Annotated in this window: 56 protein-coding genes and 1 riboswitch (1 of these 57 running past the window's edge); of the genes, 39 read left to right on the top strand and 17 right to left on the bottom strand. The window is 69.8% G+C overall.

Annotation, left to right across the window (positions count from 1 at the left end):
* The 5 genes from selA to ACGFIW_RS33265 all read left to right on the top strand — a co-directional run.
* Positions 1–542 carry the final stretch of an L-seryl-tRNA(Sec) selenium transferase gene (gene selA, locus ACGFIW_RS33285; protein WP_393324367.1) on the top strand. It extends 763 nt beyond the left edge of the window, so 542 of the gene's 1,305 nt are visible here — the last part of the coding sequence; the start codon falls outside the window, past its left edge; its stop codon occupies positions 540–542.
* Positions 543–544: 2 nt separating this feature from the next.
* On the top strand, positions 545–2,302 hold the full coding sequence (selB, locus tag ACGFIW_RS33280; RefSeq protein ID WP_393324364.1) for a selenocysteine-specific translation elongation factor: 1,758 nt from the start codon (positions 545–547) through the stop codon (positions 2,300–2,302).
* 187 nt (positions 2,303–2,489) lie between these two features.
* A complete protein-coding gene (locus ACGFIW_RS33275) occupies positions 2,490–2,687 on the top strand; it encodes a hypothetical protein (RefSeq protein WP_184187418.1) in 198 nt (65 codons plus the stop codon).
* Between the two features lie 80 nt (positions 2,688–2,767).
* Positions 2,768–4,045: a hemolysin family protein gene (locus ACGFIW_RS33270; RefSeq protein WP_393324361.1), complete on the top strand. Its 1,278-nt coding sequence runs from the start codon at positions 2,768–2,770 to the stop codon at positions 4,043–4,045.
* Positions 4,046–4,118: 73 nt separating this feature from the next.
* Entirely contained in the window at positions 4,119–4,304 is a 186-nt protein-coding gene (locus tag ACGFIW_RS33265) for a hypothetical protein (RefSeq protein WP_036410487.1), read from the top strand.
* Between the two features lie 6 nt (positions 4,305–4,310).
* Here ACGFIW_RS33265 and ACGFIW_RS33260 read toward each other — a convergent pair whose 3' ends face one another.
* Positions 4,311–4,961, bottom strand: coding sequence for a hypothetical protein (locus ACGFIW_RS33260; protein ID WP_393324358.1), 651 nt, complete (start codon positions 4,959–4,961; stop codon positions 4,311–4,313).
* A gap of 122 nt (positions 4,962–5,083) precedes the next feature.
* Between ACGFIW_RS33260 and ACGFIW_RS33255 the strand changes: the two genes are divergently transcribed.
* Entirely contained in the window at positions 5,084–5,287 is a 204-nt protein-coding gene (locus ACGFIW_RS33255; protein WP_393249029.1) for a hypothetical protein, read from the top strand.
* Here ACGFIW_RS33255 and ACGFIW_RS33250 read toward each other — a convergent pair whose 3' ends face one another.
* Both ACGFIW_RS33250 and ACGFIW_RS33245 read right to left on the bottom strand, forming a co-directional pair.
* Entirely contained in the window at positions 5,288–5,764 is a 477-nt protein-coding gene (locus ACGFIW_RS33250; protein WP_393324356.1) for a hypothetical protein, read from the bottom strand. It lies immediately after the preceding gene.
* Positions 5,761–5,973, bottom strand: coding sequence for a phosphatidylethanolamine-binding protein (locus ACGFIW_RS33245; protein ID WP_088989541.1), 213 nt, complete (start codon positions 5,971–5,973; stop codon positions 5,761–5,763). Before ACGFIW_RS33245 ends, ACGFIW_RS33250 begins: the two co-directional genes overlap by 4 nt.
* Before the next feature lie 166 nt (positions 5,974–6,139).
* On the opposite strand from ACGFIW_RS33245, the gene ACGFIW_RS33240 reads away from it, so the two are divergent.
* Positions 6,140–6,517, top strand: coding sequence for a VOC family protein (locus ACGFIW_RS33240; RefSeq protein WP_393324353.1), 378 nt, complete (start codon positions 6,140–6,142; stop codon positions 6,515–6,517).
* Between the two features lie 50 nt (positions 6,518–6,567).
* Here the strand turns inward: ACGFIW_RS33240 and ACGFIW_RS33235 are convergent, their stop codons facing one another.
* On the bottom strand, positions 6,568–7,449 hold the full coding sequence (locus tag ACGFIW_RS33235; protein WP_393324350.1) for a universal stress protein: 882 nt from the start codon (positions 7,447–7,449) through the stop codon (positions 6,568–6,570).
* Positions 7,450–7,567: 118 nt separating this feature from the next.
* On the opposite strand from ACGFIW_RS33235, the gene ACGFIW_RS33230 reads away from it, so the two are divergent.
* The 15 genes from ACGFIW_RS33230 to ACGFIW_RS33160 all read left to right on the top strand — a co-directional run bounded on the left by ACGFIW_RS33230 (position 7,568) and on the right by ACGFIW_RS33160 (position 19,171).
* The gene (locus ACGFIW_RS33230) at positions 7,568–8,314 is read left to right on the top strand and encodes an SAM-dependent methyltransferase (protein ID WP_393324347.1); all 747 of its coding nucleotides are present in this window, start codon (positions 7,568–7,570) and stop codon (positions 8,312–8,314) included.
* A 71-nt stretch (positions 8,315–8,385) separates the two neighbouring features.
* Positions 8,386–9,564: a PP2C family protein-serine/threonine phosphatase gene (locus tag ACGFIW_RS33225; protein WP_393324344.1), complete on the top strand. Its 1,179-nt coding sequence runs from the start codon at positions 8,386–8,388 to the stop codon at positions 9,562–9,564.
* 56 nt (positions 9,565–9,620) lie between these two features.
* The gene (locus ACGFIW_RS33220; RefSeq protein WP_393324341.1) at positions 9,621–10,085 is read left to right on the top strand and encodes a MarR family winged helix-turn-helix transcriptional regulator; all 465 of its coding nucleotides are present in this window, start codon (positions 9,621–9,623) and stop codon (positions 10,083–10,085) included.
* A gap of 284 nt (positions 10,086–10,369) precedes the next feature.
* Positions 10,370–10,999, top strand: coding sequence for a CDP-alcohol phosphatidyltransferase family protein (locus tag ACGFIW_RS33215; protein ID WP_393324338.1), 630 nt, complete (start codon positions 10,370–10,372; stop codon positions 10,997–10,999).
* Entirely contained in the window at positions 10,996–11,940 is a 945-nt protein-coding gene (locus ACGFIW_RS33210) for a DUF881 domain-containing protein (protein ID WP_393324336.1), read from the top strand. The genes ACGFIW_RS33215 and ACGFIW_RS33210 overlap by 4 nt, the downstream gene beginning before the upstream one ends.
* Positions 11,937–12,269, top strand: coding sequence for a small basic family protein (locus ACGFIW_RS33205; RefSeq protein WP_030327710.1), 333 nt, complete (start codon positions 11,937–11,939; stop codon positions 12,267–12,269). The genes ACGFIW_RS33210 and ACGFIW_RS33205 overlap by 4 nt, the downstream gene beginning before the upstream one ends.
* An 11-nt stretch (positions 12,270–12,280) precedes the next feature.
* On the top strand, positions 12,281–13,282 hold the full coding sequence (locus ACGFIW_RS33200) for a DUF881 domain-containing protein (protein ID WP_393324333.1): 1,002 nt from the start codon (positions 12,281–12,283) through the stop codon (positions 13,280–13,282).
* A gap of 60 nt (positions 13,283–13,342) precedes the next feature.
* The gene (gene gcvH / locus ACGFIW_RS33195; protein ID WP_393324330.1) at positions 13,343–13,723 is read left to right on the top strand and encodes a glycine cleavage system protein GcvH; all 381 of its coding nucleotides are present in this window, start codon (positions 13,343–13,345) and stop codon (positions 13,721–13,723) included.
* Positions 13,724–13,938: 215 nt separating this feature from the next.
* Positions 13,939–14,391, top strand: a complete 453-nt coding sequence (locus tag ACGFIW_RS33190; protein WP_007071101.1) for an FHA domain-containing protein — start codon at positions 13,939–13,941, stop codon at positions 14,389–14,391.
* Between the two features lie 50 nt (positions 14,392–14,441).
* Positions 14,442–15,143 carry a MerR family transcriptional regulator gene (locus ACGFIW_RS33185; RefSeq protein ID WP_393324327.1) on the top strand — a complete coding sequence of 234 codons (702 nt, stop codon included), beginning with the start codon at positions 14,442–14,444 and terminating at the stop codon, positions 15,141–15,143.
* A 183-nt stretch (positions 15,144–15,326) separates the two neighbouring features.
* The gene (locus ACGFIW_RS33180; protein ID WP_030327706.1) at positions 15,327–15,791 is read left to right on the top strand and encodes a bifunctional nuclease family protein; all 465 of its coding nucleotides are present in this window, start codon (positions 15,327–15,329) and stop codon (positions 15,789–15,791) included.
* Positions 15,792–15,988: 197 nt separating this feature from the next.
* Positions 15,989–16,585, top strand: a complete 597-nt coding sequence (locus ACGFIW_RS33175) for a MerR family transcriptional regulator (RefSeq protein WP_393324324.1) — start codon at positions 15,989–15,991, stop codon at positions 16,583–16,585.
* A gap of 258 nt (positions 16,586–16,843) precedes the next feature.
* The gene (locus tag ACGFIW_RS33170; RefSeq protein ID WP_393324322.1) at positions 16,844–17,242 is read left to right on the top strand and encodes a group 1 truncated hemoglobin; all 399 of its coding nucleotides are present in this window, start codon (positions 16,844–16,846) and stop codon (positions 17,240–17,242) included.
* A gap of 2 nt (positions 17,243–17,244) precedes the next feature.
* Positions 17,245–18,426, top strand: coding sequence for a globin domain-containing protein (locus ACGFIW_RS33165; RefSeq protein WP_393324319.1), 1,182 nt, complete (start codon positions 17,245–17,247; stop codon positions 18,424–18,426).
* A 49-nt stretch (positions 18,427–18,475) separates the two neighbouring features.
* A complete protein-coding gene (locus tag ACGFIW_RS33160; protein WP_393324316.1) occupies positions 18,476–19,171 on the top strand; it encodes a DivIVA domain-containing protein in 696 nt (231 codons plus the stop codon).
* A gap of 77 nt (positions 19,172–19,248) precedes the next feature.
* On the opposite strand, the gene ACGFIW_RS33155 is transcribed toward ACGFIW_RS33160, so the two are convergent.
* Together ACGFIW_RS33155 and ACGFIW_RS33150 are read right to left on the bottom strand one after the other, a co-directional pair.
* Positions 19,249–19,905: an NAD(P)H-binding protein gene (locus ACGFIW_RS33155; RefSeq protein WP_393324314.1), complete on the bottom strand. Its 657-nt coding sequence runs from the start codon at positions 19,903–19,905 to the stop codon at positions 19,249–19,251.
* 9 nt (positions 19,906–19,914) lie between these two features.
* Positions 19,915–20,844 (bottom strand): sigma-70 family RNA polymerase sigma factor, encoded by a 930-nt coding sequence (locus ACGFIW_RS33150; protein ID WP_393324311.1) that lies wholly within the window; start codon positions 20,842–20,844, stop codon positions 19,915–19,917.
* A 141-nt stretch (positions 20,845–20,985) separates the two neighbouring features.
* On the opposite strand from ACGFIW_RS33150, the gene ACGFIW_RS33145 reads away from it, so the two are divergent.
* The 4 genes from ACGFIW_RS33145 (at position 20,986) to gcvP (ending at position 26,527) form a co-directional block, all read left to right on the top strand.
* Complete coding sequence (locus tag ACGFIW_RS33145; RefSeq protein ID WP_393324308.1) at positions 20,986–21,342, top strand: DoxX family protein; 357 nt, start codon at positions 20,986–20,988, stop codon at positions 21,340–21,342.
* 150 nt (positions 21,343–21,492) lie between these two features.
* Positions 21,493–22,560 carry a MerR family transcriptional regulator gene (locus ACGFIW_RS33140; RefSeq protein ID WP_393324305.1) on the top strand — a complete coding sequence of 356 codons (1,068 nt, stop codon included), beginning with the start codon at positions 21,493–21,495 and terminating at the stop codon, positions 22,558–22,560.
* A 59-nt stretch (positions 22,561–22,619) separates the two neighbouring features.
* Positions 22,620–23,465 (top strand): NAD-dependent protein deacetylase, encoded by an 846-nt coding sequence (locus ACGFIW_RS33135; protein ID WP_393324302.1) that lies wholly within the window; start codon positions 22,620–22,622, stop codon positions 23,463–23,465.
* Between the two features lie 64 nt (positions 23,466–23,529).
* Positions 23,530–23,628: riboswitch (glycine riboswitch) on the top strand.
* Between the two features lie 76 nt (positions 23,629–23,704).
* The gene (gene gcvP / locus ACGFIW_RS33130) at positions 23,705–26,527 is read left to right on the top strand and encodes an aminomethyl-transferring glycine dehydrogenase (protein ID WP_393324299.1); all 2,823 of its coding nucleotides are present in this window, start codon (positions 23,705–23,707) and stop codon (positions 26,525–26,527) included.
* A gap of 177 nt (positions 26,528–26,704) precedes the next feature.
* Here the strand turns inward: gcvP and ACGFIW_RS33125 are convergent, their stop codons facing one another.
* Positions 26,705–26,905 (bottom strand): DUF5999 family protein, encoded by a 201-nt coding sequence (locus ACGFIW_RS33125; RefSeq protein ID WP_007460326.1) that lies wholly within the window; start codon positions 26,903–26,905, stop codon positions 26,705–26,707.
* A gap of 96 nt (positions 26,906–27,001) precedes the next feature.
* Between ACGFIW_RS33125 and ACGFIW_RS33120 the strand changes: the two genes are divergently transcribed.
* Together ACGFIW_RS33120 and def are read left to right on the top strand one after the other, a co-directional pair.
* Complete coding sequence (locus ACGFIW_RS33120; protein WP_393324376.1) at positions 27,002–28,288, top strand: chorismate-binding protein; 1,287 nt, start codon at positions 27,002–27,004, stop codon at positions 28,286–28,288.
* A 10-nt stretch (positions 28,289–28,298) separates the two neighbouring features.
* Positions 28,299–28,808: a peptide deformylase gene (gene def, locus ACGFIW_RS33115; RefSeq protein ID WP_393324296.1), complete on the top strand. Its 510-nt coding sequence runs from the start codon at positions 28,299–28,301 to the stop codon at positions 28,806–28,808.
* On the opposite strand, the gene ACGFIW_RS33110 is transcribed toward def, so the two are convergent.
* Together ACGFIW_RS33110 and ACGFIW_RS33105 are read right to left on the bottom strand one after the other, a co-directional pair.
* Positions 28,788–29,573 carry a GNAT family N-acetyltransferase gene (locus ACGFIW_RS33110; protein ID WP_393324293.1) on the bottom strand — a complete coding sequence of 262 codons (786 nt, stop codon included), beginning with the start codon at positions 29,571–29,573 and terminating at the stop codon, positions 28,788–28,790. The two genes, def and ACGFIW_RS33110, sit on opposite strands and share 21 nt — an antisense overlap.
* Positions 29,573–30,346: a sulfite exporter TauE/SafE family protein gene (locus ACGFIW_RS33105; RefSeq protein ID WP_393324290.1), complete on the bottom strand. Its 774-nt coding sequence runs from the start codon at positions 30,344–30,346 to the stop codon at positions 29,573–29,575. Before ACGFIW_RS33105 ends, ACGFIW_RS33110 begins: the two co-directional genes overlap by 1 nt.
* Positions 30,347–30,530: 184 nt before the next feature.
* Between ACGFIW_RS33105 and ACGFIW_RS33100 the strand changes: the two genes are divergently transcribed.
* Positions 30,531–31,310, top strand: coding sequence for an endonuclease/exonuclease/phosphatase family protein (locus ACGFIW_RS33100; RefSeq protein WP_393324288.1), 780 nt, complete (start codon positions 30,531–30,533; stop codon positions 31,308–31,310).
* A gap of 62 nt (positions 31,311–31,372) precedes the next feature.
* The gene (locus ACGFIW_RS33095; protein WP_393324284.1) at positions 31,373–32,173 is read left to right on the top strand and encodes an alpha/beta hydrolase; all 801 of its coding nucleotides are present in this window, start codon (positions 31,373–31,375) and stop codon (positions 32,171–32,173) included.
* A gap of 63 nt (positions 32,174–32,236) precedes the next feature.
* Here ACGFIW_RS33095 and ACGFIW_RS33090 read toward each other — a convergent pair whose 3' ends face one another.
* On the bottom strand, positions 32,237–32,935 hold the full coding sequence (locus ACGFIW_RS33090) for a TetR/AcrR family transcriptional regulator (protein WP_393324281.1): 699 nt from the start codon (positions 32,933–32,935) through the stop codon (positions 32,237–32,239).
* Positions 32,936–32,988: 53 nt separating this feature from the next.
* Between ACGFIW_RS33090 and ACGFIW_RS33085 the strand changes: the two genes are divergently transcribed.
* Complete coding sequence (locus tag ACGFIW_RS33085) at positions 32,989–34,107, top strand: FAD-dependent oxidoreductase (protein WP_393324278.1); 1,119 nt, start codon at positions 32,989–32,991, stop codon at positions 34,105–34,107.
* Positions 34,108–34,124: 17 nt separating this feature from the next.
* Here ACGFIW_RS33085 and ACGFIW_RS33080 read toward each other — a convergent pair whose 3' ends face one another.
* A complete protein-coding gene (locus tag ACGFIW_RS33080) occupies positions 34,125–35,126 on the bottom strand; it encodes a tyrosine-type recombinase/integrase (protein WP_393324275.1) in 1,002 nt (333 codons plus the stop codon).
* A gap of 852 nt (positions 35,127–35,978) precedes the next feature.
* Here ACGFIW_RS33080 and ACGFIW_RS33075 point away from each other — a divergent pair.
* Together ACGFIW_RS33075 and ACGFIW_RS33070 are read left to right on the top strand one after the other, a co-directional pair.
* A complete protein-coding gene (locus ACGFIW_RS33075) occupies positions 35,979–39,578 on the top strand; it encodes an NACHT domain-containing protein (RefSeq protein ID WP_393324272.1) in 3,600 nt (1,199 codons plus the stop codon).
* Positions 39,579–39,832: 254 nt separating this feature from the next.
* Positions 39,833–40,078 carry a hypothetical protein gene (locus ACGFIW_RS33070; RefSeq protein ID WP_363888256.1) on the top strand — a complete coding sequence of 82 codons (246 nt, stop codon included), beginning with the start codon at positions 39,833–39,835 and terminating at the stop codon, positions 40,076–40,078.
* Between the two features lie 585 nt (positions 40,079–40,663).
* Here the strand turns inward: ACGFIW_RS33070 and ACGFIW_RS33065 are convergent.
* Positions 40,664–41,692, bottom strand: coding sequence for a site-specific integrase (locus ACGFIW_RS33065; protein ID WP_393324269.1), 1,029 nt, complete (start codon positions 41,690–41,692; stop codon positions 40,664–40,666).
* A gap of 122 nt (positions 41,693–41,814) precedes the next feature.
* On the opposite strand from ACGFIW_RS33065, the gene ACGFIW_RS33060 reads away from it, so the two are divergent.
* The 4 genes from ACGFIW_RS33060 to ACGFIW_RS33045 all read left to right on the top strand — a co-directional run bounded on the left by ACGFIW_RS33060 (position 41,815) and on the right by ACGFIW_RS33045 (position 44,757).
* The gene (locus ACGFIW_RS33060; protein WP_393324267.1) at positions 41,815–41,937 is read left to right on the top strand and encodes a hypothetical protein; all 123 of its coding nucleotides are present in this window, start codon (positions 41,815–41,817) and stop codon (positions 41,935–41,937) included.
* A gap of 57 nt (positions 41,938–41,994) precedes the next feature.
* A complete protein-coding gene (locus ACGFIW_RS33055) occupies positions 41,995–42,348 on the top strand; it encodes a nucleoside 2-deoxyribosyltransferase (protein ID WP_393324264.1) in 354 nt (117 codons plus the stop codon).
* A 122-nt stretch (positions 42,349–42,470) separates the two neighbouring features.
* The gene (locus ACGFIW_RS33050) at positions 42,471–43,022 is read left to right on the top strand and encodes a hypothetical protein (protein WP_393324261.1); all 552 of its coding nucleotides are present in this window, start codon (positions 42,471–42,473) and stop codon (positions 43,020–43,022) included.
* 616 nt (positions 43,023–43,638) lie between these two features.
* Positions 43,639–44,757, top strand: coding sequence for an IS630 family transposase (locus tag ACGFIW_RS33045; protein WP_393324257.1), 1,119 nt, complete (start codon positions 43,639–43,641; stop codon positions 44,755–44,757).
* A gap of 20 nt (positions 44,758–44,777) precedes the next feature.
* Here ACGFIW_RS33045 and ACGFIW_RS33040 read toward each other — a convergent pair whose 3' ends face one another.
* On the bottom strand, positions 44,778–45,086 hold the full coding sequence (locus tag ACGFIW_RS33040) for an immunity 53 family protein (RefSeq protein WP_393324254.1): 309 nt from the start codon (positions 45,084–45,086) through the stop codon (positions 44,778–44,780).
* A 91-nt stretch (positions 45,087–45,177) separates the two neighbouring features.
* Here ACGFIW_RS33040 and ACGFIW_RS33035 point away from each other — a divergent pair, with 91 nt between their 5' ends.
* Positions 45,178–48,156 carry a zinc-ribbon domain-containing protein gene (locus ACGFIW_RS33035; RefSeq protein ID WP_393324251.1) on the top strand — a complete coding sequence of 993 codons (2,979 nt, stop codon included), beginning with the start codon at positions 45,178–45,180 and terminating at the stop codon, positions 48,154–48,156.
* A gap of 464 nt (positions 48,157–48,620) precedes the next feature.
* Here the strand turns inward: ACGFIW_RS33035 and ACGFIW_RS33030 are convergent, their stop codons facing one another.
* Complete coding sequence (locus ACGFIW_RS33030) at positions 48,621–50,051, bottom strand: hypothetical protein (protein WP_393324248.1); 1,431 nt, start codon at positions 50,049–50,051, stop codon at positions 48,621–48,623.
* 43 nt (positions 50,052–50,094) lie between these two features.
* Positions 50,095–52,341 carry a hypothetical protein gene (locus ACGFIW_RS33025; protein WP_393324246.1) on the bottom strand — a complete coding sequence of 749 codons (2,247 nt, stop codon included), beginning with the start codon at positions 52,339–52,341 and terminating at the stop codon, positions 50,095–50,097.
* 1,332 nt (positions 52,342–53,673) lie between these two features.
* Between ACGFIW_RS33025 and lexA the strand changes: the two genes are divergently transcribed.
* Positions 53,674–54,324 carry a transcriptional repressor LexA gene (lexA, locus tag ACGFIW_RS33020; protein WP_393324373.1) on the top strand — a complete coding sequence of 217 codons (651 nt, stop codon included), beginning with the start codon at positions 53,674–53,676 and terminating at the stop codon, positions 54,322–54,324.
* A gap of 377 nt (positions 54,325–54,701) precedes the next feature.
* Here the strand turns inward: lexA and ACGFIW_RS33015 are convergent, their stop codons facing one another.
* Positions 54,702–55,205, bottom strand: coding sequence for a hypothetical protein (locus tag ACGFIW_RS33015; RefSeq protein ID WP_393324243.1), 504 nt, complete (start codon positions 55,203–55,205; stop codon positions 54,702–54,704).
* A complete protein-coding gene (locus tag ACGFIW_RS33010) occupies positions 55,202–55,978 on the bottom strand; it encodes a hypothetical protein (protein WP_393324241.1) in 777 nt (258 codons plus the stop codon). Before ACGFIW_RS33010 ends, ACGFIW_RS33015 begins: the two co-directional genes overlap by 4 nt.
* Between the last annotated feature and the right edge of the window lie 367 nt (positions 55,979–56,345).

Raw genomic sequence — 56,345 nt, 5'->3', positions numbered from 1 at the left:
TGTTGCCCGACGAGCCGGACGCGACGAGCACGCTGCGCGCGGGTGCCGCGCTGGTCACCGCCAGTGGCGACAAGCTGCTCGGCGGCCCGCAGGCGGGGCTGCTGCTCGGTGACGTCGCGCTGATCGACCGGCTGCGCCGCCACCCGTTGGCCCGGGCGTTGCGGGTGGACAAGCTCACCCTGGCCGCCCTGGCGGCCACCCTGCACCAACCGGCCACCCCCACCCGGGCGGCCCTGCACGCTGACCCGGGTGCGCTGCGCCGACGGGTGGAGCGGCTGCGTGACCGGCTCGGCGCGGACGGCCGCAAGGCGGAGGTGGTGCCGGCCGTCGCGGTGGTCGGCGGGGGCGGCGCCCCCGGTGTCGAGTTGGACTCGTGGGCACTGAGCCTGCCCGAGCGGTACGCGGCGCCGCTGCGCACCGGAGACCAGCCGGTCCTCGGCCGGGTGGTGCGCGGCCGGCTCCTGCTCGACCTGCGCTGTGTGCCGGCCGACGCCGACGAGGCGGTCCGGGCGGCTGTGCTGCGCGTACCCGGGGACGACTGAGCGTGTTCGTCGTCGCCACCGCCGGGCACGTCGACCACGGCAAGTCGACACTGGTCCGGGCGTTGACCGGGATGGAACCCGACAGGTGGGCCGAGGAACGCCGCCGGGGCATGACCATCGACCTGGGCTTCGCCTGGACGACGCTGCCGTCCGGCGGCACCGTCGCCTTCGTCGACGTACCCGGGCACGAACGGTTCGTGCCGAACATGCTCGCCGGGGTCGGCCCGGTGCCGGCGGCGCTGATCGTGGTGGCCGCCGACGAGGGGTGGATGCCGCAGTCGGCCGAGCACCTGGCCGCGCTCGACGCGCTCGGTGTCGCGTACGGCCTGCTGGCGGTGACCCGCGCGGACCTGGCCGATCCGGGGCCGGCGACGGCCCGCGCCCGCGCCGAGATCGGCGCGACACATCTCGGCGCGGTGGAGGCGGTCGCGGTCAGCGGTCGGACCGGCGCGGGTCTGCCGGAGCTGCGGGCCGCCCTGGACCGGCTCGCCGCCCGCCTGCCGTCGCCCCGGTTGGACGACCCGGTCCGGCTCTGGGTCGACCGCAGCTTCACCGTGCGGGGCAGCGGCACCGTCGTCACCGGCACCCTCGGCGCCGGTCGGCTGCGGGTGGGCGACACGCTGGAGGTGGCCGGTGCCGACGAACCGGTCCGGGTCCGTGGCCTGCACTCGCTCGGCGAGGCCCGCCCGGAGGCCGCCGCGGTGGCCCGGGTGGCGGTCAACCTGCGCGGTACGCCCCGCGACCAGCTCGGCCGAGGTGACGCGCTGCTCACCCCGGGCCGGTTCCAGCACACCGACCTCGTCGACGTCCGCCTCACCGGCGACCCGGCCGCCGACCTGCCGGCCACCCTCACCCTGCACGTCGGGTCGGCGGCGGTGCCGGTGCGGGTCCGACCGCTCGGTGCGGACACCGTACGGCTGCGCCTGTCCCGCCCGCTGCCGCTGCTGGTGGGCGACCGGGCGCTGCTGCGGGACCCGGGCCGGCACCACGTGGCCGGCGGGGTGCGGGTGCTGGACGTGGCGCCGCCGCCGCTGGCCCGTCGAGGGGCCGCGGTGGCCCGCGCGCAGGTCCTCGCCGAGGTGGACGGTCGACCCGACCTGGTCGGTGAGCTGCGCCGCCGCCGCCTGGTCCGGGCCGGCGCGCTGCTGCGGATGGGCGTGCCGGTGCACGTCGCGCCGGTGGCCGGTGACTGGCTGGCCGACCCCGAGCACTGGCGGCGACTCGGCGACCAGGTCACCGAGGAGGTCACCCGCTACGTGCGGGAGCACCCGTTGGAGCCGGGGATGCCGGTGGACGCGTTGCGCCAGCGCCTCGCCCTGCCCGACCGGGTGCTGGTCGAGGCGCTGATCCGGCCGCCGCTGCGCGTGCACGCCGGTCGGGTCGGGGCGGCCGGCGCCGCCGACGGGTTGCCCGAGCCGGTGGCGCGGGCCGTGCGGCGGGTCCGCGAAGAGTACGGTGACCGCCCGTTCCGGGCTCCGGAGGCGGACCGTCTCGTCGACCTGGGTCTGGGCCCCCGGGAGATCGGCGCCGCGGTGCGGGCCGGTGCCCTGCTGCGGTTGGCCGACAACGTGGTGCTGCTGCCCGACGCGCTCGACGACGCGGTCCGGGTGCTGGCCGGCCTGCCGCAGCCGTTCACCCTCTCCGCGGCCCGGCAGGCGTTGGACACCACCCGGCGGGTCGCGGTGCCGCTGCTGGAGTTGCTGGACCGGCGCGGCGCGACCCGCCGACTGCCCGACGACGCCCGGATCGTCGTCACCTGAGTGCTCGCCCTGCGGGGCTGACAGGGGCGCGCCCGGATGCGATGGTGGGCTGATGGTCGAGCTGTCCCCGCTCCGGTCGCGACCCGCCGGTGGCAGGTGGCGTGTCGTCGTCCCGGGGGCGCTGCGGTGGGGGCTGGTGCCAGGCTAACCGGCCCCCGGGGCGGTGGTGGTCACCTACGGTGACGCCATGGACCCTTCGGCGGTCTGGCGGGACCGGCAGCACCGGTGGCGGATCGAGGCGTACCGTGCGCCGGACCTGCGGTTCGCCATCTACGCCACCAACGGCCCCACCGAATCCGTGCCGCTCTGGCTGTTCGGTATGTCGGCGCTGGCCCGCTGGTTGATGTCGCACGCCATCTCGCTGGACGACCTGGAGGTCGACTGAGCGGTGGCGCGGGCGTAAACCGGACCCGGAGCCGGCCCCGCTGCGGTTGAGTGACCTGAGGTGGCGGACGGGGGTACGCGATGGGCGGTCAGCTCGTGCAGTTGGCGCTGGTGGCGGTGCTGGTGCTTGTCAACGCCGCGCTCTCCGGCAGCGAGATGGCGTTGGTGACGTTGCGCGAGGGGCAGTTGCGGCGGCTGGGTCGGCGTGGTGGTGCCGGTGACCGGTTGGTGCGGCTGTCCCGCGATCCCAACCGCTACCTGGCGACCATTCAGCTCGGCATCACCCTGGCCGGTTTCCTCGCCTCGGCGGCGGCCGCGGTGTCGCTGGCCGGGCCGTTGGTCGGGCCGTTGGGCTTCCTCGGCGGCGCGGCCCGTCCCGCCGCGGTACTGCTGGTGACCGTGCTGCTGACGTTCGTCACGCTGGTGCTCGGCGAGTTGGCCCCGAAACGACTGGCGATGCAGCGGGCGGAGCGCTGGGCGCTGCTCGTCGCCGGACCGCTGGACCTGCTCGCCCGGGTGTCCCGGCCGGCGGTGTGGCTGCTCAGCCGGGCCACCGACGCGGTGGTACGGCTGGCCGGCGGCGACCCGGGGGCCAACCGCGCGGAGATGACGGAGGACGAGCTGCGGGAGATGCTGGCCAGCCAGCGTGGCCTGTCGGCGCAGCAGCGGGAGATCCTGACCGGCGCGTTCGACATCGCCGGCCGGACGTTGCGGGAGATCCTGGTGGCCCGCCGGGCGGTGACGACGCTGCCGGCCACCCTGACCGCCGACGAGGGGGTGCGCCGCCTCGCCGCCGCCGGGCGGTCCCGCGCCCCGGTCACCGGTCCCGGTGGCCTGGACGAGGTGCTCGGGGTGGTGCACATCCGCGACCTGGTGCGGGCCGGCACGGCGTCGGTGGGGGAGCGGGTGCGCTCGCCGGTGCTGCTGCCGGTGACCCTGCCGGTCGCCGACGCGATGCGGCAGCTCCGTCAGGAGCATCAGCAACTGGCCCTGGTGGTCGACGAGCACGGGGGGATCGACGGCCTGGTCACCATGGAGGATCTGCTGGCCGAGGTGGTCGGCGAGTTGTACGACGAGACCGACCGGGACGTGCGCGGGGTGCTCTGGGAGGAGGACGGGTCCCTGCTGGTGCCCGGTGACTTCCCGCTGCACGACCTGCCCGACCTGGGGGTGCGGTTGAGCTTCCCGTTGTCCCGGGAATACACCACGGTGGCCGGGTTGGTGCTGGCCCGGCTGCGGCACCTGCCCGGCAGGCCGGGGGAGACGGTCCGACTACCCGGGCTGACCCTGGAGGTGGTGGAGGTCGCCGACCGGGCGGTGCGGCGTGTGCGGCTGCGCGGGTTCACCCCCGAGCGTTGACCGGGTCGCCCGGACGGGGGACACCGGCGCCGAACACCCCCGCGGCGGATGCGGCCCGCCTACGGTGCGATTCGTGAAGGACCGAGGTTTACGGACGTTCGTCACGGTGCTGGCCGGCCTCGCGGTGATCTACTTCGGCAGCGCCGGGCGCAGCCCCGAGGAGGGGCGTGGGATCTCCGGCGGGGTGGTGGTCCTGGCGTTGCTCGCCGCGTTGCTGGTGTGGCACCTGACCCGGCCGGGGGACAAGACGGTGAAGTGAGCCACCTCAGCGGGCGGCGACCCGGCTGACCTCGCCGGCGGACTCCTCGCCGAGCGCCACCCGCACCAGCGCCGAGGCGAGCCGGCCGAAGTCCGGTTCGTCGACCAGGCCGGCCAACCCGTCCGGGGAGCCCGGCAGACCCAGCCGCTTCGCCCCGGCGAGGGCCCGACGGTCGGCGTACGGGCGCACGTCCGACCAGACCGCCTGGGCTTCGCGCAGGTAGATGTCGGCGCCGGTGGGGCCGATTCCGGGAAACTCGGTGAGGCGGCGACGCAGCCCGGCGGGGTCGCCCTGCGCCTCCCGGTGCAGTCGGCGCAGGTCACCGTGCCAACGGTCCAGGCACAGTCGGGCACCGGTGCCGAGCATGGTGGCCGTCCGCTCGTCGTAGCGGCGGTAGTGGCCCCGGCCCAGCGCGTCGACGCGGTCCTGCCAACTGGCCGCCTCCATCGCCTGCGGCGTGCGGTAGCCCGCGGCGAACAGCTCCCGCGCGGCGTCCACCGCCAGGCACGCCCGGATCCGGGTGCTCAGCAGGGTGGCCAGCACCAGTAGCTGGTAGAGCGGGCGGGGGCGGTCGGCGAGCTGGATGCCGGCCTCCTCGGCGTACGTGCGGCCACGCCGGTCCAGCAGGACCCGCGCCACGGTTCGATCGTCGCCCACACCGCGGGGGTACCCACTGCGTGGCGGCCTAGCCGTCGCACCGTCGGAATGCCGCCGGGGCGGGCGGGTATGCCGGCGGTGGAGGCGGTCGATGCCGCCTGCGTACCGGAGGGAGACACACCGTGGTCAACCCGCAGCAGGAGGAGTTCCGGCGTAACGCCAAGGGAGCCACCAGCCAGGACAGCAAGGGGCCCACGCCGACCGGGCATCCACTCAACCGCGGTTCGTCACGCGGCGACGAGGGTCGGCCGGTGCCCAAGGGGCAGGTGTCGCCGTACGGCCCGGCCGGTGAGCCGGTGGCCGACGACGACAGCGATACCCGCTAGCTAACGAGTGCGCCCGGACGGCCGCCGCAACCTGTTCCAGGTGGCGGCGGCCGTCAGCCCGTACGCGAGGTGCGGAATGATGTCCGAGATCCAGTCGGAGCGCCGCCACGTGCGGGGGTCGCTGATCCCGAGCGCGGTGATCGACCCGTCGGTCATGGTCATCACACCGGCGCCGAGCAGGCCGGTGGCCAGTGGCAGTGGCTGGCGACGCCCACCGGCGTAGAGCGCGAACGCGACGCCCGCGGCGATGCCCAGCCCGTAGCCGACAAGCGGCCCGAGGCCCGAGCGGCGGTTCGCCGCCCGGCCGTCGGACCCCAGGCTGACGTGCGCGATCCCGGCGAGCCGGTCGACGGTCTCCTGGGGGACGTCGCTCTCCGGCCGCCCCCGTAGGGCCATGTCGAGGTAGCTGACCACGTTCAGCGCGGTGCTGCCGACGGCGCCCGCGATGGCGCCGTCGGCAAGGTCGACCCTGCTCACTTCGGGTCGCCCGGTTCGCGCTCGCTCTTGGGGCCGTACGTGCGGTCACCGCGCACCACGCCCCGCTGGCCGCGATCCTCCTGGAGGATCCGGTTGGCGACCTGGTTGGCCTTACCGTCGGGCACCCGGCGTCCGGAGTCGTCGATCGCGTTGCGCAACCGCGCCCGCTGCTTGTCGTAGGCGTTACTGCCCGGCCGTGGTCCTGGCATCTGGTGCCTCCTTCGTCGGGTCTGGGCTCCTGTGCCGCCTTCGGCGGTCGGGACAACCGTCGCCGTCGGCGTACCGCGGCCGTCTACCCGTCTGGTGGCCGGCCAACCTCGGGGCCCGGTACTCCATCCGCAGATCGTGATCAGGTGTCGTGAGACGCTGCCCTTCATGATCGCCAAGCTGCAGTGCGTGGTGTTGGACTGTGCCGATGTCGTTGGGCTGTCCCGGTTCTACCAGTCGCTTCTCGGCGGCGTGGTGAACCAGCCGGATCCGCGGTGGTCGCTGGGGGAGAGTTGGGCGACACTCCACACCGATGGTGGGTTCGTGCTGGCCTTCCAGCGCGTGGACAACTATCAGCCGCCGCGGTGGCCGGACTCGGCTCACCCTCAGCAGTTCCACCTCGACTTGGAGGTCAAGGACCTGGAACAAGCTCAGGACGACGTCCTCACGCGGGGCGCCACGCTGCTCGACGCGGGTGATGGCCAGCGGAGTTGGCGCATCTTCGCGGACCCGGCAGGACACCCGTTCTGTCTCGTCCGGCACTGACAGGGGGCCGTAGGGGTGCGACCACGGGCCACAGCACAGATCCTGGAGTACTAGCCGGGAGCGTGGACCACGGCGACCGGGCAGCGCGCGTGGTGCAGCATCGACTGGCTCACCGACCCCAGCAGCAACCCGGTCACCTCGCCGCGCCCCTGCCCGCCCACCACCGCCAGTTGCGCGGAGTCGGACGCCTCGGCCAGCACGTTGCCGGGCCGGCCGTGGACCGCACGACAGGTCAACCGCAGCTCCTGGTGCCGCTCGGTCAGCCCGGTCAACCACTCGGCGAGCATGCGCTCCTGCTCGCCGTGCAGCGTCGCCTCGTCGTACACCAGGGGTTGCATGTCGCCGGGGCCGCTGCTGCCCGGATGCCGGTAGGCGTGCACGGCCACCAGCGGCACGCCGCGCGCCACGGCCGTCTCGGCCGCGAAGTCGGCCGCCAGCCGGGAGGCCGGCGAGCCGTCCACCGCGACCAACACCGGCTCGTCGGGCCGTTGCGCGCCGCGGGCCACCAGCACCGGGCAGTCGGCGTACGCGGCGACCTGCACCGCGACCGAGCCGACCACAAGCGCCGAGAAGCCACCCAGCCCTCGGTCGCCGAGCACGATGAGCGCGGCGGTCGGTGACTCGCCCACCAGCACCGCGGCGGCCTCACCGTCGATGATCTCACCGGAGATCGACAATCCCGGTACGGTCGCCTCGGCCTCGGCCACCGCGGCCTGGACGAGTGCCTCGGCCCGGTGGCGCAGCCCACCGCCGGGCGGCGCGTCCGGGGCGGGGGAGTCCGGTACGTGCAGCAGCGGCCAGATGAACCCGTGTACGACCCGCAGTGGCCGATGCCGGCGTGCCGCCTCCGTGGCGGCGAGGCGCACGGCGCGCAGCGCCGGCTCGGAGCCGTCCACGCCGACCACCACCGCCGCGCTGTTCGCCGAGTTCACCGCCCACCTCCCGCCCAGGGGCCAGTATCGCGGGCGGCGGCGTGTTCGCGTCGCGATACCGCTGAGCGCGTCGGGATCGGTACGCTGGCGACCACCGGTCCGCAAGGGAGGGCTGTCGATGGGTGAACCGGACCAACCGAGCACCGGCCGCATGATCGACTTCTGGCTCGGTGGGGAGCACCACTTCCCGGTCGACGTGGCCGCCGCGAGCGCGTTCGAGCAGGCATACGGGCCGTGCGCGCCGGTGTTCCGGGAGCTGCGGGCGTTCCTGGGGCGGGCGGTGCGGGTCATGGTCGCCCACGGCGTGGACGGTTTCCTGGTGTTCGGCGCCGGGGTGCCCACGATGGGCAACGTGCACGAGGTCGCCACCGACGCGACGGTGCTCTACACCGACGTCGACCCGGTGACCATCCGGCTGGGGCAGAGCATCCTCGCCGGCAGCGACCGGGCCGGCTACGGCTTCGGTGACGCGACCGACATCGGCACGATCGACCCGGCGCAGCTACACCGTTTCGTGCCAGGCTGGGGCCGTCGGCCGGTCGGGGTGGTCTTCCTCGGGCTGGCCGCGTTCCTCGACGACGCGACGCTGACGCACACCCTCGACGAGCTGTACGCCGGCGCGGCGCCGGGCAGCCTGCTCGTCGTGGACTTCGACACCGAGGAGCTGGCGGGTCACCCGCAGGCGCTGGCGATGATGGGGCCACAGTTTCGGATGCGCCCGCCGTCGGCGTTCGCGCCGCTGCTGGGCCGCTGGGCGCCGACGGCGGACGGGATCGTGCCGGTCGCCCGGTGGCGGCCGACGGGCCCGCCGGCGCAGGTGCCCGACGCGTTCCACGGTGTGCTCGCGACCCGTAACGCCGACTGACCGCGGGGATTCGCCGCCTCGGGGTGTCCGTATGATGCTTGCCCTACAGCAAGCTTCTGGAGAGGACGACCATGGTGGACCCGCCGGAGGTGGTGTCACGCGCGCTGCGCGAGGCCCCGCCCGACCAGTTGGCCGAGGCGGCGGACCAAGCCATCCGGTCGACGCTGGGCGCGCTGCGCACCGACGTGTTCGTGGCCGACTATCGGATCAGCGGCCTGTGGCCGCTGCTGGATCCGGATCTGCCGGCGGCCGGGTTCCTGGCCTGCCACACCGTGGCGCAGCGGTGCTTCAGCAGCCAGCAACCGGTCCGCGACGCCGCCGGCGAGGGCCCCTGCCGGCTCTACCTGCCGTTGACGGTGTGGGGGGAGCGGTTGGGCGTGCTGTTGGTCGAGCTTCCCGCCGTACCGAATCCGACGATCACCGGGCAGGCGACCGACATCGCCGCCGCGCTCGCGGTCGCGATGCGTGCCGCGGACCGGGGGACCGACCGGTACCGGCGGGCCCGCCGACGGGAGCGACTGACGATGGCCGCCGAGATGCAGTGGGATCTGCTGCCCGGCCGCAGTGTCGCCAACCAGGCGTTCCAGCTGGCCGGCCAGTTGGAACCGGCGTACACCGTGGGTGGGGACCACTTCGACTGGTCGCTCGACGGCGACCGTCTCACCGTGACGGCGCTCAACGGCGAGGGCAGTGGTCTGGCCGCGTCGATGCTGACCGCCGTGGCGGTCAACGCGATGCGCAACGCGCGTCGCTCCGGTGGTGGCCTGGTGGAGCAGGCCGAGCTGGCCTCGGACACGGTCTTCTACCAGCACCGGGGCCGCCGGTACGTGGCCACCCTGCTGCTTGAGGTGGACACGCGCACCGGCCGGGTGCGGGCGGTCGACGCGGGCTCCCCGCACCTGCTGCGGATGCGCGGGGCCACGGTGGAGTCGATCAAGCTGGACCAGCAGTTGCCGCTGGGGATGTTCGCCGAGACCCGGTACGAGGTGCAGGAGTTGCAACTCGTGCCGGGTGACCGCCTCGTCGTGGTCAGCGACGGGGTGTGGGCCGCCGAACCGCCGGGCCAGGAGCCGTACGGGGAACGGATGATGGCCCGTTCCCTGCGTGCCACACGGTTGCAGCCGGCGGCCGAGGCGGTTGGTACGGTGATGCGCGAGCTGCACGCCTACCACGCGGACTCCGACCTGCGCGACGACGCCGTCGTGGTGTGTCTGGACTGGCACGGTCCGCGTGGGCGGGGCACCGGGTGAGGGTCCCTGTCAACCCGTCTGGCGGGCACCAGCGCGACAACGGCAGGGGACATCACGTGGAGCGACCTGCGGATCTCGCCTCAGCTATCGACGCGGCTGCCGGCACGCTGATCGCCGTGCTCGACTCGGCCGCGGCGCGGCACCAGGTGCCGCCCACCCAGTTGCGGGTGCTGACGCTGCTCAGCAGCCGACCGGAGACCAACGTCAACGCGTTGGCGGAGCTGCTGGACGTGGTGCCGTCGTCGGCGAGTCGCCTCTGCGACCGGCTGGAGGCGACCGGGCTGCTGCGTCGGATGGCCGATCCCCGCGACCGGCGCGAGGTGCGGTTGGTGCCGACCCCCGCGGCGCTGACGCTGCTGCGGGAGCTGGCCGAGCGCCGGCAGCGGGCGGTGCAGGCGGTGCTGGATCGGATGCCGGCGAGGGCGCAGCACGATCTTTTGCTGTCGTTGGTCGCGTTCGGCCGCGCGGCGACGCAGTCGGTGCCCGAGCAGCCGACCGACTCGGCGGTGCAGACGGCCTGAGCGCCACCTCGCGCCAGGCCGCACGGGCGCTTCCACTATTATCCTAGGACGCTCTACGCGTGGTGATCCACCCCACAGTGCGACAACGGCCGCACCCAGCGCGGGCGGCGGCGCCGGGAAAGCCGAAACGAGCCCGATATAGTGACAACGCACCTACCCGGCCCGTGATCTCCGAGATCGCGGGCCGGATCAGGGAAGAGACCCCACCCGGGGCGGAGCCGGCGCAGGCCGGCCCGACAACGCGTACGACGTCGGCCGGGGGCCCGTGCCGTGGAGGAGGATCGGTGTCGCGTCCGGCTCGGGCAGAGCAACCGCGGGACACCGGTGACGAGGCTCCCGGCAATCAGGTGCTGACCCTGCCCAACCTGATCAGCTTCGTGCGGCTGCTGGGCGTCCCCCTGTTCCTCTATCTGTTCCTGGTCGAGCGGGCCGACGTGGCGGCGATCGTCGTCCTGGCCATCGGCGGCACCACGGACTGGGTCGACGGCTGGATCGCGCGTCGTCTGCACCAGGTCAGTCGACTCGGGGAGTTGCTCGACCCGTTCGCCGACCGGCTCTACATCCTCGCCACCCTTGTCGCGTTCACCGCCCGGGAGGTGGTGCCGTGGCAGTTCACCGCGGCCCTGCTGGCCCGCGAGCTGCTGCTGCTCGGCTCGCTGGCGGTGCTGCGCCGCTACGGGTACGGGCCGCCGCCGGTGCACTACGTGGGTAAGACCGCCACGTTCCTGCTGCTGGCGGCGTTCCCGGTGTTGTTGTTGGCCAGCGAGTGGGCCGCGGCGGCGACGGCGACGGCTGCGATCGGCTGGGCGTTGGCGTGGTGGGGGCTGGTGCTCTACTGGGTGGCCGGCGGAATGTACGTGGTGCAGGCTGCGCGGCTGGTGCGCGCGGTGCGCGGCCCGGGAGCGGTGGCATGAGCGCGCCGCAGTCGGGCAAACCCCGCCCGGATCGGGTGTACGCGCCGGACTTTCTCACCGAGTTGTTTCGCAATCCACTGGATCCGGGCTATGCGGATGCGGCTGCTGCCCGCCGGCGTTCGGCGTCCACCGAGCCGGTCCGGGGGTGGCGTGCCTGGCCGGCGCGGTCGGTAAGCGTGGTCGTGGTGGTGCTGCTCGGTTTCCTGTTCGCGGTGGCGTACCGGCAGACGGTGGCGGACGAGCCGGGGCGCAGTCAGGCTCGCTCCGGCCTGGTGGCGCAGATCAAGGAACGGGAGGGTCAGACCGACAGGTTGTCCACGCGGGCGGACCAGCTGCGCGAGGAGGTCGGTCGGCAGCGGGACGCGGCGTTGAGTGGGTCGACCGCTGCGCGGCTGCGGGATCTGGAGGCGAGCACCGGGTTGGGTCGGGTGCGCGGCGACGGTGTGGTGGTGCGGTTGGCGGACGGGCCGGGTAAGGCGGACGCGGTGACGGGTGCGGGCGCGGGGCCGTCGCGGGTGCTCTACAGCGATCTGCAGGGGGTGGCGAACGCGCTGTGGAGTGCTGGTGCGGAGGCGATCGCCATCAACGGGCAGCGGTTGACCTCGACGTCGACGATCCGTACGGCGGGTGATGCGATCCTTGTGGATTTCCGGCCGGTGATGGGGCCGTACGAGGTGTCGGCGATCGGTCCGGGTTCGATGCGGCGCAAGTTCGAGAACAGCCGGAACGCGGATCTGATGCGGGAGGTCGCGCAGAAGACCGGGTTGTCGTTTGGTGTGCGGGAGGCGGATGGCCTCACCCTGCCGGCGGCTCCGGAGCCGCAGCTACGCTACGCGAAGCCGTCGGTCAGTCCGAGCCCTTCCGCGTCGGGTGTCCGGTCCGGCAGTCCTGGGTCGTCGGGTTCGACGACGACCGCTAGCCCCTCCGGAGGTGGCCGATGATCGCGGTGCTGGCGTTGCTTGCCGGTGTGGTGCTGGGTGTGTGGCTTGATCCCACGGTGCCGGCGGCGTTGCAGCCGTACCTGCCGATCGCGGTGGTGGCGGCGTTGGACGCGGTGTTCGGTGGGGTGCGGGCCAGGTTGGACCGCATCTTCGACGACAAGCAGTTCGTGGTGTCGTTCATCTCGAACGTGTTGGTCGCTGGTCTGATCGTGTATCTGGGTGACCAGCTCGGGGTGGGCGGGCAGTTGTCCACCGGTGTGGTGGTCGTGCTGGGTGTGCGCATCTTCGGCAATGTGGCGGCGATCCGTCGGCACCTGTTCCGGGCGTAGGTTTGACGGCGATGAGTGACGAGCAGAGTGACACGGGGACCGGGTGGCCGCAGCCGGGTGGGCCGACGCGCCCGGGTGGGCCGGCTGGTGAGCCGGATCCGCGTCCGGATGCGCCGGATCCGGACGAGTTGAGTCCGTTGGCCCCGCAGGAGCCCGTGGAGCCGCGGGAGCGGCCGGACGAGGAGCCGGCGGGGGAGTCGGTCGACGGTGCGACGGTGGATCTGAGCGCGATGTCGCGGTCGGGGGAGCCGGTGGCGGGTTCGGACGGGTTGGCCGAGCCGGCCGGGGTGGCGGCGGCGCCGGTGGCGGCGGGTCGGTTCCGGTGGAGTACGGCCGGTGTGATGATCGTGGCGTTGTTGGTGTTGCTGGGTTTCACGTTGGTCGTGCAGTTGAAGACGACGTCGACGGATCCGACGTTGGGGGCGACGCGTCAGGAGGACCTGGTGCGGATCCTGTCGGATCTGGATGCCCGGGAGAGTCGTCTGCAGCAGGATATCCGTGCTCTGGAGGACAGTCAGCGGCAGTTGCAGTCGGGTGAGCAGGGTCGTCAGGCGGCGTTGGACGAGGCGACGCGGCGGGCTAACGAGTTGGGCATCCTGGCGGGGACGTTGCCGGCGGTCGGGCCGGGGTTGACGGTGCAGTTCGAGGCTGGTGTCAAGCCGATCACGGCGACCCGGGTGTTGGACGCGGTGCAGGAGCTGCGGGGTGCGGGTGCGGAGGCGATGCAGATTTCCGGTGGTGACCGGGCGACGGTGCGGATCATCGCGTCGACGTACTTCCTCGATGGGGACAATGGGTCGTTGGTGGTGGAGGGGCGTCGGTTGACGGGGCCTTTCACGATCACGGTGATCGGTGATCCGGCGACGATGCGTACGGCGTTGAACATTCCTGGTGGGGTGGTGGCGTCGGTCCGGGGTGTCGGCGGTAACGTGACGTTTGGGGAGCGTGAGGTTGCCGAGGTTTCGGCGCTGCACGCGCCGATCAAGTTGGAACACGCCCGTCCGGTCTCCTGACCGGCGCGGCCGCGCCGGACCCGGGTGGTCCGGGGCACCGATGGATGAAGGACGCGTCTGGTGATTCCTGAGGATCTGCGATACACCGCCGAGCATGAGTGGGTGGCGGGTGACGGCACGGCTTCGATCCGGGTCGGTATCACGCACTTCGCGCAGGACGCGCTGGGTGACATCGTGTACGTGCAGTTGCCCGAGGCGGGTGCGGTGGTCGCGGCCGGTGACTCGTTGGGTGAGATCGAGTCGACCAAGAGTGTGTCGGAGCTCTACGCGCCGGTCGCCGGTACGGTGGCGGCGCGCAACGAGGCGTTGGGTGACACACCTGAGTTGATCAACACTGATCCGTACGGTGAGGGTTGGTTGGTGGAGATCACGCCGAACGATCCGACGGCGACGGACGGGTTGCTGACGGCGGCTGCTTATCAGAAGATCACCGAAGGCTGAGTGTGCGTGATCCGGTGCGTGGGCTGTGTGCGCGCGTCCGGTTGCCCTGCATTTCGGCGCTGGCTAGGCTCGCCCAGTCGACCGAGAACCCAAATAGTTGAGCGTTGCGGAATTGCCTTCCCGGGCACGGGGAGCCAGCCGCCGGGTGGACAAGCGCCCGGCGGCCAGACCCGCCATTACCCGACGCCGACCGAACAGATCCGTGAGGTGGTCCCATGACGCGGCCAGACGACGAGTTCCCCCCGCTCGACGTCACTTCGACGCTCAATCTCGGTTCGCTCGACGAAGTGCTGGAAGGGCCCGATACCGATGTGGTGCCGAGCCGGATGTCCGGTTCGTTGCCGCCGGGTATGGCGCTTCTGGTGGTTCGTCGAGGTCCGAATGCGGGTGCCCGGTTCCTGTTGGACCACGATGTGACGACCAGTGGCCGGCATCCGGACAGTGACATCTTCCTTGATGACGTGACGGTGTCGCGTCGGCACGCGGAGTTCCACCGTGATGGTGGGACGTTCACGGTGCGGGACGTGGGTAGCCTGAATGGCACGTACGTGAATCGTGAGCGGGTTGAGGCGGCCACGTTGAGCAATGGTGATGAGGTTCAGATCGGTAAGTTCCGGGTGGTGTTCATCGCCGGTCCGCGCCCGGAGGAGGAGGCCGGCCGGGGGTGAACGAGCCTGCGGCCTCCACGTCACCCGGGGCGGCTCGGTCTCAGCCGCTGATGAGCATCGGTGAGGTGCTTGGGCAGTTGCGGGTGGATTTTCCGGACACCACGATTTCGAAGCTGCGGTTTCTTGAGGCTGAGGGTTTGGTCGAGCCGCAGCGGACGGCGGCGGGTTACCGGAAGTACAGCTGGGACGATGTGGCGCGGTTGCGGTTCGTGTTGACCGCGCAGCGGGACAAGTACCTGCCGTTGCGGGTGATCCGTGAGCAGTTGGCCCAGTGGGATTCGTCTGGTGAGCAGCCGGGGCGGTCGCGGCCGGCGTTGGTGGCGGTTGGTCCTGATGGTGCGGTGCCGGGTCGTGAGTCGGTGGAGCCGGTCGAGTCGTCGCAGGTGCGGCTCGGCCGGTCGGATCTGGTGGCGCGTAGTGGGATCGACGAGTCGACGTTGGTGGAGTTGGAGCGGCTCGGTGTGGTGGTGTCGGATCCGCCGGGGTGGTATGACGGGGATGCGTTGATCATCGCGTCCGCGGTGGCGGGTTTGGCGTCGTACGGGTTGGAGCCGCGGCACCTGCGGGGTTATCGGACGGCGGCGGACCGTGAGGTTGGTTTGTTCGCGCAGTTGGTGGCGCCGTTGGCGCGGCAGAGTGATCCGGCGGCGCGGGCTCGTGCGGCGGAGACGGCGCGTGAGTTGGTGGCGTTGTCGGAGCAGTTGCACGCGGCGTTGGTGCGGGTGGGTCTGCGTTCGACGTTGGGTCGGTGAGGGTGCCCGGTGAGTGGTGGCTGAGCGGAAAGATCTCTTCCGGGAAGCGTGCCGTAGGCTTGCCGGGGTAACCCCTTTCTGGCGCGGGCGTGGTGCTGTAGCGGACGGGACGGCCGTGTCGCGGTCCGTGTACCGTGCAGGGATAGGGCGCGGTGCGTAGGTGACGACGACACGGAGGCGGCGGTGCGCGAGCTGAGCGTGGTCGGAGTTCGGGTGGAGCTGCCTAGCAACCAGCCGATCGTCCTGCTCAGGGAGGTCGAGGGGGACCGCTATCTGCCGATCTGGATCGGCGCGGTCGAGGCCACGGCTATCGCTTATGAGCAGCAGGGGGTCAAGCCGGCCCGGCCGTTGACGCATGATCTTTTGCGTGACGTGTTGGCGGCGTTGAAGGCGCCCCTGCAGGCGGTGGAGATCACTGAGCTCAAGGAGAACGTGTTCTACGCGGATCTGTTGATCGGCGATGGGGTGCGGGTGTCGGCGCGGCCGAGCGATTCGATCGCGTTGGCGTTGCGTGTCGGTGCGCCGATTCGTTGTGCTGAGCAGGTCCTGAGTGAGGCGGGGATCGTCATTCCTGATGAGCAGGAGGACGAGGTGGAGAAGTTCCGCGAGTTCCTGGAGCAGGTGCGCCCGGAGGATTTCGCGGGCTGAGTGGGCCGTGGGCTCTGCTCCCGGGTGTCACTGTGGGTGATGCCCCGGTGTGGTTGGTGATCTTTCTCGGTGGCTGCGCGGCGTGTCGTGTCGGTTCCTCCGTGGTAACCCCTGAAGGTGGCTATAGGGTTGCCGTGTCGAGGGGTGCGCGTCGGAGGAAACGACGCGTCGCCGCACTGACGGGGGAGGTTGTCCGGATGCACGAGCCGCGGGATCCCGAGCCAGGCAGAGAGTTCGACGAGCCGTCTGCGTCGTCGCCAGGTGTGGCGGTCGACGGTGACGGTTCGGTCGGCTATCGAGGTGTGACGGCCTGCCACGCGGTGGGCATCAGTTACCGGCAGTTGGATTACTGGGCGCGGACGGCGCTTGTGGTGCCGAGCGTGCGGGACGCCTCTGGTTCGGGGACGCAGCGGTTGTATTCGTTCCGGGACCTGGTGGTGTTGAAGGTCGTGAAGCGGTTGTTGGATGCGGGGGTGTCCCTGCAGAACATCCGTAAGGCGATCGAGGCGTTGCGGTCGCGTGGTGTGGAGGATCTGGCCGGGATCACGCTGATCTCTGATGGGACGACGGTGTACGAGTGTCGGTCTCCGGAGGAGGTGGTCGACCTGTTGCAGGGTGGCCAGGGTGTCTTCGGGATTGCCATCGGTGGGGCGTTCAAGGAGATCCAGGGGTCGTTGTCGCATCTGCCGGCGGAGCCGGCGACGAGCGCGCCGGTGGAGCCGGTGGTGGCGTCGGGGTCGGATCCGGTGGGTGACGAGTTGGCGGCGCGGCGGGCGCGACGGCGCGCTGGCTGAGCGTAGGGGCGTTCGCCTTTTTTCGGGTTGGTTTTCTCGCGACCGTCGGTGACGGTGGGTGGCGTCGGTGGGTGCTGTCGTTCCACTGTGGACACGGTGGGTGGCGTTGCGGTGGCCGACTGTGGAGATACCCACCGGTAGTGGTGACGCTGTGTTTCGTCCTGTTGTCGGGAACGCGATAGGGCGGCAATGACCCGGGGCGTTTGACACGCTATGGTCCGACACGGTTATCGACCCTTCACCCCCGGAGGAACGACCGTGACGGTTACCGAAGAGGCTGCCCCCCAGTCGCACTACGACCGAATTGGCGGTGCCAGCTCGGTCAAGGCGGCTGTTGAGCTGTTCTATGAGAAGGTGTTGGCCGACCCGGCTTTGGCGGGCTATTTCGCCGAGGTGGAGATGGTGGGTCAGCGGCGGCACCTGACGTTGATGTTGACCACGGTGTTGGGTGGCCCGAACGAGTACACCGGTCGTGGGTTGGCCGAGGCGCACCAGCCGTTGAACATTCCGGTGGAGCACTACGCGAAGGTGGGCGAGCACCTGCTGGCGACGCTGACCGAGTTGGGTGTGCCGGGTGACGTCCTGGCCCACGTGCGGGCGGTGCTGGGGCAGGTGCAGGACCAGGTGGTGGCCTCCGGAGACCGGTCGGGCGCCTGAGCGTGGACGCGGCCCAACTCAAGCAGAGCTGGTCGGTGGTCGCCGGGCACGGTGATCAGGTGCCGCTCTATTTCTATTCGACGTTGTTCCTCGCTCATCCCGAGACGAGGCAGATGTTCCCGACGAACATGGCCGGGCAGCGGGACCGTCTCGTGACCGCGTTGGGGCACATCGTGTCCAACGTGGACCAGGTGGACCGGCTGGTGGGGTTCCTGCAGGATCTCGGGGCGGACCACCGTAAGTTCGCGGTCCGTGCGGAGCACTATCCGGCGGTCGGTGAGGCGCTGTTGGCGACGTTGCAGCATTTCCTCGCCGAGCAGTGGACCGACGAGTTGGCGTCGGACTGGGCGGCTGCGTACGGGTTGGTGGCCCAGGTGATGACGGAGGCGGCGCAGGCCGCCGAGGCGGTGAATCCGCCGTGGTGGGTGGCGGAGATCGTGGCGCACGAGCGGCGGGCGTTCGACGTGGCGGTGCTGACGGTGCGTCCGCAGTATCTGTTGCCGTTCACCCCGGGTCAGTCGATCGGGGTGTCGCATCCGTCGGTGCGTTCGTGGCGGTACTACTCGCCGGCGAACGCGCCGCGGGCGGACGGCACGTTGGAGTTGCATGTGCGGGCCGCACCGGGTGGTGCGGTGTCGTCGCGGCTGGTGTATGGGTCGGCGGTCGGGGATCGGATCCACCTGGCGGCGCCGGTCGGTGAGCGGCTGGGGCTGTGGGCGGCGGGTTCCAGTGATCTGTTGTTGTTGGTCGCGGGGACCGGCTGGGCGCCGGTGAAGGCGCTGGTGGAGCAGGTCGCGGCGGAGGGTTCGCGGCGGCGGGTGGACCTGTACGTGGGGGCCCGCTCCCGCAGTGAGCTCTACGACAGCGAGGCGATCGACAAGTTGGCGTCGTCGTACCCGTGGTTGACGGTGACCTATGTGGTGGGTGCCGATGTGCATCGGCCGGGGGAGTTCCTGCACGCGGTGGACCGGGCGTTGGCCGACGGTGACTGGCGTTCCCGGCACGTGTTCGTGTGCGGGTCGGACGAGATGGTGTCGTACGCGGTGCGGGCGTTGCTGCAGGCGGGTTTCCACTCGGGTCAGGTGCATCACGAGGGCCTGGGTGAGCAGTGGTATGGCCCGGCGTGGCGTACGGCGGTGCAGCAGTCGACCGTCGGTGACGTTTCGGGAGGTGGGCACAGGTGACGAGGTGTGAGCTGGCGGGCCCCGCTGTGGTGAACGGAGGCGGCCGCAGGTGAGTGCGACTCCGATCAGTCGGTACGACGGGATGCAGGTGTCCGGCGCTGTGCAGGTGCGGATGACCGCCGATCGGGTACGGCGGTGGCAGTTCGGGGCGGCGTCGTTCGCGCGTCGTGGCTACGACAACGCCGACGTGGACCGGTTCCGGATGCAGATCGCCGACGAGTTGGATGTGTTGGCGACGCAGCTCGCGACGTTGCGGGCGGAGAACGAGCGGTTGACCGACCGGGTGGAGCTGCACCGGCACGGGGTGATTCCGAGCACGGGGGCGGTGGGGAAGACGCCGGCGGCGCGGGAGGTGAATCTGCTGTCCGCGGCGCAGCGGGAGGCGGAGCAGATCATCGCGCAGGCGCATGACTATGCGCGGCGGGTCGCCGAGTACGCCCGGGTGCAGTACGAGAGTTATCTGCACGCGGCGGAGGCGGAGGCGAAGCAGGAGGCGGAGCGGGCGGTGGCGGAGTACCGCAGCACGGCGGGGTCGAGCTTCGACGACACGGTGGCCACCCGGGAGGCGTTGCGGATCTTCGGGGAGATGATGGTGTCGCACATGCAGGCGGCGGCGCGGCATCTCGATGATGGCAGTGAGCAGTTGGCCCGGACGATGGATCGGATCTCGGCGGAGACGCCGGGGGCGCCGTTCGTCGGTGGTGTGGTGGGTCAGTCGGCGTTGCCGCGGCACCAGCAGCGTTGATCCCCGCGGGGAAAGGGTTCGTGTCGACGAACCCTTTCCCCGCGGGGGGTCCATTGTTCTCCTCGGTCGGTGGGTGCTCAGGTGGTGGCGGCGCGGATGGCGTCGGCGATCGGGGTGGGCCCGCTGACGAGTTCCAGGGTCGCGCCGGCGGTGGCCGGCTCGTCGAGCAGCGCGACGAGGACGTGGGCGACGTCGGCGCGGCTGATCGCGCCCGGTCCGGCGTGTCGGGTGAGGGTGACCCGGGCGGTGGGCGGGTCGTCGGTGAGCCGGCCGGGCCGCAGCACCGTCGCGGCCAGGTCGCGGCCGCGCAGGTCGTCCTCGGCGGCGCGTTTGGCGCGCAGGTACGCCGCCCACACGTCGTCGGTGCCGGCGGCCGGTGGGTCGTCCACACCCATCGAGGAGACGAGCAGGTAGCGGCGGACACCGGCGCGGGTGGCGGCGTCGGCGAGCAGCGCGGCGCCGGCCCGGTCGACGGTGTCCTTGCGGGCGGCGCCGCTGCCGGGGCCGGCACCCGCGGCGAAGATCACCGCGTCGGCGGTGTCGAGGTGCGCGGCGAGGTCGGCGACGCCGGTGTGTTCCAGGTCGCAGATGACGGGGGTGGCGCCGGCGGCGCGCAGCGTCGCGGCCTGCTGGGGGTTGCGGATCAGGCCGACGGCGGTGTCACCGCGCCCGGTGAGGTGACGTTGGACGAGTAGGGCGATCTTGCCGTGGCCTCCGGCGATGACGACACGCATGCGCCGAACCTACCGGCGGTGGGCTCGGGCGGGGCCGTGGCCCGCCGTGACGGCGATCGTCAGGCGATCGAGCCGGCCCGGTTCGCCGATGACGTCGATCGTCTGGATGAGTCCGGCGACGATGCCCAGGCGCAGGGCGGCTTGCAGGCGACCGCGTGGGGCTATCACGATGCCGGGTGCCCCGTCGACCCAGGCCACGGCGCTGGCGCGGGAGCGTACGGTGAACAGTTTGGTCTCCTCGGCCACCAGGCGCGCGCCGCGGATCTCGGTCGCGACGTCGTCGGGGACCAGGATTCGGTCGACCCGGCGGACCACGTCGGGGGCCAGCAGGTCGAGCAGCACCGGTAGGTCACCACCACGGGACGCGGCGAGGAAGGCGTCCACGAGGAGCAGGTGCTCGGCCGTCTGCCGCTGGTGGACCGGCTGTTCGCCGGCGGTCGGGTAGACCCGGTCGCGGGCCCGGCTGGCCAGCTTCTTCGCCGCTGCCGGTGAGCGGTCCATCACCTGGCCGATCTCCTCGAAGGGGACGGAGAACAGGTCGTGCAACACGAAGGCGACCCTCTGCGCCGGGGAGAGCCGGTCCAGCACCACCAGCAGCGCCAGACCTACCGACTCGGCGAGGAGCACCTCCTCCTCGCCGGTGCGGGTCACGGCGGTGGGGCGCGACGTCATCCCGGCCGTCTCGATGCCGTCGTCGAGGAGGACCTCACCGCGACGGCGCCTCGCCCGCAGCAGGTCCAGACACTGCCGGGCCGTCACCGTGGTGAGCCACCCGCGCAGATTCGCGACGTCGCTCAGATCCGCCTGACTGGCCTTGATCCAGGTCTGCTGCACCACATCATCGGCGTCGTGCACGGAACCGACCAGGCGGTGGGCCACCGCCCGCAGATGTTGCCGGTCCTGCTCGAACCGTGCGGCCAGAACCTCGTCCGAATCCACAGGGGTCACCTTTCCGCAACGGGCGACGTCATAGGGATGACCAACCCGCGACGACCGTAGCGACCCTGAGGAGTCCGACACCGTGAACCTACCGCTCTCGAAGATCCTCCGCGACCACCGTACTTGGGAGGGCTGACACCTGTGGAGGCCATCTACCTGATCGCGACCATCACGACGATGAGCGCGAACACCGCCATCGCGATCGCGGATTTCCGCCGCGCCGCCTTCGTGCTCGCGAACTCCGCGGAGGTCGGCGTGCCGTCCTCCTGGCTTCCGCTGCTGGGCAGCCTCAAGGCCGCCGGAGCGGTCGGTCTGCTTCTCGGTCTCGTCGGTGTTCCGCTCGTCGGGTCTGCCGCCGCTGCCGGCCTCACCCTGTTCTTCGTCGGCGCGGTCGCCGCGCACCTGCGCGCCGGAGTTCACCACAATCTGATCTTCCCCGGCGTGTACCTGGCCCTGTCCGTCACGACCTTCGCCCTCAGTGTCACCACCGCGAGGTAGGCGTGCGGGAACTCCTGACGGCCGGCTGGACGTCGGGGGTGGGAGGGGCGTGGTTGCTCGGATCCGACCGCCGGCCTTGACCTTGCCCTTCGGGCAACCCCCAGCCTGGGGTGTGCCGGTCGTCGTGACCGGCACGAGGAGGATGGCGACGTGGGGCTGTGGACCATCGGGGTGTTCGCCCGGGCGGCGAGGCTGACGCCGAAGGCACTGCGCCTGTACGAGCAGGTGGGGCTTCTGCTGCCGGCCGCTGTCGATCCCGAGTCCGGGTATCGGCTCTACGACCCGGAGCAGTTGCCGGTGGCGCGGCTGGTCGCCCAGCTGCGGCGCATCGGTATGCCGCTGGCGACGATCCGCGTCGTGTGTGCCCTTGAGCCCGCGGCGGCCGCGGAGGTGGTCGCCGCGTACTGGCGGGAGGTCAGCGCCGACACCGCGGCCCGTGCCCGGCTCGCCACCGTCCTCGTGGAGCATCTTCTGGAAGGGGACGTCACCGTGTCTCGATCGAATCCCGACCTTGCCGTTCGCTGTGCCGCCGGGTGTGCCACCGGGGCGGCGCGCGACAGCAACGAGGACGCCGCGTACGCCAGTGAGCGGCTGTTCGCCGTCGCCGACGGTATGCGGGGGCCTGGTGGGGCTGCCGCCAGTGCCGCCGCCATCGACGCTCTCCTGCCGTTGGCGCTCGCCGACACCCCGGCGGTGGACCTGCTGACGATGCTGGCCGGTGCGGTCACCGACGTCGACCGCACCGTGCGGGCGTTGGCCACCGACGAGTACCAGCCGGTCACCACGGTGACCGCGTTGCTGCGCAGCGGCTCCCAGTTGGCTCTGGTGCACATCGGTGACACCCGGGCTTACCTGCTGCGCGGCGGGGAGTTGTCGCTGCTGACGCAGGACCACACCTGGGTGCGGAGCCAGGTGGATCAGGGTCGTCTCGCCTCCGACGAGGCCGCCGCGCATCCGCAGCGGGCGATGCTGGTGCGCGCGCTGGGTGGGGGCCGGCAGGTCGAGGCTGATCTGGCGCTGCGCACCGCGTTGCCCGGTGACCGGTACCTGCTGTGCTCCGACGGGCTGTGGGCGGTCGTGGAGCGTGCCGATCTGCACGCGACGCTGAGTGCCGGCGGCGGTCCCGAGGACACCGTGGCCGCGCTGATCGACCTGGCGCAGGCGCGCGGTGGGCCGGACAACATCGCCTGCGTCGTCGCCGACGTCACCGCGGTGTAGTCCGGGGGTCGGTTGGACAGGGTTCGGCGGCGACGGGTGGGTTGAGGCAGCATGGAGGGGTGACGGACAGCTTCGAGGCGTTGCGCGCGCTGGTGGCCGCGGGTGGGGTGGTGGTGCTCAGTGGCGCCGGCCTGTCCACCGAGTCGGGCATCCCGGACTACCGGGGCCCCAGCGGGGTGGCGCGGCGGCACACCCCGATGACCTTCCAGGCGTTCACCCGGGATCCCCTCGCCCGGCGGCGTTACTGGGCGCGAAGTCACCTGGGGTGGCGGTTGATCGCGGGTGCGGCACCCAACGCCGGGCACCGGGCGGTGGCCGGGCTGCAACACGCCGGCCTGGTCGATGAGGTGATCACCCAGAACGTCGACGGTCTGCACGGTGTGGCCGGCAGCACGTCGGTGATCGAGTTGCACGGGCGCCTGGACGAGGTGATCTGCCTGGACTGCGGCAACCTGACCTCCCGGGAGGAGTTGGACCGGCGGCTGCGCGAGGCCAACCCGGACTTCGTGGCCCAGGTCGCCGCGGTGAACCCGGACGGTGACGTGGATCTCCCCGATGAGCAGGTGGCCGCGTTCCGGCCGGTGGACTGCGGCTTCTGCGGCACCGGGATGTTGAAGCCGGATGTGGTGTTCTTCGGCGAGACGGTTCCGCCGCAGCGGGTGGCACGGTGTTTCGCCGCCGTGGAGCGGGCCCGGTCGTTGCTGGTGCTGGGGTCGTCGTTGACGGTGATGTCGGGGCGTCGTTTCGTGATCCGCGCCGCGAAACGGGGCATTCCGGTGGCGATTGTCAACCAGGGGCCGACCCGTGGTGACGGCCACGCCACCATCTGCGTCGACGCGCCCCTGGGCGTGCTGCTGCCGGAGTTGGCCGGCCGGGTGGGTGGTGCCGCCCCGGTCGGGGTGTGACAGCCCGGCCGGGGGTCGGACATCTGCCGGAAACACCGGCGCTGGTAGCGTTGACCATGCCGGTAACACCCACGTGGGAGAGACCGCCCGAGGGCACTCAGGGCGGCGCCGAAGGGGCAAATCCTCCCCGGAACCTCTCAGGCAAAAGGACCTCGTGGGCAGGCACTGTGGAGCACCCCCCGGTGGGGTGCGACAGAGGGGGAGGCCGACACGTCGACCTCGCCCCGGGAGTGCCCCTGATGACCGTAGAGCAGTTCGCCACCCGTCACATCGGTCCCGGCCCCGACGACGAGCGTCGGATGTTGGAGGTCGTCGGCCACGACTCGATCGACGAGCTGATGGACGCCGCGATCCCCGAGGTGATCCGCTGGCACGGCACCCTCGACCTGCCGGACCCGGCCACCGAGGCCGAGACGATCGCCGAGCTGCGGGCCCTCGCGGCCCGTAACACCGTCGCCGTGTCCATGATCGGGTTGGGGTACCACGGCACGCACACCCCGGCGGTGATCCGCCGCAACGTCCTCGAAGACCCGGCCTGGTACACGGCGTACACCCCGTACCAGCCGGAGATCAGCCAGGGCCGCCTGGAGGCGCTGCTGAACTTCCAGACGATGGTCACCGACCTGACCGGGTTGGCCACCGCGAACGCCTCCATGCTCGACGAGGGCACCGCCGCGGCGGAGGCGATGACCCTGGCGCGGCGCGCGTCCAAGAGCAAGAGCCGGGTGTACGTCGTCGACGCCGACGCGTTGCCGCAGACCATCGCGGTGATCACCAGTCGGGCCGAGCCGCTCGGCATCGACGTGCGGGTCGTCGACCTGCGGCGCGACGAACTGCCGGGGGAGTTCTTCGGCCTGCATGTGCAGTACCCGGGCGCGTCCGGGGCGGTGCGCGACCACACGACGCTTGTCGAGGCCGCGCACGCCGTCGGGGCGTTGGTCACGGTGGCGGCGGACCTGTTGGCGTTGACGCTGCTGCGGGCGCCGGGGCAGATCGGTGCGGACATCGCCGCCGGCACCACCCAGCGTTTCGGCGTACCCATGGGCTTCGGGGGGCCGCACGCCGGTTACCTGGCGGTGCGCGCGGGCCTGGAGCGGATGCTGCCCGGCCGGCTGGTCGGGGTGTCGCGCGACGCGGACGGCAACCCGGCCTACCGGTTGGCGTTGCAGACCCGTGAGCAGCACATCCGGCGGGAGAAGGCGACGAGCAACATCTGCACCGCGCAGGTGCTCCTCGCGGTGATGGCCGGCATGTACGCCGTCTACCACGGCCCGGACGGGCTGCGCGACATCGCGACGCGTACCCATCAGATGGCGGCGCGGCTCGCGGCCGGGCTGCGCGCCGGTGGCGTGGACGTCGCGGACGTCGCGTTCTTCGACACCGTCACCGCGACCGTGCCGGGTCGGGCCGCGCAGGTCGTCGCGGCGGCCGCCGCCGACGGGGTGAACCTGCGCCTGGTCGACGCCGACCGGGTGGGGGTGTCCTGCGACGAGACGACCACCGACGCGCACCTGGCGCGGGTGTGGGCGGCGTTCGGGGTGCCCGAGTTCGACGGGGCCGTGGACGCGGCCCTGCCGGCCGACCTGGCCCGCGACAGTGACTTCCTGACCCACCCGGTGTTCCGCAGCCACCACTCGGAGACGGCGATGCTGCGCTACCTGCGGCGGTTGTCGGACTTCGACTACGCCCTGGACCGGGGCATGATTCCGCTCGGGTCGTGCACGATGAAGCTGAACGCGACCACCGAGATGGAGCCGGTGAGCTGGGCGGAGTTCGCGAACATCCACCCGTTCGCGCCGGACGCGCAGACCGTCGGGTACCGGGAGATGATCGGTCAGCTGGAGTCGTGGCTGGCCGAGGTGACCGGCTACGACGCGGTCAGCGTGCAGCCCAACGCCGGGTCGCAGGGTGAGCTGGCCGGGTTGCTGGCGATCCGCTCCTACCACGCGTCGCGGGGGGAGTCACACCGCGACGTGTGCCTGATCCCGTCGTCGGCGCACGGCACGAACGCGGCGTCGGCGGTGATGGCCGGCATGCGGGTCGTCGTGGTGGCCTGCGACGACAACGGCAACGTCGACCTGGTCGACCTGGACGCGAAGATCGACAATCATCGGGACGCGCTCGCCGGGATCATGGTGACATACCCGTCGACGCACGGCGTGTACGAGACAGGCATCGCGTCGCTGTGCGCGAAGGTCCACGACGCCGGCGGCCAGGTGTACGTCGACGGTGCGAACCTCAACGCCCTCGTCGGGTTCGCCAAGCCGGGCAGGTTCGGCGCGGACGTGTCGCACCTGAACCTGCACAAGACGTTCTGCATCCCACACGGCGGCGGTGGCCCGGGGGTGGGCCCGGTGGCGGTCCGCGCGCACCTGGCACCGTTCCTGCCCGGTGACCCGCTCGGGGCGCACGCGGACGCCACCCCGGCGATCTCGGCGGCGAAGTACGGGTCCGCGGGGATCCTGCCGATCCCGTGGGCGTACCTGCGGATGATGGGCGCGCAGGGCCTGACCCGGGCCACCGGTGTGGCGGTGCTGGCGGCGAACTACGTGGCGGCACGGCTGCGCGGGCACTTCCCGGTGCTCTACGCCGGCAACAAGGGCCTGGTGGCCCACGAGTGCATCCTCGACCTGCGGCCGTTGACGAAGTCGACCGGGGTGAGCGTCGACGACGTGGCGAAGCGGCTGATCGACTACGGGTTCCACGCGCCGACGATGTCGTTCCCGGTGGCGGGCACGCTGATGGTGGAGCCTACCGAGAGTGAGGATCTCGCCGAGCTGGACCGGTTCTGCGACGCGATGATCGCCATCCGGGCGGAGATCGAGCAGGTCGCGTCGGGGCAGTGGCCGGCGGGGGACAACCCCCTGGCGAACGCGCCGCACACCGCGGCGATGGTCAGCGGTGACGAGTGGTCGCACGCGTACCCGCGGTCAGTGGGCGCCTACCCGGCCGGGGTGGACCGGGCCGGGAAGTACTGGCCGCCGGTGCGGCGCATCGACGGCGCGTACGGCGACCGGAACCTGGTCTGCTCGTGCCCGTCGCCGGAGGCGTTCGAGGACTGACAACGCCGCAGCCGGTCGAGGTCGACAACGCCGGAGGCGTTCGAGGACTGACGGCGGCGCGCCGGGGCGGGCGGTTACGGCCTGCCCCGGCAGCCGCTGCGACCTGGGCGGAGACGTCCCTTACCGGGGGACTAGCCTGGGTCGACGGCGGCTATTTCGGTGACGCTGGGTGGTCAATCAGGCCACGAGGGCGTGGCGGGCGGGCCCGCGGTGCGGTGCGATGCTGCTGCCGTCGGGAAGCAACTCGCCGGTGTCCTCGAAGACGATCACACCGTTGCAGAGCAGGCTCCAGCCCTGCTCACGGAAGCAGGCGAGGACCCGCGCGGCTTCCCGGTCGGTGGCTTCAGCGGAGGGGCAGGTCGGTTGGTGCTGGCACATCGGGTTCTCCGGACTGTGGGGGCACTGTGTCATGGTTCACATGACCAGTGACGCACAGTACCAAGCGAAGGTGGCCAGCATCGAGCAGGTGTCGGCCTGGCGCACGGGAAATCCACTGAACGGATGAGGAAGGTTGGACCATACGGCGTGGAAACGCTCCCACAGGTGTTCACCGCGGGCAGCGGCTTGGCCGCGTACCGCGACGCGGCGGCGTCGGTCGATGTGCCGGCGGCACCCGCCGCGTGTCGGGACTCGCTCACCGAACGCGCCCGCCTGCACTGGCACCGCCACGACGGCGGCGACCCCGCCGCGCTCGCCGAGGAGTTCCTCGCCGCACACGGGCTGCCCCTGCACGACCTGACCCACCCCGCCCGCCCCCACTCCGACAGCGGAGTGTGCGGCGCCGCGCTCTACCTGTCCGCCGCGGCCGGCGCGCACCTGGCCGGCGCACCCACCACCGCACCCGAACCCGCGCCGACCCTGCCCGACCTCACCGTCGTCGTCTACCACCACGGCCCCACCCGGCCCACCCCACCGGCCACACCCACCCCCTGGTCGCTCGGCCCGTGGACCGACAGCTGGACCCCCCGCCAGCACGCCGACGCCGTCGACGCGGTCCGCGCCGCCATCGGCCGCGGCGACGTCTACCAGACCAACCTCGTCGGGCACGCCGCCGCCCGCTACACCGGCGACCCCCTACCCGCCCTGAGTCGCCTCGGTGCGCTTCCCGGCGCCCGCTACGGCGGTGTCCTCACCGGCGACGGCTGGGCGATCGGCTGCGCCTCCCCGGAAACCCTCGTCGAGGTCACCGACGGGCACCTGATCACCCGACCCATCAAGGGCACCCGCCCGGCCACCGCCGCCGGCCGCGCCGAACTACTCGCCAGCGCCAAGGAACGCGCCGAACACATCATGATCGTCGACTTGGAACGCAACGACCTCGCCCGCATCGCCCGCACCGGCACCGTCACCGTCGACGACCTGTTCGCCGTGCGCCGCTGGTGCGACCTGTGGCAGGCCGAGTCGACGGTCCGCGCCGTGGCCGCCGACGGCCTCGGCCTCGCCGACCTGCTGCGGGCCACCTGCCCCGGCGGCTCCGTGACCGGCGCACCCAAACACGCCGCCCTCACCCAGATCAACGCCCTCGAACCCGTCGGCCGGGGCGCCAGCATGGGCGCACTCGGCTGGGTCACCCCCGGGCACGTCGACCTGGGTCTGACCATCCGCACCGCCGCCGCCGACACCGACCTGCTGCACACCTGGGCCGGCGGCGGCATCACCTGGGACAGCGACGCCCACGCCGAGGTCGCCGAGGCCGCCGCGAAGACCGCCCCGATCCGCGCCACCCTGGCCGGCCACCGACGCACCCACGACCGGCGATAAACTGACCCCCATGACCATGCGGCCCATCCGGATCATCGGCGACCCCGTCCTGCGCACCGGATGCGAGCCGGTCACCACCTTCGACGCCGAGCTGCGCGCCCTCGTCACCGACCTGATGGACACCCTGCTCGGCGCACCCGGCCGCGCCGGCGTCGCCGCACCACAGATCGGCGTCAGCGCCCAGGTGTTCGTCTACGACGCCGACGGGCACCGCGGCCACCTCATCAACCCCACCCTCGAACTCTCCGACGAGCTCCAGGACGACGAGGAAGGCTGCCTGTCCATCCCCGGCCTCTACTTCCCGACCGTCCGGGCGCTGCACGCCACCGCCCACGGCGTCGACCAACACGGTGAGCCGCTCACCATCGCCGGCAGCGGCTTCCTCGCCCGCGCCCTGCAACACGAGACCGACCACCTGCACGGCACCCTGTACGTCGACACCCTGCGCGGTGACACCCGCCGCCGCGCCCTGCGCGAGATCCGCGCCGGGCGCTTCGACTCACCCAGCCGCAGGCCCTAACGTCGTCAAGGTCCACTCGTCGTAGTCGGCGACCCGGGTGAACCCCACCCGCTCGTACAGACGCACCGCGGCCGCGTTGTCCGCCTTCACGTTCAACGTCACGTGCCGCACACTCTCCCGCAGCCGCGTACACAACGCCGCCACCACCGACGCGCCCAAACCCCGACCCCGCCAGCGCGGATGCGTCGTGACGTTACCCAACGCCGCCACCCGGTACGTCGGCGAGAACACGTGCACCCCGGCCACCGCCACCAACGCACCCCCGTCGCGGATCCCCAGGTACTGCCCCGTCTGCATCATCCGCTCGTCGAACCAGTTACCCGGGTACGCCTGCGCGTACAACTCCCGCACCTGCGGCAGGTCCGCCGCCCCCAACACCACCCCCGCCGGGGCCACCGTGCCCAGCCGACCCGGATCGGTCAACGCCATCCGGTGGTGCCGGCCACCGTCATCCATCCGGAACGACCCGGCCAGCACCCCGCTCAGGCCGGGGGACAGGTGCGCGTACAACCGGGCCGGCAACACCGGCGCCACCTGCGCCAGCAACACCGACAGCGCCGCGGTGTCCGCCGGCGCGGCGAACGCCAACAACGTCGGCAGGTCGGCACCGTGGTACAGCAACACGACCTGGTCATCGCGGCGGAACCACGACGTGTACGGCCAGAAGAAGTCGTCCAGGTCACCCAACTGGTAGGCGTGCAGCACCGGGTCCCGCCCCAGCAACCGCGCCAGCACCGCCCGGTCGTGCTCGGCCCGCACCGGCATCAGCGGGCCACCCACTGGTCGTGGCCCAGCTTCGCGACCAACGCCACCACCACCACCAGCAGCACCACCCGCACGAACCCCGAACCACGGCGCAACGCCATCCGCGCCCCCAGCACCGCCCCGGCGATGTTGCACACCGCCATGCCCGCACCGAGCAACCACCACACGTGCCCGGTCATCCCGAACACCACCAACGCACCCAGATTCGTCCCCGCGTTGACGACCTTCGCCATCGCCGAACCGTGCACGAAATCCGCGCCGACGAGCGCGGTGAACGCCAACACCAGAAACGTGCCGGTGCCCGGACCGATCAACCCGTCGTACAGGGCGATGCCCACCCCCGCCACCGCGATCACCGCCACCACCCGCACCGGGGTACGCCGCCGCGGCACCGCCACCACCCCCAACCGGGGGCGCAGCAGCACGAACACCGCCACCGCCACCAACACGACAAGCACCACCGGCCGGTACGCCGACGCCGGCACCGCCCCGGCCAGCGCCGCACCGACGCCCGCACTCACCACCGCCAGCCCCGCCGCCGGCGCCACCACCCGCCAGTCCACCTTCGTACGCCGCGCGTACGTCGCCGCCGCCGTGGTCGTCCCGAAGATCGCGGCCAGCTTGTTCGTGCCCAGCGCGGTGGCCACCGGCAACCCCGGCGCCGCCACCAGCAACGCCGGCAGCAGCAACAACCCGCCACCACCGACCACGGCGTCAACCCACCCCGCCATCGCGGCAGCGGCCAACAGGGTACTCAGCGATACGGCGTCCACGGGCGGCAATTCTCCCCACCGGGGCACCCCCGACCGGCACCGGAGTGGCCAGCCTCACCCGGTCAACGACCCCGGGAACGCCGCAACCACACCCCCAACGCGCCGACCGCCACGAACACCAGCACGGAACACAGCAACACCTTCGCCACCCGGTAACCCTGCCACGGGGACGTAGGGTGCAGAAGTGCGCCTGGCCACCTTCAACGTGCTGCACGGACGATCCCTGAGCGACGGGCTCGTCAACGCCGACCGCCTCACCACCGCCGTCCGCGCCCTCGACGCCGACGTCCTCGCCCTACAGGAGGTCGACCGCGACCAACACCGCAGCGGCAACCTCGACCTCACCACCATCGCCGCCCACGCCCTCGACGCACCACAGCACCGCTTCGCCGCCGCCCTCGTCGGCACCCCCGGCGAACAGTTCCGCCCACTACGCCACGACGACGACGGGCACGGCGAACCCTGCTACGGCATCGGCCTGATCAGCCGCCACCCCGTCCGCAGCTGGCACATCACCCGCCTCAAACCCGCACCCGTACGATCCCCGGTCTACGTGCCCGGCCTCCGCGGCGGCCTCATCCTGCTGCACGACGAACCCCGCGTCGTCCTCGCCGCCGTCCTGGACACCCCACACGGCCCCCTCACCGTCGCCGCGACCCACCTGTCCTTCGTCCCCGGCTGGAACGCCCGCCAACTGCGCCAAACCGTCCGCGCCCTACGCGCCCTGCCCGGCCCCCGCGTCCTGCTCGGCGACCTCAACCTGCCCGCCGGCGCCGCCCGACTCATCTCCGGCTGGCGCCCCCTGGGCCGCCGCCCCACCTACCCCTCCGGGCAACCCCGCGTGCAACTCGACCACATCCTCGCCGACCGGCACGCCCTCGCCCAGCTCCCACCCGTACGGGCCGTCACCGCACCACCGTCCACCGTCTCCGACCACCGCCCCCTGCTGGTCGACCTCGGCTGAACCCGCCGGCCACCAGCCCGACAGTGCGTAGGTTGGAAACCACCACCGCCACGGAGCTGACCATGAGCGACACACCGGACACCATCGTGCTCATCCACGGGTTCTGGGTCACCCCCCGCAGTTGGGAACACTGGGCCACCCACTACCGGGCCAAAGGCATGCGGGTGCTCACCCCCACGTACCCCGGACTGGAAGCCGAGGTCGAAGCGATCAACGCCGACCCCAGCCCTCTGGAGACGCTCACCGCGCCGCAGATCATCGCGCACCTGTGCGCGGTGCTCGACACCCTGCCCACACCCCCGGTCATCATGGGCCACTCCGCCGGCGGGGCATTCACGCAGGTGCTGCTCGACCGCGGCTACGGCACCTCGGCGGTCGTGCTCAACTCGGCACCCACCGAAGGCGTCACGGTGACCCCCTTCTCGCAGCTGCGCTCCACCTTCCCGGTCCTGAAAAACCCCGCCAACCGGCACCGGGCCGTCGGCTTCACCTTCGACCAGTGGAACTACGCGTTCACCAACACCTTCGACGAGGACGAGGCCCGCGCCCTGTACGAGCGCTACGCCATCCCCGCCGCCGGCGGCATCCTCTGGAACGGCGTCCTGGCCAACCTGCTGCCCGGCCCGCAGGACATCGCCGTCGACTACCACAACGACAAACGCGCCCCGCTGCTGTTCATCTCCGGCTCCGAAGACCACATCATGCCGCCCAGCGTGCAACGCGCCAACGCCGCGCACTACCAGGGCGACACCATCACCGAGGTCGAGCTCTACGACGGCTACGCCCACCTGCTGCCCGCACAGCAGGGCTGGCAACGGATCGCCGACCACGCCCTCGACTGGGCGCTGCGGCACGCCCGCTGACCGACGCGGGCGCTCCCTGTCCCCGGTCCGGGACGAAGGATCACTCCGCCCCCGCCTACCTGATCAGCCCTGTGCCGCCGGTCGGGTGAGCTTGGCGGCCACCGCGTCGAGAACCCAGTCCAGACCGGTCGCGAAGGACACCTCGGCGTCCACCTCCGCACCGTCGTGCACCGCCCTGCTCAGCGCCGGAAAGCGGCCCGTGGCCAACATCCTCGTCAGGTGCGGGCCGGAGGCGCGCTGCCAGTCACGCTTGGACAGACCCGTGGCGCGCTCGGCCCGCACGTTCGCGATCTCGCGCCTGATCGCACCGGTGACGTAGGCGCCGACGGTCTCCACCGCCCGCAGCGCGGTGTCGATGTCGGCGAGGCCGTCGAGGGCGGCAAGCTTGGCCTCGGTCACGGCGAAACCGTTCGGGCCCAGGGTGGGGCGGCCACCGAGCAGGTCGGCCAGCCATTCGTGCCGCAGAACGGCCTGCCTGGTGGCGTGGGCGAGGACGCGCAACGCCTCCCGCCAGTCAGCGGCCCGCTCCCGGGGGAGCATCTCGGCGTACACCTCGTCCACCATGAGGTCGAATAGCTCGTCCTTGGTGGAGATGTACCCGTACAGCCGCATCGGGCCGGCGTTCAGCCGAGCCGCGACCTTGCGCAACGACACCGCCTCCAGCCCACCCTCGTCGGCCAGCGCGACGGCCGCCGCGATGATCTGCTCCCGGTCGAGCGGCACCGGGCGATTCGGCGGCTCCGGCCGGTCCCACACCGTCATGGCCACTCCCCACTGTTGCGATGCATTGTACCGGCGCGATACGGTGTATCGCTATGAGACACCGTATCGCAGTGGCCGGGGGTGGCCCCGCCGGCCTCACCTTCGCCCGCGTCCTACACCGCCACGGCCACCCCGTCACCATCCTCGAACGCGATCCCGCACCCGACTCCCGCCCCCCGGGCGGCACGCTCGACCTACACAAGGGGCTGGGCCAACTCGCACTGGACAAAGCCGGCCTGCTGACCGAGTTCCAGGCGCTCTCCCGCCCCGAGGGACAGGCCATGCGCATCCTGGACACCACCGGCGCCGTCCTGCGGGACTGGCAACCCCGCCCCGGCGAACAAACCAACCCCGAGATCGACCGCGGACAACTCCGCGACCTACTGCGCGACTCCCTCGACGTACGGTGGGGGCGAGAGGTGACACAGGTCCTGCCCGGGACCGCCGACGGCACACTCGTCCACTACGCGGACGGGCAACAGGAGACGTTCGATCTCGTGGTGGGCGCCGACGGCGCCTGGTCCCGCGTCCGCCCGGCAGTCTCGCCGGTGACACCGCACTACACAGGCGTCACCTCCGTCGAGACCTCCCTCGACGACATCGACACCCGCCACCCCGACCTCGCCCACCTGATCGGCGACGGCTCGATGGCCGTCTACGGCGCGAACCGGTCCCTCGTCGCCCAACGCAACAGCGGCGGCCACGTCAAGGTGTACGTCAAGCTCCGCGCCCCACGGAACTGGCACGCGGACCTGGACCCCACCGACGTCGAGGCCACCCGAACACGCCTGCTGGCCCTGTTCGACGGCTGGGCCGCACCCGTCCTCGACCTGCTCGGCCACGGCACCACCTTCGTCCACCGCCCCTTCTACGTCCTGCCCGAATCCCACACCTGGGCCCACGTCCGCGGGGTGACGCTGCTGGGCGACGCCGCCCACCTGATGCCACCACTGGGGGCAGGCGCGAACCTCGCGATGCTCGACGGCGCCGAACTCGCCGAGGCCATCGCCGCCAACCCCGAAGACCCGGACCAGGCCGTACGCGCCTTCGAGGAACAGATGTGGGTACGAGCCGCCACGTGGGCGAAGATCACGACAGCCGGCCTGCAACGCCTCGTGAGCCCGGACCCCACCGAAGCCCTCGCCCTCTTCGACGACGTCCAGCCATCCTGACCACAGCAACCGCACACTCAATCCCGGTCCACACCCACCAGCGACGCCAACACCCGATTGGTGCGGTTGGCCCGTACCGCCTCACGCTGCTGCCCGGCCGTCACCTCGATGTACGTCTGCGACGACGCCAACGACGCGTGCCCCAACAACCGCATGATCTCCGCCGCACTCGCCCCGTCCTCGGCCAACCGGGTCGCGAACGTGTGCCGCAACGCGTGCAGCCGCGCCCCACGCGGCACCCGGTCCCCGATGCCCGCCCGCCGGTAACACGACTCCACCAGATACTGCAGACCACCACGGCGTAGCGGCTCGCCCTGCCGATCCACCAGCAACGCCGAATCGGGGCGCACCGACCGCGCACCGAAGCGTCGACGCCGACTGTCCAGGTAGTCTGCCACCACCCGATCCAGATCGGACTCGATCGGCACCACCCGGGGCCGCCCGCCCTTGCCGGCCACCTCGATGCGCCGCTCACCCGGCCGACCCACAAGCGAGCCGACCCGTAGCGCCAGCAGCTCCGACAGGCGCAGCCCCGCGCACAACGCCACCGCCAACACCGCCACGTCCCGCTCCGGCCACGGGTCACGCTGCCGGCCGTCGTCGCGCGCCACCGACGCGAGCAGCACCTCGGGGGTGTCCGTGCCGCGCAGCGGCTTCGGCTGGGGGAGTAGCGCCCGAGGTCGCCCGACGGCCGGCATCGGGTTGCCCGCCATCAGCCCCTCGGCCACCAGGAACGAGCAGAAACTGTTCCAGGTGGACCAGGCCCGGTGCACCGACGCGGCCGCCCGGGGAGCGGCGAACCGGGCGAAGGCCGCCCGCATCACCCGGGGGGAGAGGGTGGTGATCGACAGCTGATCCGGGGGTAGGGGAGCGGCAACATCCTCCGCGATCAGGGTGGCCACCGTGTGCAGATCCCTGCGGTACGCGTCCAGGGTGTGCGGGGAAGGCTTGCGGGTGGCACGCGCGGTCAGGAACTCCTCGATCAGCACCCCGAGCGATTCGTCCTTTTTGTCATGCATAAGGGATATTATGCATGATTTTCGGGTTCCCGGGAAGGGCGGGTGAGGGGAGAGGTGGGACCTCACCCAGGGGGCCGCCGCCTGCTGTTGAGTGCCTGTCGAGCTGCCCCACAAGTGGAGCGGCTCGGTGCGGACTCATCGGTGCGGACTGACGGGGCAGTGCGTTTGCGGCACCGGGCAGCTGCGACGCGACCCGTTCATGGGGGCAGCGCGACAGGCCCGCAATGTCACACCTGGACCGGCACACGCCGCAGCCGGACCGTCGCGGCAACGCCCGGCACGACGGATCAGGCGGCCACCTGGCGGGCGGCTCACATCCACGGCGACCGACCCGTTCTCTCCGGCGGATCACTGCCGGCTCGTCTCCGCCCTGCGAGGCGGCACCTGGACCGACGTCGGCGGCATCGCGCTGGTGCTCGGCGGACTGCCCGCCGGGCCTCACACGCGACTGAAGGCCGCGAGGGGACCAGCCACCACGGTCGACTTTACATAATGTGCATTATCGAATCGGACTTCGGTTGTCATTTCTCATCTGACCTGAGCCATTCTCAATAACCTGAGCCATTCCCCGAGCGTTCTCACAGAGTTGAGCCAGCGTGGGCCTAAGTGATCTGGTGTAGCTCCAGTCCCCGTCGCAGTTCGTCGACGCGGTGTTCGCTTGGGCTGTCTGCTTGCGTAGGGCCACGTTCTCATCGCTGCGGCCGTGGTCGTGCGGGTGGGCTATCGGCTTCGATTGATGCTTTGTAAGAGGCTGGGCCTCTCCCCTGGGCTGCGCTGCAGCCCGGGCCAGGGTGTGGCTGGGGCGGCGCGGCAGGCACCGTCTGTCGGCACATATGTGCGAAGATCGCCCGCATGCGCTATCGATATGAGGACCTGGGAGATCGGGAGTTCCAGCAACTCATCCAGGCTCTGCTGGCGCACTCGTTGGGACCGGGCCTGCGTGCCATGCCGCTGGGCAAGGCAGACGGCGGCCGTGACGCGGTGCACGCCTCGACCGTGTATCAGGTGAAGTTCACGATTTCACCGGAGGCGATCACCAAGCCGGTCAAGTGGCTGCTTGACGCCGTCGATGGCGAGGCGGAGAAGATCCGTGCGTTGGCGCGGCGTGGCGCGAGGGAGTACTACCTGGTCACCAACGTCGGTGGCACGGGGAACCTGGACAAAGGCACCATCGATCAACTCGATGCGGCGCTTGAGGCCCGCGCGAAGGCGTGGTCGATTCGCATCACAGCCTGGTGGCGGGAGACCGTCGACGCGCAGGTGAGCGCCGCCCCTGCTGACCTGGTGCGGAAGTTCGTTCGGATGCTGCCAGCGGATCAGATCTTGGCCCTGATAGGTCGGGACGACTCGGAGGCTGCTCGCCGGCGGGATCGCGCGCTGCGCGCGTACCTGCTCGATCAGTACGAGGTTGATGATCAGGTGAGGTTCGGCGAGGTTGATCTCCTCGGACCATCGGTGTACCGGCTGTTCGTCGACGTCAAGGTGGCAAGTCGGGAAAGCTTCAGCGTCCCCTTTCGGCTGATGGCGCAGTTCAGCGGAGTCGATGCCGACCGAGTCGACGAGCTTGAACTTCCGCCGACCGGCCAGTGGGAGACCGGCGCAGCGCGGCTGCTGCTGCATCCGGCGTGGCGCGGCAACGCCGTGATCATCGGAGGTCCTGGGCAGGGGAAGACCACCCTGCTGCAATACGTGTCTCAGGTGTACCGGTCCATGCTGCTGGACCGGCACGAGTACCGCAACGAGCGCTACGACCCGCACGTAGCCCGAACACCTTTTCGCGTCGACCTGCGGGCCTACGGGGAGTGGCTGGCGCGTGGCAACAAGAGGCGCAAGAAGGAGCCAGATCTCGCCGCGCCCTTGGAGGAGTACCTCGCCGCCCACGTCAGCGCGCACAGTGGCGGTCAGACGTTCACCATTGACGACCTGAGCGCCGTGTTTGCCGCCGGACCGGTTCTGCTGGCCCTGGACGGGCTCGACGAGGTCGCTGACCTGCGGCTGCGAGAACGGGTCGCGGAGCAGATCGCCACGACGGCGCGGCGGTGGGACGGTCCGGACATCGACATAGTCATTCTGGTCACCACTCGCCCCGGAGCCACCGCCGCTCCACTCAAGCTCGGCTCCGCCTTTCCTGAGCTGGTGGTCCAGCGGCTGACGAAGCGGCTGCAGGTGGCCTACCTCAAACGCTGGGCCGAGCAGACTGGCCTGACCGTTGAAGCCACGAGCGCGCTGCTCAAACAGTTCATCGGCAATCTAGAGCTGCCTCATGTTCGGGAGCTGGCGGCCAGCCCCATGCAGATGGCGATCCTGCTGCATTTGCTGCAGCGGCGCAGCATTCTGCCCGAGCAACGCACAGAGCTGTACAAGGACTACGTGGAGGTGTTCTTCGACCGGGAGAGACCCAAGGAGCCGATGGTCGCTCAGCACCGCCGGCTGGTGCTGGCGCTGCACCGGTTCCTGGCCTGGCACCTGCAGACACAGGCGGAGCAGGGCAGCAGCAGCGGTAGACTCGAGTTGGACGATCTGCAGAGACTGATCGCTGAGTTCCTCAGTAACTACGACGAGACTAGTCCGAACCTTGGGGCGCTGTTCACCTCGGTTACCTCGCGGGTCGTCTGCCTCGTGCAGCGCAGCAGGGGTTTCGAGTTTGAGGTGCAGCCTCTGCGGGAGTACTTCGCAGCCTGCCACCTGGCTGAAGGAGCGCAGCCGCGAGGCCTGGGGACGAAGGACGCGCGGCTGGCGGAGATGATGAAGCGTCCTTATTGGTCGAACGTGCTGCGCTTCTTCGTCGGTCTGCTGTCCGAGGCCGAGATCAAGAGCCTGCCGACGACCATTCGAGAGGTCCGGGCGAACGCGCCGTTCGACGTCCTTCCGCTGACCCGCGCCGTCCTGGTGCAGCTACTGCGCGACCGGGTCTACCAGGATTTCACTGCTGTGGCGGTGCGCGGCGCGGTCGAAGCAGCTCTCGAAGGGCCCGGCTGCGTGCTCGCCGAAGACGGGTTGCTGGATGACACCGGGAAGCCACTGGTGCTCGCCCCGGGTGTGGGAGCCGCCCAGATCGCCGTGTACGCGCGCTCGCGGTTGGAAACCGAACCTGACCAGGCGCACCGCGACGCGCTGGGTCGGCTGCTATCCCGTCACGAACCGGCGGAGCGCACCCACAGCTGGTGCTGGGGCGATGGCATGCGTCAGCCGACCATGAGCTGGTTGCGCACCGCCGCGCACGTGCGCGCCCTGTCGGGGATGAGCACCTGGCAGGCTGCACACGTGCTGTCCTGCGCCAGCGGCGCAGCCCTCCTTGCCGCCCGAGAGCCTGTCCTGCCGCTCTTGCTCGACGCCGGCAGCGACGTCAAGAGCGGCCCCCTCGCGCAGGCGTGCGTTGCCGACCTCGGCGACGGGTACTGCCACGACCGCCGCCCTGGCGACGGTCCAACCTTCCTTGAGCAGCTCCACGCCAGCTCCCACCCGGACGGCTTCTACGCCAAGCGACTCGCAGCTCTCCGCGCCGCCCACAGCGGCGAAGCGGCCGTGCGCCGCCGCCGGCGCCGCAGCACCCCGCACATCGGTGACCCCACGGTGCTCCTGTCCGAGTTGAAGGCCGCAGAATCGACCGAGGACTGGGCAACCGAGGAGGCTTGGGCGCACCTGCTGAATGTGCTCGCCGGCGGGTTCGGCGACAGCTGGCTGCTGCGGGAAGCGGTGCTAGCCGCCCCAGACGGCCTTACCGTCACGATGCCGGCCGAGCCTCAGCTCGCCGCTGGCGCTACTCCAGCCGCCATCGCGGCGTGGCTGCGCCAAGCGCACCACCACAACGACGACACCGCATGGTGGCTGGACAGGGAGCCCGAGATCAGTGACCGCCTTGCGGTCCGTACGTGGATCCTGGCTGTCGCTCTCTTCGCCCGAGCGCAGGTGGTGCAGGCGTGCATCCCACAGATGGATGCCATCCTGGGCCGACTCACAAACCATGAAATCGCCACCGTGATGGCCACCGCTCGGCGTTTCACCGTTCACACCTCGCCCCGTCGCCTCGACCTCTATGCGCCGCTGCACAACCGGCTGATCACACCCTCGGCGCTCACCGCGCTTCTGCTGCACCTCACCGCGTTCGACTCAACCCAACCCGAGCTGCTACGGATCATCGCCAACAACGTCAGCGACGTGCTCACGGTGCGCAGCGACGTGACCGTCCTTGCCCTGTCCGTCGTGGCTGACCACACCAAGCCGCTACGACCAGCGCTGCTGGCCGGCACCCGGCCGCACCTCGCCGCAGGCATGCTCAGCGAAGCCCGCGTCGGAGCCGTCACCACCGTCACGGCAAGTCGCATCCTCAAGCAACCCCAGCAATGGCCACCAGACGTGGTCATCACCGCTCAGGTGATCCTGTCCAGCGCCCTGTCCACTCTGCCCGCCCTCGCCGACATCGCCAGCGAGAACAACTGGTTCAGCGACTAGTGCCGCACCGGTCAGGAACCTGACGCACCGCGACGCTGGGTGGTTACGGTGAGATCGGACGGCCGCCGAGCGGTGAGTTTGAAGGCCGCCGTCCGACTGGTTGCCGCCCGCTGGCGCGACACTCGCCCCTGGCGCTCTCAGAGAACCACATCGGGACCGGCGCAGCTGGTGCCAACTAATCGACGCGCACGTTCGTAATCAACGCCCCGGGCCCGCGTGGGTCGCTGACCAGCCACCGCGAGAGGATCTACACCATGCCCATCCCCGCCGAATGGCTCGAGGCCCAGTCAGCGCCCGGCTACATCGTCTGCGCGCACCGCATCTGTACCAAGAAGGCGAGGCCCTACGTCACCGACCACGTCTGCTGCGGCAACGCCAAGCACGATGCCGCCCACGAGGCCAACCGCGCCGTCGAGCAGCCTTCTGCCGAGGTCTACGGGCTCGGCGACCTGCGCGCTGACGTGGCCGCCGGAATCCGGCGTCGGCTCGGACGTCGCTGAGACGTCCTCAGCCGCACACAGATGAGCCACGCGCTCCTCCGACGTAGGCACCGCTGGTCCTTGGGGTACACCCGTCGCAGCTGTGAGGCGGATGCGTCCGACGTTGGTCAAGGCGCTTAACCAGGGCGGCGCCGAGATCGGCTACGCCACGCGCTCGCCACCAACGCCTGCAAACTCAGAAGTCCTTTTAAGAATGGAAGGACGCCATGGGTCTGGCCGCCTGCGTGGAGCCTGCCAAGACCCGCGAGGAGATACACGGTCAGCTCAGAGCTCGGTGTTCATCACCGCCGCCCGCTTCGTCCTTTACTCGGCTGGACGTACGCCACGATGGCGGCAACCATCAGGAGGACAAGGACGGCACCCACGATGCCGCTCGCCCGCGATGATGCACGGAGCGCACACAACGGCAACCGCGATCCGGCCGGCCTTCGTGCCGGGGCTTCGCTTCGCTGTCGGCTGCTCCGGCCATGGCTCAACTGGCCCCGGTCGGTAGCGTGGCCTGGCGCGCGGCGGTAGCTCCTCTGCGCCCATTCGGCTCACTCCAGTTCGGATATCCGGAATCGTCAGGAACCGCTTTCGGCTCCATCAGAGACCGACGTCAGTAAGGGCGTTATCCTCCCACTGGTCGGCATCCTCGATGTACCCGGCCAGCGTCGCGGAGCCGTCCTTCCACCCGCCGTGCCGGGCGATCCACAGCGGGTTCTTGCCCCGCCGATGGGTTTCGGTGGCGAACCCGCGGCGCAGGGAGTGACCGGAGAACGCGGAGGCGGCGTCCAAACCGGCGCGCAGCGCGGTGCGGCGGACGATGATGGCTACGGCCTGGCCGGTGATGCGACCATTCGCTTCGCCGCGCCCGTGCGGCACCCGGCCGAGGTTGCCGTGCCGGTCGATGCGACGGAACACCGGTCCCGACGTCTCCCTGCGGGCGGCCAGGGCGTCCAGCCATGCCTGCATCGTGCGCACGGGGCAGGTGGCCGGTCGCGAGGTGTAGGGCAGGGCGGTGCTGCGGCCCACGGATTCCTTGTCGGTCTTGGAGCGTCGGATGGCGATCTGCAGGCCGTGGTCGGTGAAAGCGAGGTCGGCGATGTTGAGCGCCGCGAGTTCGCTGCGCCGGGCACCCAACGCGAAACCGACCACGATGAGGGCCCGGTCGCGCACCCCTGCCAGGGTGGAGACGTCGAGGGTGTCGACCATCGCCCGCAGCGCTGTAATGGTCAGCGCCTTGGCCTTGCGTACTCCTCGGCCACCTTCCGCGAGCTCGGCGCGGTGCCGGCGCACCACCGCGCGCGCCGGCCGGGTGTGGGGCGGCGGGAGGTCGGCGGCGGCGTGGGCGACGGTGATGGCCGCCATGGCGCGCTCGATCGTGGACGCTGCCTTGCCTTCGTCGGCGAGGTGCGAGACGTACTCGGCCAGGGTCGCCGCGGTGGCCGGCAGGTGTGATCGTTGTTGGTCGTCGCACCAGTGGGTGAAGCGGCGCCAGTCCCCGGCGTAGGCCCGCCGCGTCGACGCGGGCACCGACTCGCGGATGCGCCGCCGCGCCGCTTCCGACAGCTGCTCGTTTGGATCGATGAAAGTGGTTGGGTCGGCGCTCTCCCGGGCCTCAATCTCATTCACGAGAAGGAACGTTATCGTGAATGGGCGACAGGGGGCGGGCGACGCGCCGCCGTTGGTCGCTCAACCGCGCTACCGTCCACTACGGTCGTCTCCCTCCCCCGATATTGAGAGGACGGTTTCGCATGGACAACTTCGAGGGCATCCGCGTCTACGCCGCTGGGAAGATCACCAAGAACGGGTGGCGGCACACCCTGTTTTCCATCGTCGATGGCGCCGAGTACGAGAACCCGGACCGGACGCCCTAGCCGGAGGAGGTTCGCATCGCCAGCCTCCCCGGCGCCGTGTACGTCGGCCCGCACTTCATGAGCGACGACCATGGCTGCTACCACGGCGAGAACAGCCACGGCGTCGCCGCCGGCGACATCGCCTGCGGCGGCGCCTACCCGGGGATGTCCCGGCCCGAGGTCACCCAGCGGTGCCTGACCGCGATTCGCTCGGCCACCCACATCTTCGTCTGGATTGACGACCCGACCTGCCACGGCAGCCTCGTGGAGATCGGCTACGCGCGGGCGCTGGGCAAGAAGGTGCACGTGTACACCCAGGCCGGGCGCAAGGAGCTCGAGGATCTGTGGTTCGCCGCGCAGATCGCCACGGCCCACGGTGAGGCGGCCACCGCCGAGCGGGCCTGGGCCGACTTCCGCCTGCGGCTGAGCTGACTCGGAGCCATGCGGAGCAACGCCCCCGACCGTTCGGTCGGGGGCGTGCGCGCGTCCGTGCTACGGCCGAACTGGGCCTGACCGGTTCACCGCAGATTTGGCGCCGCGCCTACCCTGCGAGCATGAGCCATGACGACGCCCCGGCTACGGAGATCTCCCAGGAGCGGGAGATGGACGCCGGCCCCAACTCCGGCCACCTTCGCCACGAGTTCTCGGGTTGGGCGCAGACGACTGCCCTCTTCATCGGACAGGCCATGGCCGCCGGCGTGATCGGCAACCTCACGCACGAGGCGCTCAAGGCCGCGCTCGGCAAGCTGCGGCGCCGCGAGCGGGCTCGCGAACTTCTATACCACGACCCCGACTTCGAGCTCGTTGCCCGAACAGCGGTCAACTGGCAGTGCGCGCAGCATGGCGTCGCCGACCAAGCCGGCGCCGAGGTCGAGGCCATCTGCTCGCCGACGTCGGACGGGTCGAACGGGTTGGATGTGTACTTCCGCGACCGCCCTCGCGGAGTCACAGCCACCGTGCACCTGTCGTTCGACAAGCAGAGGGCGGACGTCAAGGCGGAGGTTCGTCTGCCGGAGAAGTTGGTCGGCCAGCGCCCCAAGGTGACGGACGGGCTGCCCGTCGGCGTGCTCAGGGCGGCCGACGGGTGGGAACAGCTACCTGGGTAGCCCCGACCCCTGCACGATCCGCACCGCCACCCGGATCTCGGCGAGCTGCGGCCGCCGTTGTAGCGCAGCTGCGCTATAACGGCCGCGCTGTGGACACCTCGAACACCACAAAGCTGGGTGGTCCGGCGCATCCGCCGACGGCTCGTCATCGTTCGGCATTAAGCCGCCTTTGGTTCCTCGCCCCGCTCCTGCTCCAGCTTCACCACCTCGAGGTCAGCTGCCTTCGCGCGCGACGCCATGCCGGTGTCGTAGGTGATCATGGTGACCTGCCGGCCAGCGACACGAGGAGCTGGTGTCGGTCGGGCGGGACGAGCGCGTTGAGGCTCGCGGCGCTGATCTGGGTGCGGAGCTGGCATCGAACCTCGTTTGCCCAGTCAAGGTAGGAGAAGACTCGATGCATCGCTGGGTGGGTGGCACCGCCCCGGATGTTGGCGACGGCCTGGTGCAGGTTAGGAGCGACTGGCGGAGGCTGTTCCCGCGGACGCCGGGCAACGGAGTGATCAGCACGTCCGCGATCCTTTCTCGCTGGCTAGTGCTTTGACCGGGAAGGTTCGCCGGGTTGGCCACTGTCGCGATTGGATATAGCCCGACATCCGAGCCGACACCTGGAGGCTAGGTGGCCGAGCCTGTCCGTGTGCGTAGGTTGACCGACCAGGAAGGGCAGAAGCTGCAGCAGATCGTGCACCGGGGCAGCGCCAGCTCGGTGCGATACCGGCGGGCGATGATGCTGCTGGCCTCCGCCGGCGGGAATCGAGTCCCGGTGATCGCCCAGCTCGTCCAGGCCGACGAGGACACCGTCCGTGACGTGATCCACCGCTTCAATCAGATCGGCCTGGCCTGCGTGGACCCTCAGTGGGCCGGAGGCCGTCCCCGCCTGCTCAGCCCTGACGACGAACAGTTCGTCGTCGCGACGGCCACCACCCGACCGGTCAAGCTCGGCCAGCCTTTCACCTCCTGGTCGCTGCGCAAACTCGCCGCCTATCTGCGCAGGTTGGACGGCAGAGTCATCCGCATCGGCCGCGAAGCCCTGCGTCGTCTGCTCGGCCGCCGCGGTGTCACGTTCCAGCGGACCAGGACGTGGAAGCAGTCCCCAGACCCCGACCGCGACGTCAAGCTTGACCGGATCGAAGAGGTTCTGGACCGGTTCCCGCAACGGGTGTTCGCGTTCGACGAGTTCGGGCCGCTCGGGATCCGACCCACCGCTGGGACGGCGTGGGCCGAGCGGGGACACCCGCAACGGTGGCCGGCGACCTATCAGCGCACCCACGGCATCCGCTACTTCCACGGCTGCTACTCCGTCGGCGACGACACCCTATGGGGCGTCAACCGCCGCCGCAAAGGCGCCACGAACACCCTGGCCGCGCTGAAGTCGATCCGCGCCGCCCGTCCCGACGGCGCCCCGATCTACGTGATCATCGACAACTTGTCCGCGCACAAGGGTGCCCAGATCCGGACCTGGGCCGCCAGACACCGGGTCGAGTTGTGCTTCACACCGACCTACGCCTCCTGGGCCAACCCGATCGAGGCCCACTTCGGCCCGCTGCGGCGGTTCACCATCGCCAACTCCCACCACCGCAACCACACCGCCCAGACCCGGGCACTGCACGCCTACCTGCGCTGGCGCAACACCAATGCCCGCCACCCCGACGTCCTCGCAACCCAACGCCGCGAACGAGCCCGCGTTCACAGCGAGAAAGGCCTCCGCTGGGGCGGCGGACCGGCGTATGCCGTGTGACGGGTTCGCCTTTCACCGCCTCACTGGCCGCTCTCAGATGCCCAGTCACGGAACAGGGTGAGGGCCTCGGTCAGGTTGCGAGGCCCGCATGCGAGGTAAAAGGCATTTTCGGATGTCCAGGCCATCACCCAGTCATGTTCACCCCGTGTGACCTGCTGCCGGAGGTGCTCCCGATCCGCCAACTCCGTCTCCTCTAGATCGATCGTGATCGACCAGCCGGGGTTGTCGAGCGTTTCGATCTTCAACCCCCACTCGTGTTCCCAGTCGCCGTCGCACTGTGAGGCATACCAGCTCTGCAGCCAGCTAAGAACCTGCTCGGATTCGGACATGGACGTGGACGTTAACCGACCTGCGACGCTGGGCTGACAACCCGGTGAACCTTCGCGGTCACCGCACTAGTTGAACGCCAGGGTTACGTTGTTGCGGATCTTTCCCCTGCTGGGTGCTGTCTCCCCCACGATGACGTGGGCGGTGCTTGAAGCCGTCACCGCTAACCTTGACCGTGCCGGAGCCCCTCGACCGGCTGCTGAGTCTGCGGCAGCGGAGCGGCATCTGCCGCTGCGGCATTCGGAAGGTGTCGTACTCGGTTGCGATGATGCGGGCGTGGCCGCCAAGACCCGGGAGACACTAGCGAGCGTCCATCCAGATCTCCTGCCGGAACTGCTCGAGGTTAAGGGTTGGATGGGGGCATTGGGCGACCTCCCCCGAGGCTCGAACCGCGAGGCCCGATGGAGGTGCGCGACCTGCGGGCTTGAGTGGTGGCAGGCCGCTGCGGTGCGGATGCGAGCGGCACCCGGTTGCAAGGGTTGCCGGAGCCGTCTGCGGCGCGAGGCCGACACGCCGGAGCCGGGCCGCAGCCTGGCCGAAGTCATGCCTGAACTGGCCACGGAGTGGCTGGAGTGCATCACCTATCCCACCGCCACACCCGAGACGATCAGCGCCCAGTCCTCGGCTGAGGCGCGCTGGCGCTGCTCGGCCTGCGGCCACTCCTGGGTAGCCCCGATCTCGCGGCGGTCCGGGTCTGGGGGCGGCGGTTGCAAGCCGTGCGCGGGCAAGCGCCGATCCGACGCCAACTCCCGGCGGGTGGCCAACCGGGTCGGCGACGCGTGCCCGGAGATCGTCGAGTTTTTCCTGCGCTGGGAGGACCCGGCCGAGCAGGCGCCGGTGGCAGAGGTGAGCGTCCGCTCCGACAAGGTGGCCTGGTGGCGCTGCGCCTGCGGCAACACCTGGCACACGAGAGTCCGGCTCCGGGTCGCCGGGAGCGTCTGCCCACGATGCCGGGCCGCGAACCGTCGGCCGCCGACCACCGCACCGCTGCGCACTACCCACCCCACGGTCGCCGAGATGTTCGTCCGCAACCTCACCCATCCGCACCGCACCCCCGACTCCCTGCCGAAATCCGCGACTGACCGGTGCCAATGGCGGTGCAACGCCTGCGATCACGAGTGGGAGCAGACGGTGTTGTACGTGGTCGGTGCCGGCCGGCCCTGCCCTCGATGCGCCGCGTTGATGGGCGGAGCAGCGCAGCCCGGCCGATCGCTCGCTGACCTGTACCCAGAGATCGCGGCACAGTTCGTCGCCAATCAGCGGCGTCCCGAGCGCGGCCCCGCCCTCCTCCGTCCGAACTCGGTCGACCGATGCTTATGGCGCTGCGGCCACTGTGGGCACGAGTGGGTGTCCACCGTGACGAATCGGACCGCTGGCCGAGGTTGCCCGCCCTGCGGGCGCCGTCGGGCGGGCGAGATGCTGCGGGACCCCGGCGAAGCCGCTTCGTTCAGCAACACGCATCCGGAGCAGGCCGTCACGTTCGTCGCCAACAAGTCTCACCCTGGTCGGGACCCGCAGAGCTTCACCGCAGGGACCAACGACATCTGCGTCTGGCGCTGCCCAGAGTGTTCCCGGCACTTCGAACGCTCGGTCGTCACTCACGCGACCCGGCTGCTCTGTGCTGCATGCGCGTACCTGGCTCGGGGCGTCGCCAGTCGGGTCGCCCCCGACAAGAAGTCGCTCGCCACGCTCATGCCGGAGGTCGCCTCGTCCTTCGTGGCGAACCTCTCCTGGCCCGGGCACGGACCGGCGACGCTGTACCCGCGCGCCGGCGCCCTCTGCTCTTGGCGCTGCCGGTGCGGTGCGCTATTCCAGGCGCACGTGCGCGATCGCGCGAAATCACCGGACTACGGCTGCGGCCGGTGTCGCCGCCGCGGCCGGAGCCTCCTCGAACTAGAGCTCGCCCACCTGCTGGCGGCCGCGACGGGCGACGAGGTGGAAGTCGACGTCCGCCTCGACGGCGGCCGGCGCTCGGCGGAGCGGCTGGACCTCTTCCTGCCCTCGGCCGAAATCTACATCGACCTGGACCCGGCCCAGTGGCACGCCGGCACTGCTGCTCAAGCCCGGGACCTGCGCAAATCTGAGGTCATGGCCAAGCTGGGCGTGCGCTATGTACGGGTTCGGCAGCCCGGCACGCCGCCGGTTCCGGGGGAGACCGTGGTTGCGGGCAGCAAGGACGCGACAGAGTGGTTTCTGGTCCTCGCGGAGTGGCTGCGGTCGCAGTCCGTGGCGTGCCCGCCCCTGTCTGTCGACCGGATCGCCGCAGGCCTCGCCGCAGCACGCGAGGAGTGGAAGACGTTCCAGACCACACCACCCGGCGAAAGCCTGGCCATCTTGTTTCCCGAACTGGCGAGCGAACTGGTCCAGAACTTGACGCGCCCGGAGATGGGCGCACAGTGGCTGCTTCCCGGTTCCGCGGACCGGTGCGTCTGGCAGTGCGGGACCTGCCGGCACGTCTGGCGTACCCGAGTGGCCGACCGGGCCCAGCGCAAAACCGGCTGCCCAGCGTGCTCTCGGCAGGAACGCTCCTACCAGACTCGTCTGAGCCGGGCCGAACTCCGGGTCCGCGACGTCGCTCCCGAGTTGCTCACCCAGGCCGTCCGCATCCTCGACGTCGACAAGGCCCGCGACATTGAGCTGCTCGACCTGGCTCGCGGGTCGACCATCCGGGTGCTCTGGCGATGCCCAGACTGTGCGCACGAGTGGGTGGCACCCGTCGTCACCCGCACCTCCGGGCACGGCTGCCAGCCGTGCGGCATCCGCCGGCGCACCGCGTCCCGCCAGGAGCCTTCGCCCGGTGGATCGCTGGGCGACCTGCATCCCGAGATCGCGAGCACCTTTCTGGCGAACCTGGACCACCCTGACCGGGGGCCTGATCGGCTCCGCCCAGGGTCCGGCGACCGCTGCCGGTGGCATTGCCCCTGCTGCGGGTCGAAGCAGTGGGAGACGACTGTCTCAGCCCGAATCCAGCGGCAGGGCTGCAGAGGATGCCGCCGCCTGAGGAGCGGCAGGCGAGATGTCATCGCCAGCAAGGCCGAAGGGCCGCAGTTCGACGCGCTTCTACTGTTCTGACGGCAACCGGTCGCGCAGTATCGACGTACCGTGCGATGCCGACCGGTTACAGGCACTGGTTGACGAACTGGGCCCCACCCTGTCCGCTCTACCTCGATCTAAATAACAGCCACGATCGAGCGTTACCGGCGGCATTTGCGTGTGTACGCCGCTGATCGACTCGTGTGCCTGAGTAACGATTACGTCAATCGGATCCAGCCGGCGGTCGAGGGCTGCATCGGGATCGGCAACCACATCACGATGCGGCTACTTGCTGCCGGCGAGCAGATCGTCGATGTGCCGCCGAAGCTGTCGGCCGGCGCCCGGATCTTCACGACTGGTCAGGACAAGACCGACGCCACCTACCCCCATTTTGTGGCCTGGTCGGCATCCGATGGCCGCGCTGCGGCCGGTGGTCGACGACGAGCAGCGGCGAGCGTCTCCTTCAGCCAGTCCGCCTACCGCGAGGCTCGGGGTCGAGCGGGCTACTCTACTCCAGTTAGATGCGCGATCGGCTTCTCTTGCCGCGCACCCAAAGCAGGGATTCTTTGCATCAAGGCGCAGAATGCCAATACGAAGGCCTTTCTGGCCTCCTCAAGTGGGAACGTCGGAACAACTCCGCTGTGCACAGTGGCACTGCGACTGTAGTAGAGTTCCTCTACTGCTTTCTGGTAGCCTACGGTGCCACGCGCACCCTTAAGGAGCGCACGCGTTCGGCGCCGCAAGCGCTGAGCAACGCCCCGTTCGAAAGAATCCGTCAAAAGCATCTCGAACGCCGTTGCAAGGCTAACCGTAGCTGCCCAATCCTCCCCGCTTCCGCTGTAGGAGCGCCGGAAGTAGGTGACTGCCTCGAAAAGCTTACGGTAGGTGCGCCCTCGGCTATCTTCCTTTGGGACGCCGAGACTGTAGTTCATATAGCCCGCATACAGGTCACCGACTGCCCTATAGACGTTATTTGCCCGAGCCTGGTATCGCCCCCAGTACCGGGGGCCAATCTCGACCGCTAAATCGCTAAGCTCCGTCACGGCCCGTCTTTGATGAATGGGGATCGCGTGACCACCTAAATTCTTCCCGACGCCCGACGTAAGGACAATATAGTGGTGGATATCCAGCGTTTCCCAGTTATTAATGCGGGATGAACTGAAAAGTGCCGCCTTCCGGCTTTGAGTACGTGGCTGCAGGGCGGCCAGCATAACGAGCGAAGCTGTAATCGCCCTGATGCGGCCCAGTAGCAGGAACTCATTCTCGTAATACATCCCGGACACGGATCTAACGGCAGCGATCAGTAGGGGGTTGTACTCGAGCCACTTGGCATTGCGGCTCGTGTGTAGATGTCTAATCAGCTCCCCGTCGACCGGCTTGGAGGTTCCGAGTTGTGCGCCGATCTCGTTCAGACGATTTAGCGTGTGGTCCAACTTGTTCGTTTGCGGGATTACCGCGAAATTTTGTGCTGAATTCACAAGTGAGACACTTGTTCCCCGAAATGGACGCAACAGGCCCGCAGCATAAACCCCGAACGAGTGCAGCGGGAAAACCAGCATACCCGGCTTCTTGAGTTCGCCAGCGCGAAGGGTCTGCAGAGTAGCCAAGAGCGGGTCACTTGCGCCGGCAGCGACATGCTGAAACAGCAACTCGTCGATCACACTAACTCCGACGAAGAGATCGCGGCGCCAAAGCTGACGAGCAACCTCCGCTCGGATCGTTAATATGTGATGAGCGGCGGCCTTCGCCGTCGAGTCAGGTGGATCGATGCCGTAGGCGGCTTCAGCCAAACTTTCGAGATCTGAGAAGCCGCGGAGATCTTGAGCATTGCTGACTAAGTGCGAGATGGAGTCCGAAACTCTTTGACGTTTCGCGATGCGAGCAGTGGATATTTCTTTTGCAAGTCCTGGCAGAGCTGGAAGACGCTGGTTCATTTCTCTCCCATCCTTGCTTACAGGATTACGGACACTGATCGGCTCAGAATTTGTATATTCGGGTAGTTGCGTCGGGGCTGGCTATCGTGCCGTCGGGGTTAAGGCCGAAGCGTAGGAGCTGGTTCGCCTGTTCGACTTGCCCGTGGTTGGTCAGCAGGTTGGCTAACCACTTGCCGGCACAGGGGTTGCCCGCGCGAAGCTCTGCCTTGAGTTCATCGAGGAGGCCGTGTGTGGCCAGTAGTTCGGCGAGTTGCTCGGCAGGATCGATGTCTCCGCCGTTGTCGTAGTTTTCCTCAATGTGTCGCCGCAGCTCGGCTACTGCGTCGTCAACGCGGCCGAGGTCGAGCAGCGCGGTAAGGATAATTCCCTCGTATGCCTCGCCGGCGGCAACGCGCGCGCGAAGCTCATCTAGGTGGCCGCGCCGGGCCAGCAGTCGAAGCTCGGCGTACTCATCCCCGGCGTCCGATCGTGTTTGGAGTTCGTCTAGACGGTCGAGCAGTGCGAGGCATTCGACCATCCAGGCAGCGGCCCATTCGTTGGGCGGGGTGGCATCAGCCTGGGGGCGTACCAGGGCAAGAGCTTCCTCGGGGCGTCCACGTCTTGCAAGCTGGAAGGCGAGTCTTCGGGCCGCGTACTCGTCGCCTGCCTCTGCCAGCGCCTTCAGCTCGTCAAGTCTGTCGTTGTTCGATAGCAGGGCAACGATCTCGACTCTGGAGGCCCAGTGGTTTCGGGTCCGCAGCTCGGAGGCTGCGGCGTCGATATATCCCCGGTTTGTTAAAGCCCAGATCAGGAAATCAGAGGCGTCCGCGCCTTCGAGGTCCCATCCCCGCGCCTCGGCGATCGCGCCTTCGAGATCGCCTTGATCAATTCGTATCTGGATCTCGGCACCACGGTTGCCGGCCTCCGCCAGCCGCTGAAGGATGGGCCGGCTGTAGCGGTACAGCATCCGGGCGTCAGCGTTGGCCTCTAGCTGTTCCAGCGCATCGTGGTCATCGATGTGGTCCACCAAGGCCTGCCACGCAGAGGCGGGTGGGCAATGGGTGCGGCGGGTGCGGCGACTGTGCTGGACCAGGTAGTCGGCCGCGATGTATCCGCTGATCCCTCCCATGGTGCCGTCGTCGACCGGCCTGAGAGCGGACGCGGCACCACGCAGCAGCGTGGTGGCGTAGTCCAAGGCGTGATCAAGCCAATCATTCGCGGCGGCGGCCCGCTGGGCGGAGGTCAGATACCCCGGGACAGCATCAGCGAGAAGCTCACGCGTCAGCGGGGCGCCCACGCCAAGGCACCGCGCATCGACTGCGGCTGTGATAACAGCCTGGCCGTAGGGATTAACGGCTTGTTCCCACCAGCGAAGCAGCTCTGGTCCCGCAGCCAACACCTGGGTCACCCCGGCGTCAACGTTGTCGAGAGCTTCCAAGATACGCCCATCCACGCCAGCCAACTCCTGTGCCCGCCGGCGCTCCATATCGCTCAACGCAGGTGCGACGTCAATGACATGAGCAAGATCAAGAAGTTCCCGGCCGGAAGCGTGGTGGTCGTCATCCCCAGGCCGGCGCGGGTCGATGCGGGTGGCGTACTCATCGGGCCACATAGTGCCGACAAGCACCATTCCGGCCCGAAGCAGGGCGCGTGCCGTACCGGCGGTTAGGCCAGTGTCGCGGGCAAGGTACGTCTGCAGCTCATCCAGCCAGACCACCGTACGGGCGGTGGGTGCCGCAGCAAGGGTCCGGATCTCCTCGGAGTCGGCTGGGTGGACGAGCCACCACTCTGGAAAGGTATTCCGGACGGCTTCATAGAGGGTTCGCGTCTTTCCCACCAGTGATCCACCCACCAGCAGAACGAAACACCCCTGTTGGACGCCCGCAGTCAACGCCGCTCTTAGCTGGGAGTCGACATCGCGAGGGATATACATGGGTAGCTCGCCGGGAGCGCCCTCGGCCCGGATCGCGGCGTGGACACCGAGCCGCCGGGGCAACACTTCCCGTACCCGTATCGCGCCGGCGGGTAGGGCGAGATCGGCGGTGCGCGCACGCTCCCACGCCGCGAGCCACTGGGCAAGGTCAGCCGACGCGACTCGGCAGACTGCCAGGTAGGTCAGCAGCTTGTCCTTGCTGGGTAGTCGTTTGCCGTTGACAATCTCCCCCACGGTGCTTTTGCCCAGGACCTCCCGAGGCGATTCACCGGGGCGCGACCGCAGTTTCCTCGACTCCCGCTCCATGGCCTCGTACGACAGGTCCCGGCGGCGGCGTAGCCCATCCAGGCAAGCGGCCAACTCGACCAGATTGTTCACGCGGGATGGATCAACTCCTGGTACGGAGCTTGATCGATCCACTCTAGTTCCCGCCCATCGCGCTTACCGTCCGGCAACTGGTACCGGCCTCCGACGGACAGAGTAGTAGCCGGTCGCTCACCGCTATGGCCCCGGATCATCCGTTCGTGGCCGGCGGTCCCACCGCCGGGATCCTCCGACGCCGTCGCCGGAGGGCTCGCACCACCGCTGCACTGGGACTCGTCCGCCAGGGCCGGCTGGCCCCTACCACGCAAGGAGTTCCCCATGCAGCAGTGGCTCAACGTCATCCAAGCCACCAGTGATCTTTTTGCCTTCGCTGCCGCCCTCACGAACCTCACCGTCGCGATCACTAGCCACCGCAGGCCTCCCGATCGACGGTCTCGGAGCAGCATCGAGAACTAGCTCACCATCGGCGGTGGTCCTGGCGCCGCCTCGGGCGCCAGGACCAGTTCCTTCGCCGACTTGGTCGTCTTGAAGGATCGACGCGATGGTCGGCTCTCATCTGCGCAACATGCCCATCACGGGCAAGTAGTACATCACTTCCGTGGACGCGACCTTGTGGTGACAGGGCGCGTGGATCTAACGGCACCTCTGTGTCAAGGCGTTGGCAACAGAGAGGTCTCCAACTTCGCGCTGCTCCAGCGGAAAGTCACCGCCGGCCGCGGGCAGCTCAGCCTGGTCCCTCAGTGTCCTGGCCACTATGTGCTGTTCGATCTGCTGGCCGACGTTGGCGGCGAGGTGATCGTCGACCTGCCGCTATCGGCGCGGCGAGACCCCGGCTGAAGCGGCTGCTCGTCGATGCGCCGGCGCAGCTGGCCGTCGCCCCGCAGACCACCGACATGCGGGAGGTGGTGGACTGGCTACTGGACTGGACAGTTGCGGCCGGCATCGAGGGAGTAGTGACCAACCGGTTGGTCGGCCGCTACGAATCCGGCAGGAGAGGCTGGTGGAAGCACCGGACCAGGCTCGTCACCGAGGCCTTCATCGGCAAGTCAACCCGCAGCATTAGCAGCCCCGTCACCGTGCTGCTCCGGCGGGTAGATCGGAGGGGGCGGCTGCGGCACAGCAGCCGCCCCCTCCCGCTGACCGTCGTCTTAGCAGGAGCAGCTCGGCGAGATGCTGTCTCCTCTGGACCCCTGCAGCGAACTCGCGCCGCCGTGGTGCACGGTGGACGGGCAGCTGGAGCGGCCGGAGTTGCTGCGGTACGTACAGGCGGAGCTGACATTGGTGGCAGAGATCGACGCCGACGTCGCGTTGCCGACCGGGTCGGGTCGCCGAACCGGCACCAAGCGCATTAGTACGCGCGTACTAAATCCGTTGTATTGTCCGTGGATGACAACCTCCGAGGGGACCGAGGCTGAGCCGCCCCACATCAGCGCCAAGCAGCAGCGCATCCTGGCTGTGATACACGATTGGATCCAGCAGCACGGCTACCCACCCACGGTGCGCGAAATCGGCGCAGCAGTCGGGCTCGGCTCCCCCTCGTCCGTGGCGCACCACCTGAACATGCTGGAACGGCGTGGCCTCCTGCGTCGCGAGGCAAACGCGTCCAGGGCGGTCGACATACGCAGGGCGCAGGTCGGTCCCGCGTCGAACGAAGCAGACGCGCCAGGTGTCAAAGTTCCGGTGCTGGGCACTATCGCTGCCGGTGCCCCGATTCTTGCTGAGGAACACGTGGAGGACGAGCTGGCGCTGCCTCGCGCCCTGGTAGGGCACGGCATGTTGTTTGCTCTGATAGTTAAGGGCGATTCCATGATCGAGGCGGCAATCTGCGCCGGAGACGTCGTCGTCGTGCGCCAGCAGGCGGTCGCCGAGAATGGCGATATCGTCGCCGCCATGATCGAGGGCGAGGCGACGGTCAAGGCTTATCGAACCCGCGACGGTCGCGTCGAGCTAGTCCCGCGAAATCCACTCTACGATGTGATCTTCGCCGAACACGCGGTCATCCTGGGCAAGGTCGTCTGCGTGCTTCGGCGCGTCTAGCGTCCGATCGACGTCTGCTTACCTGCTCGGCGCCGTCCTTTGTTTGCTGCGATGCCCACTCGCTGGGGCTGTCTTGCGGGCCCTTTGGGCTATGTCGCGCAATGACACGCCGACAGCGTGCGCGATGCCGTTTGGCCTTCGCGATCGCATGGCCGGGCGCCGCAGGGTCCACGGGCGGCGGCGGCTCGATGACAAGCGTCTACATCGCGTGACGTGCTACGCAATCGTCTCGTTCCTTCGCTTCGTCAGCCTTTTCAGCTGGCTTCACGCATCTGAACCCTGAAGCCAGGCCGGCGCCCGTTCTATCGAGCGTGCTCCCGGCGTGCCTCCCGCAACGGGTACCGAGCGACCGGTTCGATGCCTTGAAGACGGTCGGTTCAGCGTCCACCCGTGAGATGCGGACAGGTGCCGCGCTGCTGGTAGCCACCGGACACATCAACGCCTACGGCTTCCCAGAATGGCTGCGAGCTACGGAAGTGACCGCCGAGTGTGTGCCACGACAGGCCGGGGTGCTCGGCCCGGAGCGCGGCGAGGCCGGCGCTGGCCATGCCGTGGCGCTGGTAATGGGGGTGGGTGTAGGGCTGTTCTACCCAGCCGATTCGGCAGCGGCGGCAGATTCGGTAGTCGACGGCGAACGCGAAGTCGCCGTGAAGGTTGGCGGCGCGGGTGCGCCATCCGCGCCGTTCGGCGGAGATAGTGTCCTGCCAGGGTCTTGTCAGTACCGGGACAACGGGCCAGCCGGTTCGGCGGCCCCACTGTCCCCAGGTAACCCAAACGATCAGTTCGCACCAGGGCTCGCGTCCGGAAACTCGGCCCACCGTGCCAGCCTGCGCCACGAGCTGACGCACCGCCTCGTTAAGCGCGGCGTTGTCCTCCCTCATTGCTCGCCGCCCGGCTCGGGCCAGTCCCAGTGGGTCCGGCGTACGCCAGCGTCGAGCATCGCTTGGCTGCGGTGCCGACCGTTGACGTAGAAGCGCCTGCCGTGATCGTCGCGGCTGGGTTGGATCGGATCTAGGACCAGGCTGGTGGCGGCGTCGCGCGTCCATGGGTCTGGCGCAGCCTGACCGATGAAGGTAGACACGGCAGGTAGTTGCTCGTCGGCCTCCAGGTAGCCCTGCCGCAGCGGGGTAGCGGCGGTGCGAGCGATGGCTTGGATCGCGATGGCGGAGGCTGCGTTCCAGTCGCCGCGGTGGTACCAGCAGCATGTACGGCCCTGGCGTCGTGGTGCCACCTGGCGTGCCAGCCGCTGGCCCCACGACGTGCTGGCGGGCATGCATTGTGGCTCGCCGTGCAGATCGGGCCTGGGTAGCGTGATCACCAGGGCGACGGCGAAGCGCTGGCGCCCCTCGACGGCCGGCGGAGGTGGCGTGTACTTGCCGCGGCTCGGGTCGACGGGCCCGCCAACCAAATGCTCCAGCTCGGTCGGGCTCAGCCTTGGCCCCCACCGCACCGGCCGCTGCACGGTGTGCCGGCCGGCGGCGACGAAGCGGAACTGCTGGAAGCCGAGGTCACGCTCATTGAGGAGTTGGTGGGCAATGAACAGCGGTGGCTCCGCCTCGTCGGGGCAGAGTCGCCGCCAAACTTCCTCGGCGTAGTGCTCGGCGGCGTTCGTCAGGCTGGTGCCCTCGCGGTCGCCCTGGGTCACCACGGTCACAGGTCGACGTTCCGGCGCGGTGTACACCTGAACTCTCATCCCGCCGCGAGGGGTGCGAAACTGGTGCTCGTCCACCGTCCGCAGACGAGGCGCTGCATGCTCGGCCAGCAGGCGAGCGCTTCGTTGCGACGCGGTCGGGCCCAGCGCTTCATCCACGTCAGTCACATTACGTCGCCATGACCGTGTGACGCATCGAGGACGTCCACCCCCACCTGGATCTATCCCGAGGACGTCATCACCCACCATCGGGTCTTCATCGCCCGCAGGCGAGCCCTAGTACTCCAGCCGCAGTTGCCTGGTCTGGAGTTTTGGCAGGTAACCGGCATGATCGACGTCGTAGTTGAGTCTGCCGCGCAGCTGTGAATGT

It is taken from the genome of Micromonospora sp. NPDC048935, assembly GCF_043197875.1.
Taxonomy (GTDB): Bacteria; Actinomycetota; Actinomycetes; order Mycobacteriales; family Micromonosporaceae; genus Micromonospora.
This window is presented reverse-complemented; position numbering and strand designations above follow the sequence as displayed.

Excerpts from the sequence above, each read along its gene's own strand:
- ACGFIW_RS33095 (WP_393324284.1), top strand. The coding sequence starts at position 31,373 with ATGAGCGACACACCGGACACCATCGTGCTCATCCACGGGTTCTGGGTC.
- ACGFIW_RS33075 (WP_393324272.1), top strand. The coding sequence starts at position 35,979 with ATGCGCTATCGATATGAGGACCTGGGAGATCGGGAGTTCCAGCAACTC.
- ACGFIW_RS33030 (WP_393324248.1), bottom strand. The coding sequence starts at position 50,051 with ATGAACCAGCGTCTTCCAGCTCTGCCAGGACTTGCAAAAGAAATATCC.
- ACGFIW_RS33040 (WP_393324254.1), bottom strand. The coding sequence starts at position 45,086 with ATGTCCGAATCCGAGCAGGTTCTTAGCTGGCTGCAGAGCTGGTATGCC.
- ACGFIW_RS33070 (WP_363888256.1), top strand. The coding sequence starts at position 39,833 with ATGCCCATCCCCGCCGAATGGCTCGAGGCCCAGTCAGCGCCCGGCTAC.
- ACGFIW_RS33125 (WP_007460326.1), bottom strand. The coding sequence starts at position 26,905 with ATGTGCCAGCACCAACCGACCTGCCCCTCCGCTGAAGCCACCGACCGG.
- ACGFIW_RS33085 (WP_393324278.1), top strand. The coding sequence starts at position 32,989 with ATGAGACACCGTATCGCAGTGGCCGGGGGTGGCCCCGCCGGCCTCACC.
- ACGFIW_RS33200 (WP_393324333.1), top strand. The coding sequence starts at position 12,281 with ATGAGTGACGAGCAGAGTGACACGGGGACCGGGTGGCCGCAGCCGGGT.
- ACGFIW_RS33155 (WP_393324314.1), bottom strand. The coding sequence starts at position 19,905 with ATGCGTGTCGTCATCGCCGGAGGCCACGGCAAGATCGCCCTACTCGTC.
- ACGFIW_RS33050 (WP_393324261.1), top strand. The coding sequence starts at position 42,471 with ATGAGCCATGACGACGCCCCGGCTACGGAGATCTCCCAGGAGCGGGAG.
- ACGFIW_RS33110 (WP_393324293.1), bottom strand. The coding sequence starts at position 29,573 with ATGCCGGTGCGGGCCGAGCACGACCGGGCGGTGCTGGCGCGGTTGCTG.
- ACGFIW_RS33210 (WP_393324336.1), top strand. The coding sequence starts at position 10,996 with ATGAGCGCGCCGCAGTCGGGCAAACCCCGCCCGGATCGGGTGTACGCG.
- lexA (WP_393324373.1), top strand. The coding sequence starts at position 53,674 with ATGACAACCTCCGAGGGGACCGAGGCTGAGCCGCCCCACATCAGCGCC.
- ACGFIW_RS33175 (WP_393324324.1), top strand. The coding sequence starts at position 15,989 with ATGCACGAGCCGCGGGATCCCGAGCCAGGCAGAGAGTTCGACGAGCCG.
- ACGFIW_RS33245 (WP_088989541.1), bottom strand. The coding sequence starts at position 5,973 with ATGCCAGGACCACGGCCGGGCAGTAACGCCTACGACAAGCAGCGGGCG.
- ACGFIW_RS33205 (WP_030327710.1), top strand. The coding sequence starts at position 11,937 with ATGATCGCGGTGCTGGCGTTGCTTGCCGGTGTGGTGCTGGGTGTGTGG.
- ACGFIW_RS33015 (WP_393324243.1), bottom strand. The coding sequence starts at position 55,205 with ATGAGGGAGGACAACGCCGCGCTTAACGAGGCGGTGCGTCAGCTCGTG.
- ACGFIW_RS33055 (WP_393324264.1), top strand. The coding sequence starts at position 41,995 with ATGAGCGACGACCATGGCTGCTACCACGGCGAGAACAGCCACGGCGTC.
- ACGFIW_RS33275 (WP_184187418.1), top strand. The coding sequence starts at position 2,490 with ATGGACCCTTCGGCGGTCTGGCGGGACCGGCAGCACCGGTGGCGGATC.
- ACGFIW_RS33270 (WP_393324361.1), top strand. The coding sequence starts at position 2,768 with ATGGGCGGTCAGCTCGTGCAGTTGGCGCTGGTGGCGGTGCTGGTGCTT.
- ACGFIW_RS33080 (WP_393324275.1), bottom strand. The coding sequence starts at position 35,126 with ATGCATGACAAAAAGGACGAATCGCTCGGGGTGCTGATCGAGGAGTTC.
- ACGFIW_RS33185 (WP_393324327.1), top strand. The coding sequence starts at position 14,442 with ATGAGCATCGGTGAGGTGCTTGGGCAGTTGCGGGTGGATTTTCCGGAC.
- def (WP_393324296.1), top strand. The coding sequence starts at position 28,299 with ATGACCATGCGGCCCATCCGGATCATCGGCGACCCCGTCCTGCGCACC.
- ACGFIW_RS33230 (WP_393324347.1), top strand. The coding sequence starts at position 7,568 with ATGGGTGAACCGGACCAACCGAGCACCGGCCGCATGATCGACTTCTGG.
- ACGFIW_RS33090 (WP_393324281.1), bottom strand. The coding sequence starts at position 32,935 with ATGACGGTGTGGGACCGGCCGGAGCCGCCGAATCGCCCGGTGCCGCTC.
- gcvP (WP_393324299.1), top strand. The coding sequence starts at position 23,705 with ATGACCGTAGAGCAGTTCGCCACCCGTCACATCGGTCCCGGCCCCGAC.
- ACGFIW_RS33190 (WP_007071101.1), top strand. The coding sequence starts at position 13,939 with ATGACGCGGCCAGACGACGAGTTCCCCCCGCTCGACGTCACTTCGACG.
- ACGFIW_RS33240 (WP_393324353.1), top strand. The coding sequence starts at position 6,140 with ATGATCGCCAAGCTGCAGTGCGTGGTGTTGGACTGTGCCGATGTCGTT.
- ACGFIW_RS33225 (WP_393324344.1), top strand. The coding sequence starts at position 8,386 with ATGGTGGACCCGCCGGAGGTGGTGTCACGCGCGCTGCGCGAGGCCCCG.
- ACGFIW_RS33060 (WP_393324267.1), top strand. The coding sequence starts at position 41,815 with ATGGACAACTTCGAGGGCATCCGCGTCTACGCCGCTGGGAAGATCACC.